This window comes from Bacteroidota bacterium (genome assembly GCA_016195025.1).
In the GTDB taxonomy this organism is placed as follows: Bacteria; Bacteroidota; Bacteroidia; order Palsa-948; family Palsa-948; genus Palsa-948.
The window spans coordinates 1-57,671 of record JACQAL010000052.1; the positions used below are offsets into that span (position 1 = coordinate 1).

At 42.9% G+C, this 57,671-nt stretch carries 30 protein-coding genes (1 of these 30 running past the window's edge); 8 read left to right on the top strand and 22 right to left on the bottom strand.

Translation table 11 applies throughout. The features are described from left to right. The 6 genes from HY063_10205 to HY063_10230 all read right to left on the bottom strand — a co-directional run. The coding region (locus tag HY063_10205) for a hypothetical protein (protein MBI3502157.1) at positions 1–537 on the bottom strand (537 nt) is incomplete at its 3' end. A 41-nt stretch (positions 538–578) separates the two neighbouring features. Further along, entirely contained in the window at positions 579–2,672 is a 2,094-nt protein-coding gene (locus HY063_10210) for a hypothetical protein (GenBank protein MBI3502158.1), read from the bottom strand. Positions 2,673–2,775: 103 nt separating this feature from the next. Next, a complete protein-coding gene (locus HY063_10215; protein ID MBI3502159.1) occupies positions 2,776–4,098 on the bottom strand; it encodes a serine hydrolase in 1,323 nt (440 codons plus the stop codon). Next, positions 4,095–5,309 carry a hypothetical protein gene (locus tag HY063_10220; protein ID MBI3502160.1) on the bottom strand — a complete coding sequence of 405 codons (1,215 nt, stop codon included), beginning with the start codon at positions 5,307–5,309 and terminating at the stop codon, positions 4,095–4,097. The genes HY063_10215 and HY063_10220 overlap by 4 nt, the downstream gene beginning before the upstream one ends. 55 nt (positions 5,310–5,364) lie before the next feature. Continuing rightward, positions 5,365–6,687: an amino acid permease gene (locus HY063_10225; GenBank protein MBI3502161.1), complete on the bottom strand. Its 1,323-nt coding sequence runs from the start codon at positions 6,685–6,687 to the stop codon at positions 5,365–5,367. Between the two features lie 112 nt (positions 6,688–6,799). Continuing rightward, on the bottom strand, positions 6,800–7,771 hold the full coding sequence (locus HY063_10230) for a M23 family metallopeptidase (GenBank protein MBI3502162.1): 972 nt from the start codon (positions 7,769–7,771) through the stop codon (positions 6,800–6,802). Between the two features lie 157 nt (positions 7,772–7,928). Here HY063_10230 and alaS point away from each other — a divergent pair, with 157 nt between their 5' ends. Next, positions 7,929–10,577, top strand: coding sequence for an alanine--tRNA ligase (alaS, locus tag HY063_10235; protein MBI3502163.1), 2,649 nt, complete (start codon positions 7,929–7,931; stop codon positions 10,575–10,577). 1 nt (position 10,578) lies between these two features. Here the strand turns inward: alaS and yidC are convergent, their stop codons facing one another. From yidC to HY063_10285, 10 genes are all read right to left on the bottom strand, one after another. Next, on the bottom strand, positions 10,579–12,501 hold the full coding sequence (gene yidC, locus HY063_10240) for a membrane protein insertase YidC (protein MBI3502164.1): 1,923 nt from the start codon (positions 12,499–12,501) through the stop codon (positions 10,579–10,581). Between the two features lie 103 nt (positions 12,502–12,604). Beyond that, positions 12,605–13,060, bottom strand: coding sequence for a hypothetical protein (locus tag HY063_10245; GenBank protein ID MBI3502165.1), 456 nt, complete (start codon positions 13,058–13,060; stop codon positions 12,605–12,607). 7 nt (positions 13,061–13,067) lie between these two features. Then, positions 13,068–13,997 carry a hypothetical protein gene (locus HY063_10250; GenBank protein ID MBI3502166.1) on the bottom strand — a complete coding sequence of 310 codons (930 nt, stop codon included), beginning with the start codon at positions 13,995–13,997 and terminating at the stop codon, positions 13,068–13,070. Between the two features lie 86 nt (positions 13,998–14,083). Continuing rightward, complete coding sequence (gene polA / locus HY063_10255) at positions 14,084–16,885, bottom strand: DNA polymerase I (GenBank protein MBI3502167.1); 2,802 nt, start codon at positions 16,883–16,885, stop codon at positions 14,084–14,086. 60 nt (positions 16,886–16,945) lie between these two features. After that, complete coding sequence (locus tag HY063_10260) at positions 16,946–17,590, bottom strand: riboflavin synthase (GenBank protein MBI3502168.1); 645 nt, start codon at positions 17,588–17,590, stop codon at positions 16,946–16,948. Positions 17,591–17,626: 36 nt separating this feature from the next. Then, entirely contained in the window at positions 17,627–20,380 is a 2,754-nt protein-coding gene (locus HY063_10265; GenBank protein MBI3502169.1) for a gliding motility-associated C-terminal domain-containing protein, read from the bottom strand. 169 nt (positions 20,381–20,549) lie between these two features. Further along, positions 20,550–20,795: a hypothetical protein gene (locus tag HY063_10270; GenBank protein MBI3502170.1), complete on the bottom strand. Its 246-nt coding sequence runs from the start codon at positions 20,793–20,795 to the stop codon at positions 20,550–20,552. Positions 20,796–21,074: 279 nt separating this feature from the next. Then, complete coding sequence (locus HY063_10275) at positions 21,075–23,519, bottom strand: PKD domain-containing protein (GenBank protein ID MBI3502171.1); 2,445 nt, start codon at positions 23,517–23,519, stop codon at positions 21,075–21,077. Positions 23,520–23,673: 154 nt separating this feature from the next. Beyond that, positions 23,674–24,045 (bottom strand): hypothetical protein, encoded by a 372-nt coding sequence (locus tag HY063_10280; GenBank protein MBI3502172.1) that lies wholly within the window; start codon positions 24,043–24,045, stop codon positions 23,674–23,676. Positions 24,046–24,244: 199 nt separating this feature from the next. Then, positions 24,245–25,375 (bottom strand): CofH family radical SAM protein, encoded by a 1,131-nt coding sequence (locus tag HY063_10285; GenBank protein ID MBI3502173.1) that lies wholly within the window; start codon positions 25,373–25,375, stop codon positions 24,245–24,247. A gap of 40 nt (positions 25,376–25,415) precedes the next feature. Between HY063_10285 and HY063_10290 the strand changes: the two genes are divergently transcribed. The 6 genes from HY063_10290 to HY063_10315 all read left to right on the top strand — a co-directional run bounded on the left by HY063_10290 (position 25,416) and on the right by HY063_10315 (position 35,463). Beyond that, entirely contained in the window at positions 25,416–26,852 is a 1,437-nt protein-coding gene (locus tag HY063_10290) for a leucyl aminopeptidase (protein MBI3502174.1), read from the top strand. 47 nt (positions 26,853–26,899) lie between these two features. Beyond that, complete coding sequence (locus HY063_10295) at positions 26,900–27,271, top strand: four helix bundle protein (GenBank protein MBI3502175.1); 372 nt, start codon at positions 26,900–26,902, stop codon at positions 27,269–27,271. A 48-nt stretch (positions 27,272–27,319) separates the two neighbouring features. Next, complete coding sequence (gene pdxA, locus HY063_10300) at positions 27,320–28,366, top strand: 4-hydroxythreonine-4-phosphate dehydrogenase PdxA (GenBank protein ID MBI3502176.1); 1,047 nt, start codon at positions 27,320–27,322, stop codon at positions 28,364–28,366. 356 nt (positions 28,367–28,722) lie between these two features. Then, a complete protein-coding gene (locus HY063_10305) occupies positions 28,723–31,083 on the top strand; it encodes a protease inhibitor I42 family protein (GenBank protein ID MBI3502177.1) in 2,361 nt (786 codons plus the stop codon). 44 nt (positions 31,084–31,127) lie between these two features. Then, positions 31,128–32,180, top strand: a complete 1,053-nt coding sequence (locus HY063_10310) for a T9SS type A sorting domain-containing protein (protein ID MBI3502178.1) — start codon at positions 31,128–31,130, stop codon at positions 32,178–32,180. A gap of 106 nt (positions 32,181–32,286) precedes the next feature. Beyond that, entirely contained in the window at positions 32,287–35,463 is a 3,177-nt protein-coding gene (locus HY063_10315; protein MBI3502179.1) for an amidohydrolase family protein, read from the top strand. An 18-nt stretch (positions 35,464–35,481) separates the two neighbouring features. Here the strand turns inward: HY063_10315 and HY063_10320 are convergent, their stop codons facing one another. The 4 genes from HY063_10320 to HY063_10335 all read right to left on the bottom strand — a co-directional run bounded on the left by HY063_10320 (position 35,482) and on the right by HY063_10335 (position 51,725). Next, on the bottom strand, positions 35,482–36,543 hold the full coding sequence (locus HY063_10320; protein ID MBI3502180.1) for a hypothetical protein: 1,062 nt from the start codon (positions 36,541–36,543) through the stop codon (positions 35,482–35,484). 10 nt (positions 36,544–36,553) lie between these two features. Further along, a complete protein-coding gene (locus HY063_10325; protein ID MBI3502181.1) occupies positions 36,554–37,327 on the bottom strand; it encodes a leucine-rich repeat domain-containing protein in 774 nt (257 codons plus the stop codon). 13 nt (positions 37,328–37,340) lie between these two features. After that, positions 37,341–37,775, bottom strand: coding sequence for a hypothetical protein (locus HY063_10330; protein ID MBI3502182.1), 435 nt, complete (start codon positions 37,773–37,775; stop codon positions 37,341–37,343). 72 nt (positions 37,776–37,847) lie between these two features. Next, positions 37,848–51,725, bottom strand: a complete 13,878-nt coding sequence (locus HY063_10335; GenBank protein ID MBI3502183.1) for a DUF1573 domain-containing protein — start codon at positions 51,723–51,725, stop codon at positions 37,848–37,850. Positions 51,726–51,913: 188 nt separating this feature from the next. Here HY063_10335 and HY063_10340 point away from each other — a divergent pair, with 188 nt between their 5' ends. After that, positions 51,914–54,733, top strand: coding sequence for a PD40 domain-containing protein (locus HY063_10340; protein MBI3502184.1), 2,820 nt, complete (start codon positions 51,914–51,916; stop codon positions 54,731–54,733). Positions 54,734–54,792: 59 nt separating this feature from the next. On the opposite strand, the gene HY063_10345 is transcribed toward HY063_10340, so the two are convergent. Both HY063_10345 and HY063_10350 read right to left on the bottom strand, forming a co-directional pair. Beyond that, the gene (locus HY063_10345) at positions 54,793–56,028 is read right to left on the bottom strand and encodes a class I SAM-dependent methyltransferase (GenBank protein ID MBI3502185.1); all 1,236 of its coding nucleotides are present in this window, start codon (positions 56,026–56,028) and stop codon (positions 54,793–54,795) included. A gap of 5 nt (positions 56,029–56,033) precedes the next feature. After that, positions 56,034–57,671, bottom strand: partial view of a SpoIIE family protein phosphatase gene (locus HY063_10350; protein ID MBI3502186.1) — the 3' portion only. The gene runs 330 nt beyond the window's last position; only the last 1,638 of its 1,968 coding nucleotides appear in the window; its start codon lies beyond the right edge, outside the window; its stop codon occupies positions 56,034–56,036.

Below are 57,671 nucleotides of genomic sequence, written 5' to 3' on the forward strand. Positions count from 1 at the left end.
AACGCTGCTGGTATTATTATTCGCAACAACTGTGCTGTTCATATTACCATTTAATGCGCTTAACGACTGGCTGTTATTTACTACTGCCGTTCCCTGTATTACCGAATTGTAGAAAACTATCTGCGCTCCGTTTTGTGCTTTCAGTCCTTTGCCCACAGTTGTCTTCACCCCATTATGCGATTTGATAATTATTTTTGCTGCATTTACCGTAATATTTCCGCCAACGTTGGTGCCGCTTAACGTAACTGTGCCTGCTGTTACTTTAAGGTCTCCGGCAATAGGATGAGCCGCGTCATATAGAGTTCCTTCATCATCCGGTTCGAGAGGATCGGTGCTTCTTATGTCATCTATGTTGGCAAAATCGTATCCGCCCGAAGTGTCAACGGTCATGTTCACTTTATATCCCGCGGCTAGAGTAAGGCCTTTGGGATTTTTAAAATCAATGGTTGGTGTTCCCGGAATTTCATCTCTTCGCACTGTTCCCGGGTTGCCATTCGCTGTTGTATTGGTGGAAATAATTGTTCCTTTTTCTGCCATGATGTTTTAGGTTTTAAGTGGTTATTAATAATTGATACGATTTATTTTTCCGACTTCGCATCAATGCCCAAATGTAGTTTTATTTTTTCAATGTCGGTTTTGAATAAATTATTTTCCGCCTTCAGTTTTTCAATTTCCATTTTTTGAGAATCAAGTATTTTCTGCTGTGAATTTTGTGAAGACCAGTATGATTGCTGAATCAATGCCATTACATGCGGTTCTTTCAAACAATCTTTTTCTCCTTTGGCATCGGTATGTGTTGGGTAATGTTCTTCTCCGTCCACATAGGGATAATGCGTCATTGCATAGCCAATAATTTTTCCATCGGTGATTGCTTTTACGGCAACGCCCGGATGTTTTTCTGAAAGCGTAAGCGGGTCACCTGGAGAAATGTTTCCGTTCTCATCCGAAACCTTTACAAGCAACTGACCAAGCAGGGCAATATTTACAGATTTTTTATCGTACATGCGCTGTCCTTCCTGGTCATCATTATTTCTTGTGCCGTATTTTGAAACTACACCGAGCAGCATTTGCTCTTTTGAATTTGCCCGTTGCACCCCATTATCATTAACCGAACTTAAGGAAACAATTTCTCCTATCGCAAGAGTAGTATCAGATGTTTTGAAAAATTCAGAATAATCTCCAACTCCGCTGTTATTTACAAAATAATTTGTATTATTTGTTCTGTACCAAATCCGGTTGCTTCCATTAACAGAAGTGGCAATGCTTCCATTCGCGGTTCTTACGGGAACTGCTCCATTCCCATCGGTTATTTTTGTTTCACCATTCTGAACCCATAAGCCATAGTTTCCAACTGTGCTGTTTAAAGCATCGCCATACAAACCATAATTAAGTCCCGGAGTTGTCGCATACGATTTGCCATACACGCCAGTTTTTGATCCGGTTGATGAACCCGTGCTACCTGTGGCTTCACCCAAAACACCAAAAGCATTAATAGTAGAAATGCCTACATCGCCAAGAGCATAAACTCCCCTGAAGCCGCCTTCAAAATAACCGCCAATACCATAGCCGGCAGCATTCATGGAGTGCCCCCAAACTCCGTAGCCACTCAATGCAGTTGCATCCGTATTTTCACCATAAATTGCCCTGCTGCCTGCAACAGTTGTAGTAGAATGCAATTTATATAAAGGCGCAGTTGTTCCGATGCCTACATTGCCTGCATTTGTAATTCTCATTCTCTCGGTTAAAGTTGCAGAGGCATCGGGCGTGGTATAAAAAAGCATATCGGTGGGTAAATCGCCTGCACCACCCGAAGCAGCGCCTCTTATTGTTTGAATACGGGCTTGCCCTGTTGTTAAATCACTTGCACCAAAATCTAAATTAGCAAGTATATCATTGATGTTTGGGCTTTGTGTGGATTGCCGCAAAGCGATACTAGCCGGAATGCCTGCACCTGCAGTTGTATTTTGCACATCAAGGTCAGCAGTTCCGGTTGGAGGATTTAGAGCAGTAATCGCAACTTTTCCTTTTTCAAAATATCCAGCCCAGTTGCCTCCTGTTCCATACACTGCAAAATTATTTAGACCTGAGGTATGATAACCAAGATAGCCGGTTGCGGCAGTTCCTCCGGTTAAATCACCGCCAACTTCATAATAGGTAGTTCCAGCGTTGGAAGAATTTGTTGCAAAAATTCCTTTGTAGCTTGCGCTCGTTGAACTGATGTTGATTCCAAAATTGCCGCCTCCTCCTCCAACCAAACTCATTTTAATTCCGTTCTCTATTGTTCCATTAGTAAGAAAAGTTGTCAAATAATTTGCTGTGGGAGCAACAGTTCCAATCCCCACAATTCCGCTGCTTGCAGGAACAATCAAAGCATAATTGTTTGTTCCGCCTGTTGCAGAAAAATAACCTGCAATGTTTGTGGTGGAAGCGCCCGTAACTTCCGACCATATTCCATAGCCGGTTCCTGTAATTATTCCGCTGTTACTAATATGCAGACCTTTTGAACTGGCAGTTGTGCTGATTTGAAGAATCTCCAGCATGCTCAAAGTAGAATTGGCAGCGCCTGTGGTATTAATGCTGATGTTCTGCCCAATAGATTCTTCGACTCCGCTCAGAATGACAAAGCAGAAAAAAGAAATTATTAAAAAAAAATTTGAGCAACAATTTTTCATCAAAGAGGGGCTTAGACTAACACGTCAAATGTAAAAAATAATTCTGATTAAGCAAATGAGTTGCAATGCATTTTAGACGAACGAAGAAAAAGAAAAGACCAGTTCAGTACTTCAATTGAAATTCACTCAGGTCAGGAATATTTTCGCGCTTGCGTTTCTTTTCATACTCATAAATCGTTCTCCCCAGATTTGCCAGAAACGGAAAACCAATTTCGTTGTATTCATATTTTCCATCATTCAGAATTCCATCGCTGTTCACATAAATGGTGGCGGCAAGCATGAACTCAGTTTTATTTTCAAAGTCCACAATGTAGGCGGCATCCGAAAGAAATCCATGCGACTGCCCCACAATATTAAAAATGCGGATGTTTTTATTCGTAATGGAGTCCTTTGAATCGCCATAGAGAAAATATTTTTTATAACTGTCCCAATATTTTTTACTGTCGTATTTCGGAAAATCGCTCTCACGCGGATACATGGAAAGATATTTTCTGAGAAAAGAATAATCATCGCCCGTAAGTTTGAATCTCTTGTCTTCAGGAACGCTTGCGGGAAAAATTACGGAGAGAAGCATGTCGTGAACTTCCTGCAGGGTCATGCAGTTCAGATAGGTGAAGTCCTTCGGCTGATTCACCAATTTATTTTTGCTGTCCAGATATCCTTTCCCTATTTTTATTTCACCGAAAGGAGGAGGATATTTTTTTTCGCACACGAGCATCGGCTGGCGATAAATTTCTTTTCCGCTTTTGTCGTAAAAGATAAACGGATTGGTGTGGCGGGCAAGTTCGCCAAGACAATTCACATCAAACGAATGAGTGATGCGCGTGTTCGCATAACCCATTTCCTGCATCCGCCTGTTCAGAAATTCCATTCCGACAAATGAAAACATGCGGTTGTACGCCTCGTCATCGCTCGTGAGTAGCATGCGCTTGATAAAGTGCGCCACCGAAGGATAACCGTTTTCAGCAGTAGAATCAAATTCCATTTTTGTCTGGCACTTCCACGCGCTGTCAATTTTCAGGCGGGAAAATTTGTCAACGCCTTTCTCGCGGAGTGAATTTATTTTTTCAAGAGCAAGCGCAGCAGCCGGAAGTTTGACCATGCTTGCAGGATAAAAATAAGTTGCAGGGTCGAGATGAAAATTATATTGTGTGAAATGAGGAATATTTTTTTTATCCCTGTCAATCTGCGTATAAATAATCTGAACTTTATACTCTCCTGAGTTCTGAAAAACACTCTGGAATTTTTCCGGTTCGGCTTTCAGCAATTCTTCTATGAAATTTGAATCGGATATTTTTCTTGGAATATCTTTCTGCGATGAATCCTGAAATCTGCCATTAAGCAAAAGAAAAAACAAACAAGCGATGAAAAGAACACTTCGTAGTTCGTAGGTTCGTATTTTTTTCGTACTTCGATGGAGTTTCATTTCTTTTTCTTCTTCGACAGCATAAGGTTCGATTCGTTTTTATGCCATCTGTAGCCGATTCCAAACTCGAGCGACTTCACGTTTGTTTTATCCTGGTATGCTTTCACCAAATCTTCCTGCTTGTGCGCGCTGAACATGGGAATTGTTCCCGTGTATGTTCCGTAAAATTTATTATTCCAAATTGAATCTGAAAAAAACTTCAGTGGAATGCCTGAGTCATCCTGCAGCAGTAAATCACTTTGTTTCAAAATCAAACTTCTGATTACTGAAAAATAATTTTTATGCATGAGATAAGAAGCGGATTTAAGAAAAGTGGTTACCGTTCCAAGTTCATTCACGAATGAAACAAACTGCGGTGTTTTATTTTTCACTCCTGCATCGGATAAATCAACAGAGAAATAAAAAAGTATTCTTGGTTTTTCTTCTCCGGTTTTATGAAAAGTGATTTCCACTCCCTGCGTTTTTATAGAATCTGCCTCAGCATCGCTGTAAATTATTTTTCCGGATGGAGCAAGATAAATCATTTGAATATTCTCTATGAAATTTCCTGTGCGCACGAGAAACAATAACATGACAGGAATAGTTCCATTCACTTCTTTTTGTTCCAGGTCCTTTTTCATGCTGAGTGTTCTGAAAAAACTGAAATTCAAAATGGAGTTGAGCGAGCGCTCCACTTCATTCAAATATTTTTCCAATGAATCGCTGGAATTTTTTCTGATTACAGGAATTTTTCCTCTCGGCTCAAGCCCCACAAGAACCATGGTATCTGAATTCGGGAAAAATATTTCCGCATTCAAAAAATCCGGTCCGGAAAAAGGATAGAATAATGTGTGCGAAACCGAATCAGGAATCTCCTTCTTCGCCCATGCTGAAATTTTCTGAAGGCGCGTGCTGTCGTATTTCTGCCAGCGCGCTTCCATATTTTTTGAAAACTTCTGCCACTCTTTATCAACGAGCAAAGATGAATCCAATGTGGAATTTGAATCAGCAGGCATTCCCGCAATGAAACGGGCAATGTCATTGTATTTTCTCTCGTAGATTTTTTTCTTCTCCGTTTTTACCAAAGTATCTTTTGCAAAGGAATCTTTTTTTAGTTCTTTCTTTTGCTCGCAGGTTTTTTCATTTCCGCAATTTGAAAAGATAATTGCTGTTGTAAAAAATAAAATGAAAGGCCAACATGGGCTAAAGCCCATCTTGCTTGGGAATTTCATTAGCCCCGACCTTAAGGTCGGGGCTAATGAGCGAAGAAGAAACCGGGCTTTAGCCCTAGGCATTTTTCTCATCTGAAATTTTTTTATCTGCAAAATAAACAAGTAAGCCGATTGCCACAGTGGCAAATCCGGCAAGAGATTCTTTCTGCTTAAACATTAAGCCGTAAACAAGCAGCCAAGCACCGAACAATAAAAAAATAATTGGCGTTACGGGATAACCCCATGTTTTATAAGGGCGGAGCAAATCAGGTTTTTTAATTCTCAGCACAAATAATCCGAGCACAGAAAAAAATGTCATCAGGTTTAATGTAAATCCAATGTAAGTTATCACAGCGTCAAAAGTGGAAGTGAAAATAAAAAAAAGTGTGATGCAGCTCTGCGAGAGAATGGCGATGAACGGAATTCCGTTTTTATTTTTCATAGAGAAAAACCGAAACATGTGATGGTCTTCACCCATTACCTGCGAAACGCGGGGACCTGCGAGAATCATTCCGCTTACGGATGAAAGCAGCAGCATGGAAATTACTATCGCAATAATTTTTCCTCCGGTGGCTCCGAAAATTTTTGCAGCAGCGAGCGAGCCGATGTCCACCACCGGAAATCCATCCGCGTCTTTCATTTCATCCAGCGGAATGGTATAGAGAAAAACAAAATTCAGCAGCACATAGAGAAAAAGCACGAGCAATGTTCCGCTGAAGAGCGAGCGCGGAAGATTTTTCTGCGGTGATTCAATTTCTCCGGCAATATAGGTGGAAGCATTCCAACCGGAATACGCGAATGAAACAAAGAAAAGTGAAACACCGAATGCGGGACTGAAAATATCGTTTGCTGTGTTTCTTGTTGCAGAAAAACTTGCAGTTCCTGTTCTATGCGCCAGCACTCCGAAAAAAATAATTCCCAGAATCACCAGTACGTTTGTTGCCGTAAGAAAATTCTGAATTCCTCTTCCGGTTTTTAAATTACTGACATGAATGAGCGTAAGAAAAATTACAACTGCCGCTGCAACGTAAACCGGATTCATCTCCGGAAAAACCCGCGACAAATATTTTCCCAGCGCGATTGCCGATGCAGCAACAGGCGCGGCAAATCCAACCGTTGCCGAAACCCATCCGGAAAGAAATCCGACTGCCGGATGATAAATCCGCGAGAGAAAATTATATTCACCGCCCGAGCGCGGAAGCGCAGCGCCCAATTCTCCATAGCAGAGCGCGCCAGTGAGTGCGGCAATTCCTCCAATCACCCAAAGCAGCAACAACGCAAATCCTGAATGAAGTCCGGCCGCCTGAAATCCTAAACTGGTGAACACACCGGTTCCAATCATGTTCGCAATGACAATGGAAGTGGCAGTGAAAAAGCCAATATATTTTTTTGAATTCATTCGGGTACAGATAACGAAAGGATACTAATTTACAGAATTACGAATGGACTCAAATATTTTTGTATCCATTTGTAATTTCGCAAATCTGTAAATGATTAGTTATCTGTACCGATTAGTCGAACGATTGCGATGCGCGTGAAGAAAGTTCAATCATCTGCTGGTATTCTTCCGGAGAAAGGTCGTTGAAGAAATAATGAATGGGATTTACCTTCTCGCCATTTTTAATTACTTCGTAATGCACGTGCGGACCGGTGGAGCGGCCGGTGCTTCCCACATAGCCAATCAATTCTCCGCGCTTCACTTTTTGCCCGACATGCGCTGCCATGCGGCTCATGTGCCCGTACAAAGTTTTATATCCGAAACCGTGATTGATGATGACATGATTTCCGTATCCCTGCGCATCGGCATTTGCTTCTTCCACCACACCATCGCCTGTGGAATAAATTTCTGTTCCGGTGTTCGCAGTGAAATCAAGCCCCGGATGAAACTCGGAAGTTTTGTAAATGGGATCGGTTCTCCAGCCATAACCCGAAGGTTCATGTTTCAAATCTTTATTTGAAATTGGCTGAATGGCGGGAATCGAAGCGAGCATCTGCTCTTTGTTCTTCGCCATCTTCACCACTTCGTCAAATGATTTTGACTGGATGTAAAGTTGTTTTGAAAGTTGATCGAGTTTCTTTGTGCTCTCAACAACTAGTTTTGAATTTTCATAACCTTCCAATTCTTTGTATCTATCTACACCACCGAATCCTGCTTTGCGGATTTCATCGGCAATGGGATCAGCTTCAAAAATCATCCGGTAAATATTGTCATCGCGTTTTTGAATATCGCCTAACACAGTTTGAACTTGCCCGAGTTTTTTGTTGAGGATGTCATATTGATAGGTCATCCACTCAATTTCACGCTTCTGCATTTTTTCTTTGGGAGAATCGAAATAGGTGAAGGCGATGAAAACAGTTATGCCCGCAAACACAGTTCCAATGGCGAGATAAGAAAGTACGCGCAGAATAATTTTTCTCCAGCTGAATCCTACTTTTTCATAGGTCAGCGAGTGCGTATTAAATTTATACTTGATTTTAGACATCTTTCTTTATTTACTAATGTACGAATCTGTAAAAAGTATATGCAAAGGTAGATAAAAAATTTACTTTTGTCACACCGAGGAGATTATCAATTAACAGGATTGCCAACATATAACAATCGGTGTAATCTTGGAGTTAATATCGGTGTAATCAAATAAAATGAAATCGAGCAAAGTTAGAGAAAAGTTTTTAGAATATTTCCGGGGGAAAGACCACGAAATTGTTCCCTCCGCTCCGCTGGTGATTAAGAATGATCCCACGCTGATGTTCACCAACGCAGGCATGAATCAGTTCAAAGATTTATTTTTAGGAAATGCTCCCATAAAATTTCCGCGCGTTGCCGACACGCAAAAATGTTTGCGCGTTTCGGGCAAGCATAATGATTTGGAGGAAGTGGGTATTGACACCTATCATCACACGATGTTTGAAATGCTCGGCAACTGGAGTTTCGGAGATTATTTTAAGAAGGAAGCAATCAAATGGGCATACGAACTTCTCACGGGCGTTTATAAAATTTCTCCCGACAGAATGTATGTAACCGTTTTCGAAGGAAGTTCTGAGGAAAAAATTCCTTTAGACCAGGAAGCGTATGATAGCTGGAAAAATTATTTTCCTTCTTCACGAATACTAAACGGAAATAAAAAAGATAATTTCTGGGAGATGGGCGATACCGGACCATGCGGACCATGCTCTGAAATTCATGTTGACTTGCGCGATGACAAGGAAAGAAGTAAGGCAGATGGAAAAACGTTGGTGAACAAAGGAAATCCGCAGGTGATTGAAATCTGGAATTTGGTTTTCATCGAGTTCAATCGAAAAGCAGACGGCTCGCTCGAAAAACTTCCCGCGCGGCATGTGGATACCGGAATGGGATTCGAACGCTTGTGCATGGTTCTGCAGGGAAAAAAATCTACTTACGATACAGATGTTTTTCAACCCATCATTCGCAAAATCGAAGACCTCTGCGGCTTGCGCTACTCCGAACTCAAAACTCCCAACTCCGAACTAATTAACATTGGCATGCGTGTGATTGCTGATCACATTCGTGCGATTTCATTTGCGATTTCTGACGGGCAGCTTCCTTCCAACACCGGAGCCGGTTATGTGATAAGAAGAATTTTACGCAGGGCGGTTCGCTATGGTTATCAGTCGCTCGGAATCAAAGAGCCGTTTCTTTATCGTTTAGTTCCTGTGCTCGCAAATCAGATGGGAGATTTTTTTCCGGAAATAAATTCTCAGAAACTTTTTGTGGAAAAAGTAATCAAGGAAGAAGAAATTTCTTTCTTCCGCACGCTCGAACAGGGATTGAAAAAAATTGACAGTGTTTGCATATCAATTTCTAATTCGGGTAAAGAAAAAATTGTGGACGGAAAAACTATTTTTGAATTATACGATACTTATGGATTTCCGGTTGACCTCACTTCGCTTATCGCGCGGCAATATGGTTTGAGCATTGACGAAAAAGGTTTTGAAACGGAAATGGAAAAGCAGAAAGAGCGTTCAAGAAACGCAAATGTGATTGATACAGATGATTGGGTTGATGTGATAAGTGATGATACTTTTCATACAGGAGGATTTGTTGGTTATGATTCCTTGGAAACTCAAACCAGAATTATTAAATACAGAAAAGTTAAAAGTAAAGGCAAAGAACAATATCAAATTGTCCTCCACATGAATCCGTTTTATGCTGAGAGCGGAGGACAGGTTGGCGATACTGGAATCCTTGAATCAAGAGGAGAAAAAATAATTATTACTAATACAAAAAAAGAAAATGACTTATACATTCTAATTGCAGATAAAATGCCAACTGATGTTACAACATTGCTTATTGCTCGAGTTGACAAGCAAAAACGTTTGCTCACGATGAACAATCACACCGCTACGCATTTGCTTCATGCTTCGCTGAGAGAAATTTTAGGAAAGCACGTGGAACAGAAAGGTTCGCTTGTGAATGAGGAGCATTTACGCTTTGACTTTTCGCATTTTTCAAAAGTTACGGATGAAGAACTTGCAAAGATTGAAGCGCGCGTGAATGAAAAAATACGCGAGAATATTTCGCGCAATGTGGAAGTGATGGCGCTTGATAAAGCAAAACAATTGGGAGCAATGGCGCTCTTCGGAGAAAAATACGGAGATACTGTTCGCGTAGTAACATTTGATAAAAATTTTTCCATCGAACTCTGTGGAGGAACGCACGCGCTGAGCACCGGACAAATCGGTTATTTCAAAATTACTTCTGAGGGCGCGGTGGCTGCCGGCATCCGCAGGATTGAAGCGGTGACTGCGGTGAAGGCAGAAGAATTTATCAACCGCCAAATCGGAACGCTGAATCAGATTAAAGAACTGCTAAAAAATCCGAAAGATATTTTTAAAAGCATTGAGCAATTACAAAATGAAAATTCTGAACTGGCGCGGAAAGTTGAATCTGTTCTTCATGAAAAAGCAAAATTCGTTCAGGCAGAATTAATTTCTAAAGTGAAAAAGCAGAATGGAATTAATTTTATTACAGAAAAAATTGAACTCGATTCTTCCGAAGCAATTAAAACACTTTCCTTCGAACTGAAAAACAAAATAGAAAATCTTTTTCTCGTGCTTGGCGCGAACGTGAATGGCAAACCAAGTTTAACCGTAATGCTTTCCGATAATCTCGTGAAAGAAAAAAATCTTCATGCCGGAAACATTGTGAAGGAACTCGCTAAAGAAATTAACGGTGGCGGTGGCGGACAACCCTTCTACGCAACTGCAGGCGGAAACAATGCGGAGGGACTTGACAAAGCAATTAGCGCTGCTAAAAAATTTCTTTCGTAAACTATTTCACTCTTTTCTGCGAAGTGCCATTTCTGCTCTTCTGCACTTCTTCCAATCGCTTCTGTAATTTCTGCTGGAAAGAAGATTTTGGTTTTTCGGGTTTCTTCATGTGCTCGGCAATCTGCGCATGCAATTTTTTATCGTCCACCAGATATTTTCTGATTACCCACATCTGTAAAAAGCTGATTACGTTCGCAAGCGTGTAATAATAACTCAGCCCCGCAGAAAATTTATTGAGGAATGGAAGAAACATCACCGGCATAATGTACATCATGTATTTCATTCCGGGCATTTGCTGGTTTTGCGTGCTGCTCATCAGTTGGCTGTTCATCTGCGTATAAATTAAAGTGGTGATGGTGCAGAGCAGCGCCCACACGCTCACGTGGTCGCCATAAATAAAATCTATCACTGGCACATGCCCGAAATTCCAAATTGAATCGAACGAAGAAAAATCTTTCACCCACCAGAAACCGTGCTGGCGAAGTTCAATGGATGAAGGAAAAAACCGAACGAGCGCAATGAGAATGGGCATTTGCAGCAGTGCGGGAATGCATCCGGCAAGCGGGCTCACGCCTGCTTTTCTATAGAGCGCCATGGTTGCCTGCTGCTTTTTCATCGGGTCATCCTTGCCGAATTTTTTGTTTATCTCGTCAATTTCCGGTTTCAGAACTTTCATTTTTGCAGACGACACATAGGTTTTATAGGCAACCGGGAAAAGAAGAATTTTGAAAACTAAAGTAAGAGCGAGAATAATGAGCGCGTAACTCACATGAATCCCTTCAAGGAAATTAAAAATCGGAATTACCAGAAAACGATTTACCCAACCAAAAACTCCCCATCCCAGAGGAATCTGCCGCTCGAGTTCGAGCCCTTCAAATTGTTTCAGCGTTTGATAATGATTCGGTCCGAAATAAAATTTCATTCCGAAACTTTCATTCGGCTTGTGCGAATAAGGAATGGTGAGGTTTGCAGAAAAATCTTTTATATATTTCTCAGAAGTTTTTTCATTGCGCGAAGTCACATCCGCGCCCGACTTGTCAAAAAAATCGTCTGCGATAATCACCGAAGTAAAAAATTGCTGCTTGAACGCCACCCATTTTGTTTTTGCAGAAAGATTTTTTGTTTCGTCTTTCATCTCGCTGATGTAATCCGGGTCTTCATCCAGATATTTAAAATAAACTGTGGAAGCCGCCTGCTGATTTTTCAGGGTTTGTTCCTGCGAAGGAATTTTCATCGCCCAGTTCAAACTGAACTCATTCAGGTTGGAAGCCACCACATCCTGCATGCCGACAATATTTAATTTGCAACCGAGCAGGTAAGAATTTCCTGCGAGCGAGTATTCGTATTCAATATATTTTGCCTTGTCATTGTTTGCATACAAGCGCATGGAAATTTTTTTCGTTTCGCCTTCTTTCACTTCAAATGAAGTTCCGGTTGGCTGAAAAAATAAATCTAGCGTGTTGATGGTGCGGTTATGTTCGGTGTCGAATAAAATTCCGAAGGAAGAAGAATCCTTGTCAAATAATTCCAGCGCGGTGGAATCGAAGCGAAAATATTTTTTCAGAAGCACGGAAGAAATTCTTCCGCCTTTCTTTGAAATGGTTGCTTTGAGTTTTTCATTTTCAATTGTGAAAAATTGGTTCGAGTCATTTGCCGCAGAAGAAAAAACATCATACTTGTTTGCAAGGGCAGAATCAGAAATGGTTGATGGTTGATGGCTGATGGCTGATGTATCCTTGCCAACCGCCAACTGCCGACTGCCGACTGTATCTTGTGCCTTCTGCTTCTGAACCAACTCCAGCGAATCTTTTGTGTGCTTTTGTTTTTCTATTTGTTCCTTCGTTGGCGCGGCATACCACATCCATGCGAACATAATGGCGCAAATCAAACTGATGCCGATAAGAGTGTTTCTGTCTAAGCCCATTTTTATTAAAGACGAATTATACTTCCTGAAATTTTAGGATGGCAAAGATACTATTATATAGCAGTAAAAAAGGAATGCAGCGAAGCAAAGACAACTAAAATTTTTACTGCTTGAATCCAACCAGAATGGAAACACAGCCGCTGGGCACCAAGCCGGATGGGGCATCCGAATCGGGAACCATTACTTCGATGGTAAGCTGCTGGGTGGACTCAACCGAAAAATCCCAGTAATCTGATTTTCCCTGGTCTTTACTGCTGAAGAGTTGGGTTTTGCTTGCATCTTTCATTACAAACCAAACATCACCGAGCGTTTCCTGCGCGCCTACCATGATGCGGTAGGTTTGCCCGGAATAAAATGTGAGCGTAAGTTCAGCGTGGTCGCCTGAGAGAAGGACCGAACTGTTTATTTGCCCGTTGTGAATGAAAGGCGTTAGTTTTGGAATTTGTTTTTTCACAAATCCTTTACACTGTGCAAACCCTTCGACTTCGCTCAGGGTGACAAAGAGAAGCGCAGCAGCGCAAATCAAAATTATTCTTTTGGAGTTGAAAATATTTTTCATGCGATATTTAGTTTTTACCGGTAATGATTTTGTTTCTGATTTCAGCGGATTTGACAGTGAGTTTGTCCACCATATCAGGAGAAATTGAATAAGAAATTTTTCCTCCGATAGTAGTTACTTTGGTGGAAGGATTTGTTTTTACATCTGAGTTGGTTTTTGTTTCCATCTTCACCATATCAAAAATTTCTTTGAGCGATTTTACATCGGGCAGCACCGAAGCCACTCCTGCATCTTTTTCGTAGGTGCTGAGCAGTCCTACCACATTATCCATCGTTCCTTTTTGTTCTGCAATGCGGGTAACAATGTCCTGCGGATTTTTTGAGGTCTTCGCAAGCTGCGTTCCCAGATAAAGCGCTTCAATGAATCCGCCCGCAATTACAAGTGCAGAAGAACTTTCGCGCTGGCTTTCTTTCAGCATTTCATCGGTAGTCATGTAAGAACCGGAAATAATAGTCAGCAGCGAATCTTTTTTTCCTGAGTTTGCCTGCACGCGCTCAACGGTTTTTTCGTCAAACGCATTTCCTACTCCAAGCGACTCGGCAAGTTTGCGCGTGGCGGCAAGATAGAGAATGGATTCCTGCGTATTGTCATCAAACACGCTGGTATAACTCAGGTCAGCGCCATACACGCCAAGGTTCAGCGCCTTGCTCGTGTTGCTCATGTATTTTCCCGCATCGTTCGGATTGTTGAGCAAATCCTTATTATACTTTGCTCCGGCTTTCTGAATTAACTGCGCAAGTTCAATGGGGGAAGGAATGGCGTAAAAAATATTTTGCGCCTTGCTGGTGGTTTTGGTCATTCCTCCTGTGCTGCCCACGTCAGAGGTGTCGGTTTCTTCGCCTTCACCTTTTCCTTCGTTGCCTCCGCAACTGCTGAAGAAAGGAGAAAGAAAAGAAATTAAAATGCCGCCAAGAAATAATTTTTTCAAAACTTTCATGATGATTTGGTTAAATGAATAAAAGGTTTTTCATTGGAATTGCCAAAGATAAAAAAATATTCTATCAGCCAACTTGTTGATTATTTCTAATGGGCTGAGAGCCAGTCGGAGCCGGTGCCTGCTTCCACTTCAATGGGAACGGAAAGTTTCAGAGCATGTTTCATTTTGTCTTCCACGAGGGGTTTCACGTCTTCAATTTCATCTTTGTGAACATCAAAAACCAATTCATCGTGCACCTGCAAAATCATTTTCGATTTGAATTTTTTCTTTTGGAATTCTTTCTGGATGTTTATCATTGCAATCTTAATCATATCCGCAGCGCTGCCTTGAATAGGCGCGTTAATGGCATTGCGCTCCGCAAATCCGCGAACGGTGTGGTTGCTTGAATTAATGTCGCGTAAATATCTTCTTCTTCCTAAAATAGTTTCCACGTATCCTTTTTCTTTAGCGAGTTCAATGCTTTTATTCATGTACTCTTTTATTTTCGGATACTGCGCAAAATAAGTATCAATAATTCCTTTTGCTTCCGTGCGCGGAATATTCAGCCGCTGCGCCAATCCGAAAGCAGAAATTCCATAGATGATTCCGAAGTTCACCATCTTGGCATTGCGTCTCATATCTGAATTTACATTATCAATGGGAACATTATAAACTTTTGACGCGGTTGCCGAGTGAATATCGTTTCCGCTTTTGAACGCTTCAATCATATTTTCATCTTCGCTCAGCGCGGCAATCACGCGAAGTTCCACCTGCGAATAATCAGCAGAGAGCAAAGTGAAATTATTATTTCGCGGAACAAACGCTTTGCGGATTTCTCTTCCGCGTTCGGTGCGGATGGGAATGTTCTGAAGATTGGGATTGTCGGAACTTAATCTTCCGGTCACTGCCACAATTTGACTATATGTTGTATGAACTCTTCCCGTTCTTGGATTCACCAGTTCCGGAAGTGTATCCACATAGGTGTTTTTCAGTTTCTGCAGTTCGCGGTAATCAAGAATTTTATCTATGATAGGATGAGTGCCTTTTAATTTTTCCAGGATGTCTTCACTGGTTGCATGCTGGCCGGTTTTTGTTTTTTTGCTTTTCTCTGCAATCTTCAATTCTTCAAAAAGAATTTCCCCCACTTGCTTCGGAGAAGAAATATTAAATTCTTTTCCGGCAAGGGAATAAATTTCTTTTTCTGATTTCACAATATCATTTGCAAGTACGGATGATAATTCTTTCAGCGCGCTGATATCTATTTTTACTCCTTCCGATTCCATAGCGGACAGAACGGGAACGAGCGGCATCTCCACTTCCTCGAAAAGTTTTTTTGTTTCCGTTTCTTTCAGCATCGGCATAAATTTTTCTCCAAGCTGAAGAGTGATGTCTGCATCTTCCGCAGCGTATTCGCAAATTTGTTCTGTCGGAACAGCACGCATGCTGAGTTGCCCTTTCCCTTTTTTTCCTATGAGCGTTTCAATGGAAACGGGAGAATAGTGCAAATAGGTTTCGGCAAGAATGTTCATGTTGTGGCGCATGTCGGGCTGAATGAGGTAATGCGCTATCATCGTGTCGAAAAGTTTTCCTTTTATCTCTATGTCGTACCATTTCAGTACGGACATATCGTATTTAATATTCTGCCCGGACTTTTCTATTTTTTCATTTTCAAAAATTTCTTTGAACTCATTTACTATTGCTTGCGCTTCATTGTAATTTTCAGGAACCGGAATGTAATATGCTTCTGTCGGTTTGAATGAAAAAGATATTCCCACCAGTTCCACGTTGTGCGCATCTGTTCCGGTTGTTTCCGTATCAAAGCAAATAGATTTTTGTCTGGATAATTCCGCTATGAGTTTTTTTCTTTTCTCTTTGGTGTCAACCAAATGATACGTGTGCGGAATATCTTTTATCGTGGATAATATTTTTGTTGGCTCTTCGGTGAGAATTGTAGTAGTTGTTTCCGTTTTTATTTCTGAAACAACCGTTGTGCCGTTGGTTTTAGCTATAGAAACAGAGGATGTTTGCGCAACAAAAGTTTCTCCCAAAACTCTTTTCGCGATAGTGCGGAATTCAAGTTCATTAAAAATTTCGGAAAGCATTTCTTTATTTGGAGAAGAAATTATTAAATCCTCTTCATCCCATTTCACAGGAACTTCGCAATGAATGGTGGCGAGTTGTTTGGATAGCAATGCCTGCTGAGAAAAGTTCCTCACATTTTCCTGGAGTTTCCCTTTCAGCTTATCGGCATTTTTTATTACACCTTCCACGCTTCCGAATTCATTCACCAGTTTGATGGCGGTTTTTTCTCCCACGCCCGGAACTCCGGGAATATTATCTGCCGAATCGCCCATCAAACCTAAAATATCTTTCACCTGCGCCACATTTTTTATTTCCCATCGCTTGAGAATATCTTCTTCGCGCAACGTGGTCCAGCCGCTTTTGAATGCGGGCGGACGGAACATAAAAGTTTTATCACTCACCAGCTGTCCGAAATCTTTATCGGAAGTAACCATGTATGTTTCGTAGCCGTGTTTCTCCGCTTTTTTTGCAAGCGTGCCGATGACATCGTCCGCTTCAAACCCGTCACATTCCAGAACAGGAATTCCAAATCCTTCAAGAATTTTTTTTATGTACGGAACAGATGCAATAATATCTTCCGGTGTTGCCTGGCGGTGCGCTTTATATTCGGAATAGACAGTTTCACGTTCGGTTGGTGCATGCGTATCGAAAGCAACGGCAATGTGCGTGGGCTTTTCTTTATTCAGAAGCTCCAGCAAAATATTTGTGAAGCCAAAAATTGCGGATGTGTTTTGTCCTTTGGAAGTGACACGCGGAGATTTTACCAACGCATAATACGCGCGGTAGATGAGCGCCATTGCATCTAATAAAAAAAGTTTCTTGTTCATGAATTGTTATATGATTCTAATATACGAATTGTACTAATGATACAAATAAAACAAATGATACTAATAATGGAGGGAAGAAAAAGTTTTATGGATGTGCTTTGCGAGAATGTCAAACTCGATATTCACTTCATTGCCGACTTTCAGCGATTTGAAATTAGTGTGAGAAAAAGTGTGAGGGATGATGGCAACGGAAAAAGACAATGGTTTATGTTGAATGGTTGATGGTGGATGGTTAACAGCCACAACAGTTAATGAAACTCCGTTAATGCAAATGCTTCCTTTGTCAATAATTAAACTTTTGAATTTTGAATTTTGAATTTTGAATTGAAATAGCCAACTTCCTTTCTCTTTCTTAATTGATTTAACTTTCGCTGTTGTATCCACATGCCCCTGCACAAAATGCCCATCCACCCTGTCGCCAACTTTCAGCGGACGTTCTAAATTTATTTCATCGCCAACTTTTAATTTTCCGAGATTGGTTCTGGAGAGAGTTTCTTTTATTGCAGTAACCGAATAAATTCCCCTCTCCTTTTTAAGGAGAGAGGTTGGGGGTGAGGTCACGGTCAGGCACACTCCATTATGCGCCACGCTTTGTCCTTCTTTCAATTCATTTGCGAAAGAAGATTCAACGATGAACGTACTGTTTCCTTTTTCTTTTTTTATGGAAACAATTTTTCCAGGCGCTTCAATGATTCCTGTAAACATGCGTGACGAATGTACAAAAGAATTGCGCGGGGCTTCTTACTCGTGGCTCAGGATGGTAACATTTCCTTTCAGCGCGCGCGGAACAATTCCTTCGAGGCGGATGTCATTCACAATGCAGATGTAATAATACACGCCATCGGAGCAAAGTTTGTTTGTCTGCGAACTTTTTCCGTTCCACATGATTTCCGCGTCAGTGGTGTGGAATACTTCCGTGCCCCAGCGGTTGTAAATGCGGATGTCAATATCCTTTACATATTTATACGGATGCAGCGGAGTGAAATAATCGTTGGAGCCGTCCGCGTTGGGCGTGAACACATTCGGCAACTCGTAGTACGGGCAATTATCCACGCACACCACATTGCTGAACGCGCTTTGGTTTCCGAAGGAATCAACGGCAGTAACCGCATAGCATCCGGCAATGGAATTTAAACTATCGTGAAGGAAAGAAGTGATGCTGATGGTATGAATGGTATCGAGCACGGAATACTCTCCGTTCTGAACAGGCGTATAATAAATGATATAATAGATTGCATCGTTGCTGCAGGAGTTGTTCGGGTTGGTCCAGGTTAAAAGATTTTGCTGGAGAATGCAACTGGAATCAATGGCGAGCGCGGGCGGGCAGGGCGGAGTTTTATCTATTGCCGCGCAGCAAAGTTCCTGTGACCAATTAATCAATGGCGATGGAAGCGATGGGTCGGCATACGCGCCCGTGCTCCTCACTTTATAACAGTAAACGGTATCGTTGGCAAGTCCGGTGTCGGTAAAAGTTTGCAGCGTGGTAGTAGTGGCAATGGAATCCCAGTTGCCGGTGAAATGATTTTTGCGGAACACATCGTATTGTGAATTGAGCCACGGCACCTGCTCGTTCCATGTAATTTGAATTTGATTATCGCTGGGATTGCAGGAAAGAAAAACCGAAGATGCTTTCTGCGCCTGGCATGGGTTGGTAGTAGTTCCATAATGAAAATCCACACGGTAAGTATATCCCGAAGCGGAAGTGCCAAGCGGGGTGTCGGTATAAGTGGTGTCAAGCGCGGCAAAAGAATTATTGGTGAAAGAAGCAATGAGAGCGGAAGGCGTGCAGTTGCCTGCGCAGCGGTATAAATTAATGGTGAATGGCGGGCCATTAAGCGTATCAATTCCTCCGAGCGCAGTATCGGTGAGCGGCTTCAGCCATTTAATAAACATGCTTCCGTTTGCTCCTGTGCTTATCACGCTCACGTTAGTCATAATCGGAACATCCCGCCTGAGTTCGTTGCAGGCAGGAGCCGAAGCATAACTTTCTGCGCCATCGCTGTAATAGGCAACCACACGGTAGGCGTAAATAATTCCATGCGTGAGCCCGTTCCCGTTGTTGTTGTCGGTGTAAGAAGTAATGCTCTTGCCCACGGTGGCAATGAGCGAATAGCCCCACGCTGCCGGAACGCTCGTTTGGCAATAGCCGGGCACGTTGGAATCGCAGCCAATGGCGCGGTAAATTTTATATCCCTTAAAAACATTGCCGGTGGTTTGGCTGCAGAGGGCGGCATCCCATTTCAAATTCATTTCGGAGCAATGAGGGGAAGCGGAAAGGTTTTTCGGAGCGGGCGCAATCACGGTTATGTTAAACGATGCGAACGCAGAAAGAGGCATGGGCGGACTATCGGGCAGCCCGTCATCGGTGGTTTTGAGCGTAACGGTATAGGGAGAACTTCTCACTTCTTTGCAATCGGGTTTCCAGGAGAAAGTGCCGGTGGCAACAGGCGTATTCAATCCCGTAACTGAAAAAGTGGCTGCGGGAGTGAGCGTGAAGGGGTTTCCGGCAGCCGTAAAAAGCGTTATGTTGTGTCCATCGGGGTCGGTGGCGGTAACGGTGAGCGTGAGAGAGGTGTTGGCTTCAATGCAGGTATCGTGCGCTGAAATCACAGGCGGGTCGTTGGCGCAATCGCAAACGGTTACCTGCATATCTCTGCGCACGGTGCCTGCGAGCGCATAACTTCCGTCCCCAATTTTTCTCCACTGCTCAATGTCAATGGCAAAGTTCCATTCATCGCAATCGGGGTCGTTTTGCGGAAAGGGAGGAACATTCCAGATAAAATCTCCGGTAAGCGCATTCACCGAAACACCGGAAGGAAGCCAGTAGCCGGAAATGGGCAGGTTGGCATCTTCGTAGCACACTCCGAGTTTATAGGATAAACTATCATTGTCAGGGTCTACTGCGCCCGGGTTGTGAATGAATAATTTTCCTGCGCAGGCGCGGTCAATGGGGCAGTAGTTGAGAACGGGCGATGAGTTGCAGCCGATGAAAGGATTTATGATTAACGTATCCTGTATGCTGAAAGGGGTTTTTACCTGATTGCCGGGAATATTTATGATGCCGTTGTTGCGGTTGGGGTCGGTCATGGAAATAATATAAGCACCAGGACCGGGATACGTATGCGTAATGGTGTAAACATTTTTTTTCACATCAATGCTTTGCAGGTTCACCCCGCAGGCAGTTGACCATTCGCCCATGTGATGCGTGGAGCAGGGATTGCCATTGCCACCGCAATTTGCTGTCCAGGGGTCGGAAGTGGGGTCGCCCGGTTCATAGTTGGCGCGGCAAACGGTATAGTGTGCGGTATCGTCTCCAAAGTTAATCATGAGAGAGCAGCGGTCTGCCGCGTTGCTGCTGCCTTTGGTGTAGGTGGTGATGGTGATGGAATACGTGAGCCCGCCAAGGCAGGTATAGGTGATTTCTCCTGCGCGCTCATGCGTTGCATGAGAGAAGAAAGGGAAAAGAATTAAAAGTATGAGCGCTGTTTTTTTCATTGCTTACTGCTGCACCAGAAACTTTCCCGAGAAAATATTTTTTCCGCGTGAATATGCCTTTAACAAATATATGCCATATTTTTCACGAGCAAAGAATAATGCAACAAAAATAGTGCTAATTCAATGAAGCGCCAAGCAATAATTGAAAAATATTTCTTTTACTCCGCCTTCATTTCGTGCCGGTGAGGTTTAACTTCGAAGCATAACTCTGAATTTTCTTGTGCAAATTCTTAACCCAAACAATGCGCGCGCCTTTTTTATGAGGCACAAAATCCTTTTTCTTTTTATGCGTTTGTTTGGTTGCTTTTTTCTTTACTCTCATGGCAGTAATATCAGTAATCATATTGTTGCAAACGCTGTCCCAAAGATGAAAATTGCTGTTTTTAGCGCGAAAATCGGCATAGTGGATATTCACAGAACATTTTGAAGGTCTTCAAATACTATTTGTAGCGCTGCAAATATTATTTGGAGAACTCACCGATTATTTTGAAGTACCGCAAAATATATTTGAAGTACTGCAAACTTATTCTGAAGCGCTGCAAATACTATTTGCAGTACTCACCGATTATTCTGAAGAACTGCAAACTATATTCGAAGCGCTGCAAACTTATTTTGAAGCACTGCAAATAAATTGGTAAGTGCGGTAACTGCCGCGGTTGGCGCGGTAATTATCAATTGCCGCGCGAAGCAAATCTTATTCGGAAGCGCTGATAATAATTTTCTTTGTACTGATTCCCTGCTCCGTTGCCACTTTCAGGAAATAAATTCCGCTCGCTACGCTCAGGTTTACGGTTTCCTGTTTCCGGTTAACGGTTAACGAATACACTTTTTCTCCAAACACATTATAAATCTCTATCCTCTCAATATTCAGATTTAAACTTTGAACCGTGAACTTTCCCTCAGCAGGGTTGGGATAAATTTCAATATTCTCTTTTGCCTCCATTGCATAAACACTTGTTAAAGGACCCACAGTAAGAACAACTGTGTCGGTTAAAACGGGCGCGTTAAAATCAAACACAATGGCTGCGTGGTTTTTAATTTTTGTTCCGCCCGGATTATTCGGCTTCTGAAGAATCTGAAACTTAATAAAGCCATGACTTGCCAGTTCATTGGTGGTGCTGTCGGGAAGATTAATATTGCTGAATGTCCATGCCGCCACTCCATTTCCGAACGATTGAAAGATGTACGGATGGCTGCTTATTCCGCTGATAATGGATGCAGCATTCAAATGTGTATCTATTGTATCATACACCACAATATTCCATGCAGTATCATTTCCCGTATTCTGAAACCCGATGGTGTAAAACACCGTGTCCGTTTTAAGAATGGTTGCCGTGGTAATTGCAACTTTGTTGGTAGTGGTGGTTGCCAACTTCTCATTCGGGTCACTCGAACCTATGATGGTATGCACATCTTCCGAATTATTATTTGTCAAATCGCAATCGCCTGCGTAAGGAGTTGTTTGCGCATGAACGGTGAGTGTATCTCCAAGCGTTGAATTGCACGAAACCGAATCAGTAACCGTAAAAGAAACCAGTTGGCCGGCTGCCATGGTTCCAAGATTCCATGTGTAAAGTGTTCCGGAAAAACTGCTCCACGGAAGCGTGCTGCTGAGCGGAATAATCCTGCCAAGCGGGTTGTCAAAATCTATGGTAAGCACAGCGCCTGCTACATTTATTGTTCCATAATTTGCGCATTGCACAGCATACTTATTCTTCAAACATCTTCGCTGAGAAGTTGTGGCAATATTCACACCCAAATCGGCACAGGAAACAGTCGGCTGCATTCCAAAGTTTAAACCATTAACGAAGTTTAATACATTCACAGAAGCCGAATAATAAGAAGGGGAAACAGGGCAGTTCTGAGACCAGTAATTTTTAGGAACCAAACTTATCGTATAATTCCCGGGAGAAACTGCAATGCTGTAATCGCCATTGGAATTAGTGGAGCCGGAATAAATAATTTGCGAAGAAGTTTCCTGCGCCTGCACCGTCCAGTTGCCAAGCGGATTATCACCGGGGTCTTTTATGCAGTTGGCATTGGCATCGGAAAAGGCAGCACCTTGAAGATAATTACATGCGCCAATTTTTACCATGCTGCAAAACGTGCAGGTATCATTATAACTTGCCCTGATGGCAGAAAGGCAAACCGAATAAGTGCCGTTACCCGTAATGTAAGTATGAACAGGCCATTGACCTGTTCCTGTATTTCCATCCCCAAAGTTCCAAAGCCATTGAGAAACCGGGTACGAACAATATGCATTAAAATAAATTGTGTTTGGCTGCAATGAATCTATGCCATAATTAAAGTTAAGCGAACAAGGCGGATTGCTCCCACCGGTAATCACAATAGTGTTGCAATCTGTTTTTCCGCATCCACCGGAACTATCCCAATACGTCAGGCAGGCGGAATAAGTTCCATTGTATTGATACGTATGCACAGGATTCTGAACCGAAGAATTATTGCCATCGCCAAACTGCCAATCATAATTAGGAATGCTTGCTCCCGAACACGTGCCGGTAAATGAAACTGTAGTCACATTAGTGGTATGCGTAACCGCCACATTCAGTTTTTGCGCGCAGGGAGTAGAGTTAATGGTATCGCAGAAAGAACACGTGTCGCCCGAAATAGTTACCGTGCTGAGGCAAACGGAATACGTGGCGTTAACAGAATAGGAGTGAGAGGGGCTCTGCAGCGTGGACGTATTTCCATCGCCAAAGTTCCAGAACCAACTCACGCTGTAAGACGAATTGTTATAGAAATAAACATAGGGCTGCACAGAGTCAACATTGGCAGTAAAGGTGGCATTGCACGGAGCATGCGGGGCATTTACAATCTGCACCGTATCGCAAACGGTGCTGTTGCAGGTCTGCGGAAAAGAATCGGAAATGGTTAAACAAACTGTATAAGTGGTGGCGTATTGATACGTGTGTGGCGCAGGATTGCCGGAGTTATCATAATAGCCATCGCCAAACGTCCACAAATGCCCGATGGAAGTGCTGTAAGTAGAAGCATCGGTAACTGAAACCGTGGCGGCATTCACCGTATGCGTATAAGCCGCCTGGCATTGCGCAAAAGAAATGCAGCGCGCAAGGATTAATAAAGATAAGGCGAAAAGAAAGCGTAAAGAATTTTTCATGTGAAGTTTTGGTTTAGAATATTTTTCAAAGTAACAAAAAATTATTCACGCAGGCAATGATAATCGTCATTGAATCTTGCCCGTTCATTAACCGGAGTAAATAAAAAATAGGTAGAATCTTTTCTTTTAAGAAATCGGTGTAATCTCAGTATGCTCAGTAAATCTTAATCGTCTTGCTCACCTGGTGCCCGGCTTCAAGTTTCACTAATCCGCCACCGCTGTTTAATCCCAGCACGGCAGGAGGCGTAACATCTGCCTGCAGAATGGCAGGAAGTTTAAAGGTAAAATTAGCAGTGCCTGAAGCATCGGTAGCGCCCGTTTGGTCTTGTATCTGCAAGTTTCCGTTGGTGCCTGGCGGAGGATACATGTGTATGGTTGCGCCCGGCACAGGAACCGAAGTGGTTCCGTTAACAATATTTATCACCACATCGCAGTCCTTGTTCTTCTTGCACGAAACAATAACCACTGCAGTAATGGAAGCGCAACAAACAAAGGCAAAAAATAATTTATGGAAAATGTTTTTCATCGTTCCAAGGATTAAAGCACGGCAAAGGTAAATATTAGTTGCAATTAACCAAAAATAAATAAATGGCCGCCCCCCGCCCTGAAAGGAGCTGTTTTTTTTTTCAAGATAAGATTGTTAACAGGAGAAATTTTATGAATGGTTAAATGGCTGGATGGTTATATGGTTGAGCCATGTAGCCATATAACAATTTAACCATCTTTCAGTAATTCACCGCCTGCTCTTCAATTTCCGCGGGAAGTTTTCGGAATTCATATTGCTGATTTCGTAACTGCGGAATAAATCCTGCTTCGCGGATGGCATCCTGAATTGTTTTATACGTGAAGCGGTGCGGAGCGCCTGCCGCGCTCACCACATTTTCTTCGAGCATGATGCTGCCGAAATCATTCGCGCCCGCGTGCAGGCAGAGTTGCGCAATTTCTTTTCCCACCGTGAGCCAGCTCGCCTGAATGTTGTGGATGTTCGGCAGCATAATGCGGCTCAGTGCAATCATGCGGATGTATTCTTCGCCTGTGGTTAAATTTTTTACTCCGCGCACTTCGGCAAGCAATGTATCCACATCCTGAAACGTCCACGGAATGAAAGCGAGAAAACCTTTTGCGTGTTTTGGTTTTTCGTTTTGCACTTCTCTGAGCCAAACCAGATGTTCGAAGCGCTCGTAAATAGTTTCCACATGCCCGAACATCATGGTGGCGGAAGTGGTAATATTTAATTTATGTGCCGCACGCATCACATCGAGCCATTCTTTTCCTCCGCACTTGCCGTTGGAAATCAACCTGCGCACGCGGTCGTTTAATATTTCTGCTCCTGCTCCGGGAAGAGAATCCAATCCGGCATCCACGAGCGCTTTCAACACTTCGGTGTGAGTAGATTTTTCCAGTTTGGTAATGTGCGCCACTTCGGGCGGACCGAGCGAATGCAATTTCAACTGCGGGTATAATTTTTTCAGCGAGGAAAATAAACCGGTATAAAATTTTAATCCGAGTTCAGGATGATGCCCGCCCTGCAGCAGCAACTGGTCGCCACCCCAGCGAAAGGTTTCTTCAATTTTCTTTTTGTAAGTTTCAATATCTGTAATATAACTTTCGGGATGGCCCGGAATGCGGTAGAAGTTGCAGAACTTGCAGTTGGCAATGCACACGTTGGTGGTGTTCACATTGCGGTCAATCTGCCAGGTAACAATATGCTCGCTTCCCTGCTTCTGAATTTTTCGCAGTTCATTCGCCACGTACATGAGTTCGGAAAGAGGCGCGATCTCAAAAAGAAAAACTCCTTCTTCAATGGAAAGAAAATCAAAGTTCAATGCGCGTTTCAGTAAAGAATCAATATTCATTTTTTATATACATTTACCTTCTCTCAAAAATAAGAATTATATGACCTCCATTAAAAAATCACCCGCGCCTTCTGAAAATGAAAATGTAGTGGCGCTATGCAAAAAGAATTCCAACTTTTCTTCCTTCGGGCTTTCACCGGCAGAAATTTCCTACGTGAAAAATGAATTTGAGAAGAAGGATAAAAAAATGGTGGTGCTCAATCAACTCAGGCGCATAATTATTCTTCAACTGCTGGAGAAAAAAGCAAAAGAACACCAAACCCTCGAAGCGCTGCGCAAAGCGGGAGATAAGATTTCTTCTTACCTGAACGAAAACAAAAAAGAAGCAGTGGTGATTGCAGATGGAGTGAACGATGGCAAAGCAACGCTCGCACTTGCCGAAGGAATTGCGCTGGGCAATTATCAGTTCATTAAATACAAAACCAAAGAAGTTGAAAAGGAAAAACATTCGCTTGCAACCATTTTCATCCATTCGAAAAAAGTTTCTCTGAAAGATATTGAGCAGTTGCAAATAGTGCTGGATTCGGTAATGGAAGCGCGCTCGCTGGTGAACGAACCCGTGAGCACGCTCAATGCAAATGCGCTTGCCAAAGAATTTCAGCGCCTCGGCAAAGAAGCGGGATTCAAAGTAACCGTGTTCGAGAAAACAAAAATAGAAGCGCACCGCATGGGCGGATTGCTCGCGGTGAACCAGGGAAGCATTGACCCGCCCACCTTCACCATCATGGAATGGAAACCCGCGCGCGTGAAAAATAAAAAACCCGTTGTGCTCGTGGGAAAAGGAGTAGTGTACGATACAGGCGGATTAAGTTTGAAGCCCACGCCCAACTCGATGGATTACATGAAGTGCGACATGGCGGGTTCTGCCGCGGTGGGCTGCACTATGTACGCCATTGCAAAAGCAAAACTTCCCGTGCACGTGATTGGATTGGTTCCCGCAACGGATAATCGTCCCGGAGGAAATGCATACGCACCGGGCGATATAATAAATATGTATGACGGGCAAAAAGTGGAAATGCTCAATGCTGATGCCGAAGGCAGAATGATTCTTGCCGATGCGCTCGCGTGGGCGAAGCAATATAATCCTGAATTAGTGATTGACCTTGCCACGCTCACAGGCGCTGCTGCTGCGGCTGTCGGAACTTTTGGAATGGTGGCAATGGGCACCGCCAGCGAAGCGCAGAAAAATAAACTGAAGGCAAGCGGAAATAACGTGCATGAGCGCCTGGCGGAATTTCCCTTCTGGGAAGAATACGATGACCTTATTAAATCTGACATTGCCGATATGAAAAACATTGGAGGACCGCACGGAGGAGCGATTACTGCCGGAAAATTTCTCGCGCGCTTCACTTCTTATCCGTGGATTCATTTAGATATTGCCGGTCCTGCTTTTCTTCCCTCGAGAGATTCTTACAGGGGAAAAGGCGGAACAGGAACGGGAGTGAGGTTGCTGTTTGACTTCCTGAAGAATTATTGAGTGAGAGAGTTGATGAGTTATTGAGTTTAACAACAAATACAGAATACATGACAAATGCTGAGTTTGCCGAATATTTTAAAAATCGGACAAAAAAATTTGCGTTAAACATCATTAAAAATTTTCAGAAACTTCCTAAAACAGATGAGGCAAGGATAATAGGGAAACAATTATTAAGATCAGCTACTTCGACTGCGGCAAATTACAGAGCGGTATGTCGTGCAAGGTCTGACGCAGAATTTTTTTCTAAGCTTAGCATTGTTGTGGAAGAAGCAGATGAATCTGTTTTTTGGTTAGAAATATTATTAGAATCAGAAATAATTATTGATTCGGAAATATCAAATACTAAGTCTTTATTAAAAGAAGCAAATGAAATTTTATCGGTTGTTTCTTCATCCCGAAAAACCATGAGAAACGGATAATTGCCTTTAACTCTTTAACTCAACCACTCATCAACTCATTAACTTAAAATGTCAGAAAAAATAAAAGTAGGCATCACGCAAGGCGACACGAATGGAATCGGGCTGGAAGTGATTATCAAAACTTTTTCTGATTCCGCCATGCTTGAAATGTGCACGCCTGTGCTTTTCAGTTCGCAGAAAACATTTTCATATCACCGGAAAGCGCTTAATACCGAAATGCGTTTCAACCCCATTCGCAATATCGAGCAAGCCGCGCATAAACAATTCAACATATATAATGTATACGAAGAAGAAATAAATATTGAATTCGGAAAATCTACGGAGACAGCCGGCAAGTATGCGCTTAAATCCATTGAAGCCGCCTGCGAAGCATTGGAGCAAAAAAAAATTGATGTGCTCGTTACTGCTCCCATTAACAAGCACAACATTCAATCGGAAAATTTTCAGTTCAAGGGGCACACCGAGTATCTGGAGATGCGCTTCAAATCAAATGCGCTTATGCTGATGTGCGCAGATAAAGTGAGAGTGGGAGTTGTAACCGGTCATGTTCCGCTTGCAAATGTTTCCGCCATTATCAGTGAAGAAAAGATTTTGCAGAAAATAAAAATCATGAACAAAACCCTCGTTGAAGATTTCGGAATTCGCAAACCGAAAATAGCGGTGCTCGGATTGAATCCTCATGCAGGCGATAACGGAACAATCGGTGGAGAAGAAAATGCGGTGATTGTTCCCGCCATTGCAAAAGCGAAAAATGAAAACCTCACTGTGCTCGGTCCGTATTCTGCCGATGGATTTTTCGGAAGCGGCATGCAGCATAAATTTAGCGCGGTGCTCGCCATGTACCACGACCAGGGGCTTGTTCCGTTCAAAGCACTGGCGTTTGATTCGGGAGTGAATTATACCGCAGGGCTTTCCATCATCCGCACTTCTCCCGACCATGGCGTGGGATATGATATTGCAGGAAAAAACCTTGCATATGAATCTTCTTTCCGCTCTGCCGTTTATCTTGCCTGCGATATTTTCAGAACGCGCAACGGATGGAAACAAATGACCGCTAATCCGCTGAAGCATTACGCGCAGAGCGAGCGGGAATAATTTTTATTTATCTGAAAACCTTTTAACATTTCTACCTTATTATAATGTATTCCTCAGAGCTTCCATGAGAAAATTTCTCAGCACTTAAGATACTTCGAATGGAAACCAATTGTAATGAGAATCAAATAAACAAGGCAAAATGTTCGACCAATGCCTAAAAAACTTCGACTAATACTTGACTTTTGGCGATTAATGTTGTTCCTTTGTTCTTGAGTTCATAGAAATTCTCTTTCACGTTCTTAATTTACTGCCGCGCTTTCAGCACTGAGAAGGTTTGATTGGAAAACAAAAACATCAACCTACATCCGGTGAAATTCGCAAAAGCGAATATTACCGGGCGTAAAAAATTATCTCTTATGAAAAAACATTTAAAATGTTTGTTTGCGATTCTCGCAACATTGTTCGCTTTCAGCGGGCAGGCAGGAAACTTTGTGCAGGTCACACAAAGTAATTCAGGGCAATCAGTTCAAATTGCCGCCAATCAGGTTTTAGAAATACAACTACCCAGAAGACCGTCTACCGGTTATATCTGGACTGAAATTTCTGCTTCTGTTAATCAGGCACAGCGCTCCGTTTCAAAAATTGGAGAGGATGAGTGGATAGCTGATCCCGCGGCTCCTGTAATGAAAAATGGCAAGCACATGGTTGGACAATCCGGCACTCAAATTATCAGATATGCTGGCACTTCTCAGGGAACCACTACTCTTTCATTTGAATTAAAACGCCCATGGGAAAAAAATACTCCTATGGATTATTTTACCATCACGGTTGTGTCGGATGGAAAATATACAGGAAGTTATTCTCCTGCAAAAAAAAACACAAGTGATATAAGTAACCATAAAACATTTACACCGCTTGGAGTCCCAACTACAGTCGATTGGCGTTCACAATGCCCGCCCGTAGAAAACCAGGGAGGTTGCGGAGATTGCTGGGCGTATGCATCTGTTGGAGTTTTTGAATGTAACATGAAAATTATTGATAACGTTACAAAAGATCTTTCAGAAGAATTTGTGACCGATTGTTTCACTCAGTGTAATGGCTGCAATGGCGGATGGTCTGCATTAGAATGTTGGATGCCCAATTATACCGGAGCCAACCCTCAGGGAGGAGGGGCTGTTTATGAATCTGATGACAAAACTACCTGCAATCAAACCGGAAATACAGGAACGTGCGGTTCCTCCGGTTATCCCCATCATGAAACAATTACCAGCCATATTATGGTTCCGAATGAAAATGCGAATGGAATTCCTCCGGATGCCGATATGAAAACCGCTATCTATAATTATGGACCAATTTGGATAGCTTATGATGCTTCAACCAATAGTAATACACAAAATTATTCTGGCGGAGTAATAACAGGAAGCGGGACAAATGTAGACCATGCTGTTATTATTGTTGGATATAAAGACGACAACTCTGTTCCCGGTGGCGGATATTGGATAGTGCGAAATTCATGGGGGTCAGGTTTTGGATTGAATGGGTATTTTTATATGTCTTATGGCTCTTATTCTATTGGAACCGAGGCAGAATACATTAATTATAAAGGAGGCATATCTTATGCTGCATTAGATGCCGGAACTTCTGCTATTATTTCCCCCAATGGCACCATTTGCAATACAACATTCACACCTCAGGTAACAATCGAAAATTTTGGAACAAGCACTCTCACATCTTGCACCATTCTTTATCATGTGGACAATCAAGCCAATCTAAGTCATGCATGGACGGGTTCACTTGCTAAGGGACAAACTGTGAATGTTACTCTTCCTGCCATGACAGTTTCCGGTGGCTCGCATACATTCACAAGCAGCACCAGCAACCCCAACAGCAGCACCGATGGAAACACAAGCAACGACCAGATGCAAAGTTCATTCAATGTTTCAACTACTGCTGCATCGCTTCCCTTGCAGGAAAGTTTTGAAGCCAGCGCCAATGTTCCTACCGGATGGACAATTGATGACGAAAGCAGCGATGGTTTCAAATGGGTGGTGAGCACTTCGGTGAGCGGATGGGGAACGGGCACGCACTGCATGGCGTTTGACAACTGCAGCCCGTCAACCGATATTACCGGAACAAGAGACAGGTTCATTACCACCGCGTATAATTTTTCAAACGCCACTTCCGCGCAAATGACTTTTGATGTGGCTTCCACCTATCTTATATTAAACAGCAAAACGTATACGGATACGCTTGCGGTGTTTTATTCTACCAATTGCGGAAGCACATGGAACAAGATTTATTATAAAGGCGGAGCCAACCTGGCAACCGCTCCCAATCTGACTGCTGCAGCTCCCACATGCTTTATTCCCACTTCATCGCAATGGCGCACCGAAACAGTTAACCTGAATGCGCTGGCAGGGCAAGGCAGCGTGATGTTTTCTTTTGAAAACCGTTCGCAGTGGGCGGAATGGATGTATGTGGACAATATCAATATCACTTCGGTAACGGGTGTTGCCGATTTGAATTCACCCGGCAATTTTACTATCTATCCGAACCCTGCCACTTCCTCTATTACAATTGAAGGAAATGTTCAGTCGGAAAAAATCCGCTACAGCATCTGCAACCTGATTGGCGCGGAAATAAAAGCGGGAGAAATTTCTTCCAGCGGAAATTTGTTCAAAGGAAATATTCCGGTAAGTGAACTGGCTAACGGAATGTATTTCCTGAAAGTTACCGATGGAGATTCTGTTTGGACTAAAAAGTTAAATAAGCAATAAGGTTAAAATTAAGAAGGGGGCATCAAGCCCCCTTCTTTTTACCTATGAGAAAATTTTATTTTACTTTTCTGTGCGTAACTGCTTTTCTCTTTAATGTTCAGGCGCAATATATTTTTAATGGCTGCAACAATCGCCCGGATTATGGAGATAGTTTAAAAGGAACTACAAGCCAATATGATTCTACAGGCATTGCTCCGGGAAGCAGCGGAGCAAACATCACATGGAATTATACGAATCTGACATTGAATAACACGAAACTGATTTCTCATTTATATAAAGACCCGGCAAAAACCAAAGATACTTCCGCTTCAGGTTCACCTTTATTTCCCGCTGCTAATCTTGCCGACTTAACTCCTAATGGATTTAATTCTTATTACCAATATACTCCTGACAGCGTAACGTATCTGGGTAATTATAAGGATGTGCATACGTATGAACTTGTATTTGGTTCGGAAAAACAAAATATCTGTCCTCTCAGTTTTGGAAATAGTTATTACAATTCTTTCTCCGTTCATCCCATTGGAGTATGTACACATAATTCATACATAAACAGAACAACTACGTATGACGCTTATGGAACGCTTAACATATCCAAGTCAAGTTACGCTGTTGCGCGGATAAAAATTGTAGAACAAGAGATAGATTCTTCCTGCACGCCCAACATACCTCCGGAATTTAAATACGATACTACTTATGTGTGGTTTGATATTAATACCGGTCAGCCGGTTTTTTCATGGAAATATTATTGTGATACCAACCTTCATTACATAAATAAATATGTGGAAGGATATTCTTATTCTCATTTGCCGGCTACCGTAGTTACAAGTGTTCAGCCGGTTGATGAACAGAAATCTCAGTTTATAGTTTATCCAAACCCTGCAAGCGCTTACGTTGCAATTGAAGGAACAAGCAAATCAGATAAAGTTTGCTACAGCATCTGCAACATGCTGGGCGCGGAAATAAAAGCGGGAGAAATTTCTTCCAGCGGAAATTCGTTCAAAGGAAATATTCCGGTGAGCGAACTCGCAAACGGAATGTATATGCTGAAAGTTACCGATGGAACAAACGCATGGACGAAAAAACTCAACAAGCAGTAACGAACCAGTAATCGTCATGTTGAGAAAGGGCTCTGATTTTTCGGAGCCCTTTTTATTTTCAGCGAAAAGAAAAAAGAATACTTTTGTTTTCTTCTAAAGTTCCCCTATGAAACGACTTTTTCTTCTCCTCACATTATTCATTATCCATTATCCATTATCCATTTTATTTTCCCAGGAAACTTTTCCCACCAATGGTGCTCCTGACAAACGCCATACTTATTATGCTTTCACCAATGCAAAAATTATTATTGATTATCAAACCACCATTGAAAAAGGAACACTACTTATTAAGGATGGAATTATTGTTGACGCTGGAACAACGGTTGCCATTCCGAAAGGCGCAGTGGCGTATGACTTAAAGGGAAAAAACATTTATCCCTCGCTCATTGATATTTACACAACGTACGGAATGCCCCTCCCCGAAATGAAAAAGCCGGGCGATAGAATGTTTTATCGCGGGCCGCAGATGGAAAGCAATATCAAAGGCGCGTATGGCTGGAACCAGGCGATTCATCCCGAAACAGAAGCCGATAAAATTTTTACCAAAGATTCAAAGAGCGCGGAAGAGTGGCGCAAACTTGGTTTCGGTGCGGTGATGAGTTTCAAGAAAGATGGAATCGCGCGCGGCTCTGCCGTTTTTGTCTCGCTGGCGGACGAAAAAGAAAATCAAATCATCCTGAAAGAAAAAGCCGCTGCCATGTATTCGTTCGACAAAGGAACCAGCACGCAGGATTATCCGAGTTCACAAATGGGAAGCATCGCCTTGCTGCGCCAAACATATTATGACGCGCAGTGGTATAAATCCCAAATTACAAATCCCAAATCCCAAATAGAATACAATATTTCTCTCGAGGCATGGAGTAAATTGCAAACTCTTCCGCAGATTTTTGAAGTGAATGATAAACTTTCTGCATTGCGCGCAGATAAAGTTTGTGACGAGTTCAAAATTCAATACATCATCAAAGGTGCGGGCGATGAATACCAGCGCATGGATGAAATAAAAAACACCAACGCAAAATTTATTCTTCCGCTGAAATTTCCGATGCCCTACGATGTGGAAGACGCGTACGATGCTTCGCTCATTTCCTATTCCGATTTGAAACACTGGGAAATGGCGTCCATGAATCCATCGGCATTCGAGAAAAAAAATATTCCGTTCGCGCTCACAACAGATGGGCTGAAAGAAAAAAATATGTTCTGGAAAAATCTCCGCAAGGCGATTGAATACGGGCTTTCAGAAAAAGAAGCGCTCAAAGCATTAACACTTTCTCCTGCTGAAATGCTCGGCATGCAAAATCAAATCGGCTCGTTGAAAAAAGGAATGGTGGCAAACTTTATCATCACTTCCGGAAATTTGTTTGACGAGAAAACTTCCATCTATGAAAACTGGGTGCAGGGAAAGCAATACGTGATTAAGGAGAAAGATATGCCCGACCTTCGCGGGAATTATAAATTGGAAGCGGAAAATAAAATTTACAATCTGAAAATTTCCGGTGATGCGGAAAAGCCAAAAGCCGATATCAGCATTCCGGTTCCGAATTCAAAAAAAGATTCAGCGAAAGTTTCTGCGGAGTTTTCTGTGGCGGGGAAATTAGTTTCCATGAATTTTATTTTCAAAGGCGACAGCGGCACAACGCGCTTCAGCGGAAATGTTGAGAATGAAAATCCTGCCACAATAAAAGGGAAAGGTCAATTGTCGAATGGGCATTGGGTAAACTGGACTGCAACATATTTATCCGAACTTCCGAAAGACACAGCAAAAAAAGATTCCACGAAAAAGGAAATCGTGAAACATTATCCAACCCTGGATGATGTGATTTATCCTTTCAATGCATACGGACAAAAGAAAATGGCTGAGCAACTTCCCAAAGCAATTCTTATAAAGAATACTACTGTCTGGACAAATGAGCCGGAAGGCATTTTGAAAAATCAGGATGTGATTCTTTTCAATGGAAAGATTATTAATATGTCTGGCGGTGCAACGATTGATTCAGCAACTACTGCAAAATATTTAGTCATAGATGGAACAGGGAAGCATCTCACTCCCGGAATCATTGACGAACATTCTCACATCGCCATTTCAAACGGAGTGAACGAAAGCGCGCAGGCATCGAGCGCGGAAGTTCGGATTGGAGATGTGATTGACTGCGATGATATAAATATTTATAGAAATCTTTCGGGCGGAGTGGTGGCTTCGCAGTTGCTTCACGGCAGTGCAAATCCCATTGGAGGGCAATCGGGAATTATAAAACTCCGCTGGGGAAAATCTCCCGAGGAAATGAAAATAAAAGGCGCGGACGGCTTCATCAAATTCGCGCTCGGAGAAAATGTGAAGCAAAGCAACTGGGGCGACTTCAACACCGTTCGCTTTCCGCAAACGAGAATGGGTGTTGAGCAGGTTTACTTTGATTATTTCACCCGCGCGAAAGAATATTCTTCAAAGTGGAAAGCATTTGGCGATGGAATGAAAGGAAATAAAACTACTGCCGGAATTCCAGAAATAGATTTTCTCGAATCATTAATTTATGGTTCTGCTCCACAAAATATTTCTTCCACTGTTGCAATGCCGAGAAGAGATTTGGAACTCGATGCCATTTCAGAAATCCTGAACAAGAAAATATTTATCACCTGCCATTCGTATGTGCAGAGCGAAATCAACATGCTCATGCACGTGGGCGATTCAATGGGCTTCCGCGTAAATACATTCACGCATATTCTCGAAGGATATAAAGTGGCGGACAAAATGAAAGCGCGCGGCATTGGCGCTTCTACTTTTTCAGATTGGTGGGCGTATAAGATGGAAGTGAAGGAAGCGATTCCCTACAACGCTGCTCTCATGGAAAAAATGGGAATTGTTACCGCGATTAATTCCGATGACGCGGAGATGTCACGCAGGTTAAATCAGGAAGCAGCAAAGTCAGTGAAGTATGGAAATCTTTCCGAAGAAGAAGCGCTGAAACTTTGCACGATTAATCCCGCGAAACTTTTGCATTTAGATTCTCACATGGGAAGCATCAAGGTTGGAAAAGATGCCGATGTTGTTTTGTGGACGGATAATCCTCTTTCCGTTTACGCGAAAGTTGACAAAACAATTATTGACGGACAAATTTATTTTGATGCCGACACCGATAAAAAACTCCGCGATGACATACGCACCGACCGCGCGCGCATTATTAATTTAATGATTCAGGCGAAGAAAGGCGGTGAGCCAACGCAAAAACCCGAGAAGAAAGAAAAGAAGGAATATAACTGCCGTGAGGAATTGGAAAATTCGGAATATTAATTTTTCTCTTACCAACCTTTAATAAGAAACATAATTATACTGAAGAAAGAATCCTCCTTCGGCAGGGGTGGATTCTGTCAGAAGCCCTTTTGAATTGTAGGTATCGGTGGAAACTAATTTTCCGTTTGAATAATTCTCCACGATTTTATTTTTCTTGGATACTTTTTCTTTTTTTGTGAGCGAAGCCGAGCCCTCTTTTTTTTGTACGGACGATGCCGAGAAAGCAGGCATGGCAGGAAAAGAAGAATTTTTTGGAAAAGCGAATGGCAGCGAAGAAGAACTCAGCACTTTTCCTTTGGTGTTGAGTTTGGTGTAGGTGATTTTATCTTTTTCGTATTTTTTCTTCTCGGTGGTTTTTGAAACTCCGTCTGAAATTATTTCTTCCGCCAGTTGTCCCTGCTTGTCGTAATTGTAGGTGTATACTTTATGCTCTGTAACTTTTCCTTTGTCATAGCGCATGTAATCCACCGGGAAACCTTTTTCATTGTACTTTGTGTAATCGGAAATTCCTTTCGGAAAATAATTGTGAACGGTTCGCTCCACCGGATTTCCGCTGCCGGAATATTTTATTTCGTCATTCATGATGGTATCTTTCCGCACGCGGAGCAATGAATACGTGATGCTGCGCTTTTCTCCCTTGTCGGAAAAATCGTATTCCCATTTGGTAACCGTTTGCGACATTTCGCTTTCGTAAATATCCTTGCGGTAGCGGTTCATCCAGCCGCCATAGTTGTAGGAATAATTTTCGCTGAAAGAATTTATTTTGGCGGAGTCCTTGTCAATTTTTCCTTCACGGTAATTCACCAGGTTTCCTTTCGCATCATATTCCCATTCGTTAAAGTAATACGTTTCTTTTTCGGAAGCGTTGGGAATAATTAATTTTATGAGGCATCCGTTTGCATCATACTCGCGCACAGAGTTGAAATTTTTTTTCTTTGTTTTCTTTTCCACTTTATATTCCCACTGCTGCTCCACATTATTTTTTCTGAATGCCGAAGTTTCATTGGTGTCGCAGCGGAAAGAGTTTTGTGCGAAAGAAACTGTTGGAATAATAAATATGAACAAAAAGAAGTTTTTCATTAAACAGAAATTAATTATTTATACTGATATACCAGCCATATCCATAAGGGCATTTATGAATAGAAGTGGAAGGCGGAGCTCCCCACATGTCCAGCAATGCATATCTTTTAATTGTTGAATTTACCCAAGGGATTTTGCAAATGTTTTGTGGAAGTTCTATAACTGCACCGCATTTGTATAAATTAAGAGACGACAAGTTTGATAAAGACCAAATTGATTGGGGAACTTTTTCCAGTTTATTTCGGCTTAAATTCAGTGTTTGAAGATTTTCAAATGAAGATATCAATGGAGAGATAGAAGAAATGTTGTTAAATTCCAAATTTAGATTGATTAAGTTTTCAAGCGTATAAAATGTAAAAGGAAGAGAAGTTAATTTATTGTTTGATAAATCTAAATTTATCAGATTCTTTAATCCTCCGATTTCTTCCGGCAGCAGAGTTAGTTCGTTTCTCTTCAGGTCGAGTTCTTTCAGGTTTACAAGATTTCCGAATTCTGCAGGTAATGTTTTAAGATAATTATCTCCAATGTCAGCGACTTCAAGATTTTTTAATTGGCTGATTTCAGGACAGAGTTCTTTGAGTCCGCAACCATAAAGTTTCAGAACTTTCAAGTTGGTGAGTTTAGCAATATCCGGAGATAGTTTTTCGAGTTGCGCGCCACTAAGATTCAGGTCCGTTATTTCGGCAGGATTGAGAAGCGCCATTTCAAGATTATGCGAAACTTTTTTTTCTTGCGCAAAACATGCGGAAGATAAAACCGAAAGAAGCAAAAATGAATACCGCATTTGGTGTTATGAATTATTTTTTTCTCCGGGAGGAATCCTTCGGACCCGCCATGCTGTAAGAAATCTTCAGCCAATTTACTAATTGTTTGTCCACCTCATTTGGATTTTCCAATCTGACATAATGCACCACTTTGGTTTTTGTATAGCGGAATGTCTTGTAAACGGGAAACTCATTCGTTTCCTCCGGTAGAAAAAAATCAATGTCGAGAGAATCTTTCCGCAATTTAACTCCCATAAACGTGCTGCTGTTTTTCAGCAGGATGCCGCTTTTCACCGGGCTCACATTCACCCTGCCGAATTTTTTTGTTTTGTTCAGAATTTTTTCATACACCTTTTTCACATTTGGTTTTTTGTTCACGAAATGCACACTGGCATTCACTTTCACGCACGAGTGATAATTGGTGGCATGTTTAAACTGCCTTCCGCATTTGGGGCAAATCCAGGGCATGAAAAAAAATTATGAATGCCAAAAATAAAAAACCCAGACAACTGCCTGGGTTTTATTGTGAAAAAATTTATTCTACCTGAAGAGGATAACTCGCTTGTTCACCGTTCCTTTTTCGGTAACTATTTCAAGGTTATAAACTCCTTCGGTGAAGTTGCGCGTGTTGATTTCATATTTGCGCTTTGTGATGCCGCTTGTTCCGCTGGAAGTATATTTCGCATTGGTGAGTGCGCTCACTCTGTCGCCCAGCGTATTTATCATGTAAATATCTATGGGCGATTCAAGCGTGGTGTTGAACTCAAGCGTGAATGCATCTATGGCGGGGTTCGGATAAATCAGAACATTTTCTACCGGAACATTTATCATTGGAACTCCCAGCGGATTCACCTGTACAATAATTGTTTTACTGCCGGAACATCCGTATTGATTTGTTCCGGTAACAGTGTAGGTAGTTGTTACGCTCGGGGAAACAATAATTGTCTGCGTGGTTTGCCCGCCTGGCGCCCACGAATAAGTTACCGCATTGTAAGCAGTGAGCGTTGCCGATTGTCCAATCACTATGGAAGTTGAATACGTATTCGCAGTTACCGGAGGATTCGGATTAATCGTAAGCACTGCCGTATCGGAAACAGAATTTCCGCAGCCCGCAGCATAATTCGCAACATAGAAAGTATAGGTTCCCACTGCTGAAATTCCGGTGTTGAAACTATTTCCTGAACCTGCCATGTTAATAAGTGTTGCATCGGTGAACCACTGAGGATTATTTCCGGTGGAAGTAAGCACGGCAGGATTTCCATAGCAGAGCGCAGTATCATTCGCAGTGGGTTTCACAGGAGCAGGATTAATAATGAGTGAAACAGAATCGGCTCCGCTGCTCACGCATCCGCTCAAACTATCTTTCACCCAGTAGGTGTAAACGCCCACCGCAGTTTGGCCGGTGTTGAAAGTATTTCCGGTGTTCACCAGGTTCGTGAGCGATGGATTGCTGTACCACATCGGGTTGAAGCCGGTGGAAGTAAGAGGCGGAATTGGATTTCCGAAGCAGGCAGTTACATTGTTCGCAACAGGAATAGCAGGAGAAGTTATAATGGAAAGCGTGGAAGTATCGGCAGCGCTTTCACAACCCGTTACAGAATCTTTCTGTGTTACATAATAAAAATAATTTCCGGGAGAAGTTTGCCCGGTTGTGAAAGAATTTCCTGTGAAGACAAGCGTCCATGAAGTATCATACCACTGCACATTTGTTCCGATTGCGGTGAGATTCGGAATTGAAGAAGCCGAACAAACGGTTGTATCAAGCGCAGCGGGCGCAGAAGGCAGCACATTAATCGTAAGCAGAACGGAATCTTTCAAACTTGCACAGCCGGTCATGGAATTGGTTTGCGTTGCATAGTAAGTGTAGGTTCCCACAGCAGTTTGTCCTGTTGAAAAAGTATCTCCGCTGAACACAACCATCATGGAAGTATCGTACCATTGAACATTTGTTCCAACGAAAATTAAATCGGGAACGGAATTGCCGAAGCAAACGCTCGTATCATTTACAGAAGGAGTTGCCGGCAGGGAATTAATTGTAAGCATTGCCGTATCCGATGGTCCTTGCGGGCAGCCGGGCGTGCTGTCAGTCGCAAAGAATGTATAAGTGCCAACACCCGTTAATCCTGTTGGATATGGATTTCCACTGAAAACAAAATTCGTAAGCGCAGCATTGCTGTACCAATTAATAATTGTTCCGGTGGTTGCATTCAAATCAGGAATTGCAGAGCCGAAGCAGGCAGACGTATCGGAAACAACCGGAGCGGCTGTGGGTTGAGTGCTGATGATAAGCAGCACCGCAACCGGCACACTGGAGCAGGCAGTCACTGTGTTTGTCTGCGTTACATAATAGGTATAAGTTCCCGCAGCAGTTTGCCCGGTATTGAAAGTGTCTCCGCTGAACACAAGCGTCATGGAAGTATCGTACCATTGAATGTTTGTTCCGGCTGCCACCAGCGGAGGAACAAGCGCTCCGAAACATACTGCCACATTTGAAGTGGAAGGAGCAGAAGCCGCATTGATTGTAAGCAGAACGGTATCACCCAAACTTTCGCAGGTGGTTACCGTGTTTGTCTGCGTGGCAATGAATGTATAAGTGCCTGGCGAAGTTACTCCGCTCGCAAACGGGCTTCCTGTTCCTACCAAAGTCATAAATCCATCGTACCACTTAATAGTTGTTCCGCTTGCGGTTAAATCAGGAGTGGGATTGCCGTAGCAAATTGCCGTATCGTTCATTGCAACAGGAGAAGAGGGAAGCGCATTGATGATAAGTGTTGCAGTATCAGCCGGACCTTCGCATCCGTTTACGATTTGCGTTACATAATACGTATAGGTTCCGGCAGCAGTTTGCCCTGTGGCAAATGAGGTTCCGGTAAATACCATTGCTCCGGAAGTATCATACCATTGAATATTTGTTCCCGTTGCGGTCAAATCAGGAATCACTGAACCGAAGCACGCGCTCTGGCTGGAAGTGGTTGGCGCAGCAGGAAGCGGATTGATGATAAGATATACCGTGTCGCTTGAACTTTGCACGAAGTTTACTGTTTGCGTTACATAATAAGTATACGTTCCCACAGCCGTTTGTCCCGTAGGAAATGGATTTCCGGAAAATACAAGATTGGTGAGCGCGGCATCATCGTACCATTGAAGATTTGTTCCTGTTGCCGTTAAATCAGGAACGGGCTGCCCGAAGCAAACCGTATCGTTCACTCCAAGCGGTGCTCCCGGCACTATGGTAAGAAGCAGAGTGTCTTTTGCGCTTTCGCAGCCGTTCATGGTTTGCGAAACATAGTATGTGTAAGTTCCTACCGCAGTTTGCCCGGTGTTGTAAGAATTCCCGCTTCCCACTAACGTGAGTGAAGCATCATACCACTGCACATTTGTTCCGCTGGCGGAAAGAACAACCGGAGGTCCTCCGAAAATAACCGTAGTGTCATTTACCGCAAGTGCAGGAGTGAAATTTATTTTGAAGAGTACAGTATCGGACGGTCCTTTGCATCCGCTGGAAGTTTGCGTTACATAATAGGTATAGGTTCCCGATGCAGTTACGGTTGGAGTGAAAGGGCTTCCGCTGAATTCAAGAAGGGTTGTTGCCGCATCGTCCCACCATTCAATGTTTGTTCCTGCCGCGGTGAAAGATGAATTGGGAGAACCAAAACAAACTGAATCGCTCTGCGGAGAAGACATGGGCGCAGCAGGAAGAGGATTAATGGTTACACTGACAGTTGCTGCCGCACCGGTGCATCCGCTTGCAGTTGCGGTTACAGAATAAGTTCCGCTTGAAGCAGAGGTTGCATTTGTAATAGTTGGATTCTGCAAAGAAGAAGTAAATCCATTGGGTCCGTTCCAGTTATAAGTCGGGCTTCCGCTGGCGCTCGCAGTCAAACTCAATGTTTGCCCTTCGCATACGGGAGAATTGCTTCCCGCACTTGGCGCTGAAGGAATCGGATTCACCGTTACAGAAACTGTGGATGCAGGACCTGCACATCCGAATTCAGTTGCCGCAACAGAATAAGTTCCTGTGGCAGCAGTGGTTGCAGCAATGATGACGGGATTCTGCGATGAAGAAGTAAATCCATTTGGTCCGCTCCATGAATATGTCGGGCTTCCGCTTGTGTTTGCGGTCAAACTCAAATTACTTCCATCGCAAATCGGAGAATTGCTTCCCGCTGCAGGAGCCGATGGAGTTTGATTTATAGTTACCGAAGTTGTTCCAGCCGCGCTTTGAGGACATCCTGCATTAATTGCAACTACCGAATACGTTCCGCTTGCAGAAGTTGTTACACTTGCAATGTTGGGATTCTGTGCGGTGGAAGTAAATCCATTCGGTCCGTTCCAATTATATGCTAAACCGGAATTCGATGCAGTCAAACTTAATGTTTGACCGGAGCAAACCGGAGAATTGCTTCCGGCTGTTGGAACCGAAGGCGGAGTATTTACAATCACCGTGGTTGTTCCCGCAGCGCCTGTGCATCCGTTTTCGGTGGACGTTACAGAATAAGTTCCTGCATCGGCAGTTCCCGCAGAAACAATAACCGGATTTTGTGCGGTGGAAGTAAATCCATTTGGTCCGTTCCAGTTGTAAATTGCTCCAACACCTGCAACAGCAGTTAAACTCAAATTATCTCCCGTGCAAACCGGAGAATTGTTTCCTACTGCAGGCGCAGCAGGAATCGGATTCACCGTTACAGAAGTTGTTCCTGCAGGACCCGTGCATCCGAATTCAGTTGCTGTTACAGAATAATTTCCAGATGCGGCAGTTGTCGCAGCAACAATGACAGGATTTTGTGAAGCCGAAGTAAATCCGCTTGGACCATTCCATGAATAAGTCGGGCTTCCACTTGTGCTCGCTATTAAACTTAAATCCGTTCCCGCGCAAATCGGAGAATTGCTTCCGGCAGCAGGCGCAGAGGGAGATTGATTAATCGTAACTGAAACCGTTCCCGCAGAACTTGTCGGGCATCCCGAAACAGTAACCGTTACCGAATAAGTTCCGCTTGCAGCAGTGGTTACGCCTGCAATGATTGGATTTTGCGCAGTGGAAGTAAATCCATTCGGTCCGTTCCAGTTATAAGTTGCACCGCTGACTGTGCTTGCCGTCAAACTTAAAGTTTGTCCGGAGCAAACAGGAGAGTTGCTTCCTGCTGTCGGAGTTCCCGGAGGAGGATTCACGGTTACGCTTACAGTTCCCGCAGGACCTGTGCAGCCAAATGCAGTTGCTGTTACAGAATAAGTTCCGCTTGCAGAAGTTGGCGCAGCAACTATGACAGGATTTTGCGAAGTGGAAGTAAATCCGCTCGGACCATTCCATGAATAAGTCGGACTTCCGCTTGCGCTCGCTGTTAAACTTAAATCGGTTCCTGCACAAATCGGAGAATTGCTTCCGGCAGTCGGAGCAGATGGAGTTTGATTAATCGTTATCGAAGTTGTTCCTGCCGCGCTGATCGGACAACCCGGAACACTTGCCGTTACAGAATAATTTCCGCTTGCGGCAGTAGTGACGCTTGCTATATTTGGATTTTGTGTGGTAGAAGAAAATCCATTCGGCCCATTCCAGTTATAAGAATTTCCTGAATTAGATGCAGTCAAACTTAATGTTTGTCCGGAGCAGACAGGAGAATTGCTTCCTGCTGTTGGAACGGAAGGAGGATTATTTACAACCACAGAAGTTGTTCCCGCAGGACCAGTGCATCCGTTTTCAGTTGCAGTTACAGAATAATTTCCGGCATTAATTGTTCCGGCAGAAGCAATCACAGGATTTTGCGAAGCGGAAGTAAATCCATTCGGTCCGTTCCAATTATAAGTCGGACTTCCGCTTGTGCTTGCTGTTAAACTTATGTTATCTCCCACGCAAACCGGACTATTGCTTGATGCAACAGGAGCCGATGGTGTTTGATATACGGTTACGCTGGTTGTTCCCGCAGCGCTTGGCGCACAGCCGGGATTAATTGCAATAACAGAATAAGTTCCGTTTGCTGCAGTGGAAACCGAAACAATAACCGGGTTCTGCGAGGTGGAAGAAAATCCATTTGGGCCCGTCCATGAATAAGAAGCGCCTGTGGAAGTGGCAGTCAAACTTAAATTTTGTCCCGAGCAAACAGGAGAATTGCTTCCGGCAGTTGGCGCAGCAGGCGGAGGATTCACAATTACATTCACGGTTCCGGCAGGACCTGTGCAGCCATTATCCGTAGCAGTTACCGAATAGGTTCCGGCATCGGTTACCGATGCAGAAATAATTACCGGATTCTGAAGCGTGGAAGAAAATCCATTCGGTCCGTTCCAATTATAAGTGGAACTTCCCATCGTGCTTGAAGTTAAACTTAAATTATTTCCCGTACAAATCGGAGAATTGCTTCCGGCAATTGGCGCAGCAGGCGTTTGATTTACTATCACGGAAGTTGTTCCTGCAGGACCCGTGCATCCGTTTTCCGTTGCAGTTACTGAATAAGTTCCGCTGCCAAGCGTGGTGATATTGCTGATGGTTGGATTTTGTAAGCCGGAAACAAAACTATTGGGACCGTTCCAATTGTAAGTGGGACTTCCGCCTGCACTCGCTGTTAAACTCAACGTAGTTCCCGAACAAACCGGACTATTGCTTGAAGCGCTCGGTGCCGATGGAGTTACATTCACAGTAACCGAAACAGTTCCGGCAGCACCGGTGCATCCATTCACAGTTGCAGTTACAGAATAGGTTCCCGACTGAGCAGTGGTGGCGCTTGTAATAGTTGGATTCTGCAGCGAAGAAGTAAATCCATTCGGTCCGTTCCAATTATAAGTTGCACCGGTAATTGTGCTTGCGGTCAAACTCAATGTCATTCCCGTGCATGCAGGATTATTGTATCCGGCAGCGGGAGCGGAAGGAATTGCATTCACAGTTACAGAAGTTGTTCCTGCAGGACTGGTGCATCCGTTATCAGTTGCAGTCACAGAATAATTTCCGCTCGCTGCAATAGTTGCAGCAACAATAACCGGATTTTGATTTGTTGAGGTGAAACTATTCGGTCCGTTCCAATTATAAGTGGAACTTCCAACAGTGCTTGCGGTTAAACTCAAATTGTTTCCAGCGCAAATGGGAGAGTTGCTTCCTGCAGCGGGAGAAGAAGGAGTTTGATTCACTACAACCGTAGTTGTTCCCGCAGAACTTGCAGGACAGCCGGAAACCGTTGCCGTAACAGAATAAGTTCCTGCCATTGCTGTGGTAACTGGTGTGAGAACAGGATTCTGAACGGAAGAAGTAAAACTATTCGGTCCGTTCCAATTATATGTGGCGCCTGTAATTGTGCTCGCAGTCAAACTTAAATTTTGCCCGGTACACGCAGGCGAATTGCTTCCGGCAGTGGGTGTGCCGGGCGGAGCATTAATAGTTAGTTTAACTGTCTTCGGCAAACTCGGGCAACCGTAAACAGAATCGGTTGCCGTTACATAATAGGTATAAGTTCCCACTGCAGTTTGAGTGGAGACAAAAGAATTTCCAACGTGAACCAAGTTTGTAAGAGGAGGGTTATCGTACCATTTAATTGTATCGCCAGCATTTCCGGTTGCAATCAGCGGAGGATTCGGACTGGTGCCGAAACAAACAGCAGTATCTTTTGAAACAGGCGCAACAGGCGCAACAGAATCAATTGTCAGAGTAACCGCAACGGAATCCAGTTTTTTCAGCGGGTCATTTGAATTGATGTAGATGTGATAATTATAAGTTCCGGGATTTGTTCCGCTCTTTACAAATATCAGCGTTGACACAAGTGTATCCATAGCCGGTGTTGTGTCTGAAACCGGAACAAAAGTTACCCATCCGGGAATGGAAGAAGGCACCGGAGAATTTGGTTTCACTGCCGATGCCCCATTCACAAAAGTTCCGTTATGTCCTCCTGAAGAAAGGTCATTGGCAGTGCCGTTGTCAAAATTATAATAAGCAACCAGACCGGTTTCATTTCCTTTGAGCGGAGAATATAGGGTGGAGGTAATCTGCGATTGCGCGCGCGCGTAATTCCAGATGCGAACCTCATCAATTAAGCCGGGAAAATAATCTCCGCAGCACGATTCGCCACCAATCCAGGTTCCGCCCGAATAGCCGACATAATTTGGTTCAACCGTTCCGGAAGCTTTCAGCACGCCATTCACATATACTCTCGCAGTGGTTCCGTCATCTGTTCCAACGATATGATACCATGTTCCGAGCACAACCGAAACTCCCGATGAAATGGTTTGCGTGCAGCCGCTCGGCTGGCGGATTTCCATTCCTAAAACCCCATTGTCCTGCACAATTCCCCAGTCATAGCAGGCGCCCATTCCTCCCACAATGGTATGTCTTCCCCCGGGAGTTCCCGAAGGCATCACCCATGCTTCAAGTGTCCATTTGCTTCCGGGCGACCATGCTCCGGTATTTACATATTGACTGGAACCATTCACGGATAAACTTTTTCCTCCGGTGGCAGTAAGGTTCCACGATAATGGGCTGCCGCCTGTGTTACATATGTGTAGCGAATCAATTATGGTATCCTGGCAAATGGAAAAATGCACATTATATGAATTCGGGAAATGACATTCAATCGGGCGGGCAAAAGATTTTCCCAGCAGGCAAACTTTCCGTATGGTATCGTTATTCAGAATGGTGAGCGTGTCGTAAAAAGTTACCGGGGAAGTTACCGGGGAAAACGTGACAACAAGCTGGGTGGAATCTCCGGGAAGAAGATTAAATATTTTTGGCGCGACAGTGAACACAGAATTGTTATTGGTAATGTTTGTTACTTTCAAAGTATCGCAACCGGTATTTTTCACATAGAACGTATCGGTATTCGTGGTGTATTCCATAATGGAATCGAGATACAAACAATTTTTTGAGAGCGTAATTTTTCCTTTGCCTGTAACATTAAGAGTTACCGGAACCGTATCTTTTCCTTTTAGCGGATCGTTCGAAGAAATAATTATGGTGGTGGAGTAAGTGCCAATGGTTAATCCGCAACTGTTGAATGTAATATTTGTGATGGCTGAGTCGTTCGGTGCAATTGTATCTGTTATAATTGGAAATGTAATCCACTTGGCTTGCGTGCCGGTAACGGAAATATCATCCATATCAATTCCGCTGTAAACAACGGAACCATCACTGGTGAAAAGAAAACGCACATTAATTGAGTCGCCATTATTTACAAAAGGTGTCAGCGAAATAGTATGCTGCGTCCAGCTATGAAAACTGCAGTTAAGAGTTGTTAAGGTATTGAATGGTCCGCCATTTACGCTGAGTTGAACAGAATAATAATCGAAACTGCATTCTGTTTGCCCTTTCTCCCAGAAATTTAACGAGCAGGTTGTTTTGTCGCTTACGGTTAATTTTTTAGCAAGTTGAATATATTGGTTCATGCTGTTGGAATAATTGCCGATGGGACTTTCCTTAAGAGAATATGTTCCCGAATGCGGGTCTGCAACAATTGCCCATGTGTTGGGCGAACCTCCGGTTACCCACTTTGATAATCCGTTTTCAAATCCTTCAACAAAATTCTGGTTGCCCGTAACCTGCTCAATAAGATTGCTTCCTCCGGTGTTATGCACTGTAAGCGGAAGCGTAATGGAATCGCAGCACGAAAGAGTAACGTTAAAAGCAGAAGGCGAATGGGTTTCAATCGGGCGTGCAAATGATTTTCCCGATAAGCAAACTTTTTTTGTTACATCGCTGTTTAAAATAGTGAGCGTATCATAAAATGGACCGGGAGAAGTTACCGGGCTGAAAGTAATTTTCAGTTTAGCAGAATCTCCGGTAGCAATTTTAAATGAAGTTGCGCTGACGGTGAAAACAGAAGTTTGTTTGGTGATATTGGAAACCGTTAATGTATCGCATCCGGTATTTTTTATATAAAGAGAATCGGTATGCGATGTAAATTCCATAATGGAATCGAGATACAGGCAGGTTTTTGTCAGGGAAATTTTTCCCGCGCCAATCACCGTTAATGAAACAGGAACCACCACCGGATTATTCAGCGGGTCGTTATTGCTGATGGAAATATTTGCCGTATATGTTCCCACGCTCAATCCGCTCGAATTAAAAGTTACGGCAACCGTATTGGAAGAACTTGGCGTAACGGTTCCTGTATTGGGCGCAACTGCCAGCCATCCTAAAAGTTTTATGGTGTAATCTTCCGCCTGTCCGTATTGTTCATTGCTGCACGATGTCGGAATGGAAGAGAATTGGTAATCGGACGCTATGCGCATTCTCACCGCTTTGTTTTTTACCGCTGAAGTTGGAACTATGAATGTCCCCGTGTGAATTGCATTCGGAAGCGAGTTGAGATTATTCATGATTTGTTCTCCGCTCTGAAAAACTCCGTCATTGTTGTAATCAATCCATGCTTCCACGTATTCATTGTAACTTGTTCCTGTTTGCACGGAAAGCGTGTATATTTTCCCAGGAACAAGAATTGTGTTTTGAGTGGATGTATAATCTTTATAGCCGTCAATTCCGTTACCCGTAGAATTATTAATTGTGTTTAATGTGACGTTGTAAATTCCCATCCCGCAGCAATAGCCGGTGGTAGTTGGCGTGCAGGAAGCAGCAATGGGAAGTGCATTTCCCTGAATATTTATGTTGTAGATAAGATTATTTCCACCCGAGTTGTTTATGGTAAGAATAACAGTAGCCGAATCAACGCAGGCAAGCGTATCGTACAAGGGAGAAGGGCTCACCGAAATAATCGGCCGCGGAAATCCTTTTCCCGACAGGCAAACTTTTTTTGTTACATCGCTGTTAAGAATAGTAAGCGTGTCGTAATAAGTTCCGACAGTAGTTGGTGCAAACGTTACGATTGCTTTTACGGAATCGCCCGGAAGAATATTTCCTGAATTGGGAGTAACCGTGAAGAAAGAAGTTTGCGTAAAAGCATTGGTAACTTTCAACGTATCGCATCCTGTATTTTTGATGTACAAAGAATCTTTATGCGTGGTGTAAACCATGATGGAATCAAGGTACATGCAGTTTTTTGAGAGTGTAATTTTTCCTGCGCCCGTCACCGTCATGGTTACAGGAACAACATCGGGGCTATGCACCGGGTCATTTGAATTAATCGTTATACTGGAAGTGTAAGTTCCAACTATAAGCCCGGTAGAAATAAATTCAACCGGCATTTTAACAGTGTTGTTGAAAGCAACTGTATCGGTGGAAGAATCAAAAATCAGCCATGCAGGAGCAACCGGAGCGTTGGGTGTAACGGTGGTGGCTCCGTTATTTAAAGTTCCGTTATGCCCTCCGGAAGAAAGGTCGGTTACGGTTCCGTTATCAAAATTATAATAAGCAACCAGCCCCGCTTCATTTCCGAAAAGCCGCCTGCCCATAGTGGAAGTTATTTGCGATTGAGTGCGCGTAACATTCCAGATGCGGACTTCATCAATCAATCCGGAAAAATAATTTCCGCAGCACGATTCGCCTCCAATCCAGGTTCCGCCCGTGTAGCCGGAATAATTCGGGTCTACCGAACCTGAACTTTTCAAAACTCCGTTCACATAAATTTTTGCAGTTGTTCCGTCATTCGTTCCGACAATATGATACCATGTGCCGACTACTGCAAGCACATTCGATGAAATTGTTTGCGAGCAGCCTCCGGGCCTTATTCCAACGCCAAAGTATCCGTTCTCCAAAACAATTCCCCAGTCAAGACAACCGCCCATTCCGCCTGCAATCGTGTGCCTGCCTGCCGGAAGCGAAGTGGGTCTTACCCACGCTTCAATAGTCCATTTAGTTCCGGGCGACCATGCGCCAATGTTCGCATATTGACTGGAGCCGTTTACGGATAAACTTTTGCCGGAAGAACTGGAAGTGAGATTAAAATATAAATCGCTTGCCCCGGTATTGCTGACAGCAAGCGTATCGTAAACCGTATCCGCGCACGTGAGCGTTTCATTAAAACTGCCTGGGCTATGCGTTTCAATGGGAGCGGCAAATGATTTTCCGGAGAGGCAAACCCTTTTGGTTACATCATTATTTAATATGGTAATGGTATCATAAAAAGTCCCGACAGTGGTTGGCGCAAAAGTGACATAAACCTTTGCGGAATCGTACGGAAGAATATTTCCTGAATTGGGAGTTACGGTAAAAACAGAAGTTTGCGTGAAAGCATTCGTGACTTTCAGTGTATCGCATCCAGTATTTTTTACATAGAGAGAATCGGTGTGCGTGGTATATTGCATGATGGAATCAAGATACATGCACGATTTTGTGAGGGAAATTTTTCCCGCACCAATTACAGTTAGAGTGGTGGGAATATTTACCGAACTGTTCTGCGGGTCATTAGAATTAATTGTAATATTTGTGCTGTAAGTTCCTGCCGCATAGCCGCAACTTTTGAATTTCACGCTCACAATTGCAGAGTCGCCAATAGAAACATTTCCTGAAGCAGGTGTTACCTGCAGCCATGGAATGCCATAAGAAAACTCAACACTCATGGTTTGCGTAGGACCATTGCAGGTTGCTGTATTGATGCCCCCCCAGTTGTTGTTTCCGATTTCGGGCCGCAACAAATAAACATTGGGTGATGCTCCGTCACAGTTGCAGGCCACTGTATTTACAGCAAGTTGAATTCCTCCGTTGCAGGCGTTTACATAAACATTCCATGTATTACCCGCCACCGTAGTGCTGTAATTAGTTAGGGTGTTCATTGCATTGGCAATATTGGCAATGGCAGTTGCATCGGTAAGTGTAATCCCAGTTGGATTATTGGAACCGTATATTCTTAATTTATTATAAGGATGCGAAGTAAGTTGCTGCCTGAAAGTTACCCACGCTGTTGCTTGTGTAGTTGGTGTTTGCCCTTGGGTGAATGATTGGGAATATAAAATGGTAGAACTATACCCCGATAAATTATAATTCAGAGTACTTCCGCCCGTATTAAAAATTTTAAGAGTATCGGTTGTTGAATCACAGCAGGCAAGAGTAGCGCTTAAAGAAGTGGGTTTATAAGAAAGTACCGGAGCAGGAATGGAATACCCCTGTAAACAGAAAGTAGTATCGGCTGCATTATTATAAACGGTAATGGAAGTAGTGTGATTGCCCGATGTGGTTGGACTGAATTTCACAATTAATTTTCCGGAATTGATTGCCTGAATAGAGGAAGGATATGAAACAACGGAGAACTGCCCGTCTGAAGAAACTACGCTTGAAATAATAACCGAATCGCATCCGTTATTGCTGAGCAGGATGGTATCGTTTTCATTGGCGCCTGTAATCAGCGTATCGTATTTCGGGCAGGAGTTGGGAAGTGAAATATCAAGATTCAAAGTTTGTGTCGGGCACATTTGTGTTACGCGCACGGCAACGTTTCTGCTTGTATAGGTTCCGTCTCCCAACTGCCCGTATCCGTTATACCCGCACGCCCATATTGAACCGCTGTTATCCATAGCAAGGGTATGATATAATCCTGCCGCCACGAAAGAGATATTCGTTAAGCCATTCATCTGCACAGGAACGGCACTTCCTGAAAAAGAATTATTTCCCAATTGCCCGTAACCATTGTAGCCCCATGCACAAGCAATGCCGTTTACTTTGGCAGCAATGGAATTATATCCTCCTGCCTGAAGAACTTTTATTCCGGTAAGAAATCCAACATTGCCGATTCCGTGAATCTGCACGGCAGTTGTGCGGTCTGAATAGGTGTTATCACCTAATTGTCCGTAACCGTTATAACCGAATGCCCATCCGGTGCTGTCGGTTTTTAAAATAACTGTATGATAAAGTCCGCCTGCAATTGTTTTTGCTCCGCTCAATCCTGAAACCTGCACAGGAATTATTCTCTGCGTTGTGGTTCCGTCTCCTAATTGTCCATTGCCATTATATCCCCATGCCCATGCTGTTCCGTTATTTTTAACCGCCAATGAATGGTATCCTCCGGCTCCGATTGAAATTACTCCTGAAATATTATGCACCTGAACAGGAACATTGCGCCCGGTAAAAGTGCTGTCTCCCAATTGTCCGTATCCATTATATCCCCATGCCCAAACTGTGCCGTCATTTTTCAATGCCAGAGAGTGATATCCTCCGGCAGCAATGGCAATAATTCCTGTCAATCCTGAAACCTGAACAGGTACTGTTCTTGTGTTGTAAGTTCCATCTCCCAATTGTCCGTATCCGTTATATCCCCACGCCCAAACTGTGCCGTTATTTTTTAAAGCAAGGTTATGATTCCACCCGGCCGCAACCGAAGTTACTCCGCTTAATCCTGAAACAGCGCCTGAAAGATTTCTGTTTGTGAAAGTGCCGTTTCCAAGTTCTCCGTCACCATTGTATCCCCACGTCCATGCTTCGGAACAAGCGCTGCACTGCGCAGCAGAATGATAATAGCCGCCAGAAATCGTTTGCGCGCTGGAGGAAGAAATCAAGAATGAAAAAAATCCGGAGAAAGAAAAAAACAGCGATATAAAAAGTGCGTAAAAAATTTTCTTCATGAAGATGTATTTTATTTCCGGATGAGCATTATGTAAGGGTCGTAAAAATAATAAAATGTTTCTGACAGAACAGATATTTTTTTAAAAACAATATTTCATAAATTTTCAGAATTTCCGAACAAGTAATTATTACATTTGTGACCGCTTTACTACGCATAAAATACTTCATGGTTACAAAAACTTTTCAAATGAAAAAATACTTCCTTATTTCGTTTTCTTTCGCCTCCATTTTATTATTTGCCGGAGACGAAAAAAATTCTTCCACTTCTCCTTCTCCAATTGCAACCATGACAGAAGACGGCAACGCACTTCTCAAAAAAGGGCAGTTCAGCGCGGCAATGGCGGTTTGGCAAAAAGTTCTGGAAGCAGAACCGGATAACGCCAACGCAAATTTCAAAATGGGAATGTGCTGGTACAATTCCATTGACGAATCTCCCAAAGCGCTTCCTTATTTAAAGAAGGCATCGAAAAAAATTTCCGACAAATACGATTTCTTTTCTCCTGCTGAAAAAAATGCTCCGGCAGATGTGTTTTATTTTTTGGGTGAAACATATCTTGCTTCCGATTTACCCGACAGCGCGCTGTGGATGTTTTTCCAGTACGAAGATAAATTCAACGGCAATCCCCCCATACCGGTTGACCGACAAATCAGAAATTGCATCAACGCGAAAAATTCCAAAAAGAATCCGCGCGATGTGAGCATGAAAAATCCGGGCAAGAATGTGAATTCGTCTTTCGCGGAAACAAATCCTGTTCTAACCATAGATAATTCCGTAATGTTTTTCGCTTCGCGAAGAGTTGCGAAGGATGCGAACAAGCAAGTGAGCAACGTGACTGGAAAATTCGATAAAGATATTTACTACACCTTCAAAGATAAAAGCGGAAAATGGGAGCCGGCAATTCCGTTCAAGTGGAATACCGCTCAAGACGAAGCGCCACTTTATATTTCTCCTGATGGTCTGACTTTATATTTCTGTAAAGATGTAAAAGGACAATCAGATATTTTTTCAAGCAACTATGTAGATAAAGTTTGGAGCAATCCAAAACCCGTTTCTGAAATTAATTCTTCCGCGAACGAAACGGGCGTTTCAATTTCTGCAGATGGAAAATATTTATACTTCTGTTCAGACAGAGAAGGTGGAAACGGAAAGTTCGACATTTATCAATGCGTAAAAGTTGGAACGAAATGGAGCGCGCCAAAAAATTTAGGAACTGCGCTCAACACTTCCTTCTCCGAAATTTCCCCCTATATAAATCCCAACGGCAAAACTTTATTCTTTGCTTCCAACGGCTACCGCGATGGAATGGGCGGCTACGATATTTTTTATTCCGAACTGAAAGACGATGGAACATGGACACATCCCGCCAACATGGGTTTTCCCGTCAACACCACGCGCGATGATATTGACTATTACATCACGGGCGGAGGAAACCGTTACTACGCAACCGTGCGTGAAGACAAAGACAGTTACGACATTTTCAAAATTGAAGGAGGCGGATTTCCCGTTGAAAATATTGAATCGGGCGGAATGGTAACGCTCACGCAGGAGATGAATGTATCCGATGTGGTGGAAGTTCAGAAGACCGTGGAGAAAGAAGTGGAAGTGGTGGAAACTGTTGAAACCACTGTGGAAGTAATTAAGGAAGTGGAAAAAGTGGATGTGGAAAAAGAAAAACGGCAAATGGATTCGATGATGGTGCTTGCGAAAAAAGAAGCGGGACTTGAAAAGCAGCAGTTCGAAATTGAAAAAGCAAAATACGAAGCGCAGAAAGCGCAGGCGCATGCCGATAGTTTGAAAGCCATTGCCGATATGAAAACTGCCGATGCAAACAAAGCAAAAGCGGAAGCCGATGCAAAAAAATCTGACGCTGACAAAGCCAAAGCCGATGCCGACAAAGCAAAATCAGATGCAGTAATTTCTGCTTCTGAAGCCGCGAAAGCAAAAGCCGATGCTACCATTGCTGCAGCGCAAAAAGCAAAGGATGATGCCGCGGCTGCCAAAGCAAATGCCGATGCAAAACTTTCTGAAGCTAACAAGGCCAAAGCCGATGCGGCAACAGCTGCTGCAGAAGCCGCGAAAGTAAAAGCCGAAGCTGATAAGCAAAAAGCAGCAGCAGCAGCAGCAGAGGCAGCAACAGCCAAAGCAGCAGCGGAACAAAAAAATAATGAACTGAAAATTCAATTGGCAGAAGCAGAGAAGCCGAAGAACGAAGCCGCGAAAGCAAAAGCCGATGCCGACAAAGCGAAAGCGGAAGCCGATAAATTAAAAGCGCAGGAAACAATTGCCGCTGCCGCGAAATCAAAAACGGATGCGGTGATTGCTGCCTCTGAAAAAGCAAAAGCGGATGCCGATGCCGCAAAGTCAAAAGCCGAAATTGCTTCCGCGGAAAAAGCGAAAGCTGATGCAGCGAAAGCTGATGCTGCCGCGAAAGCCGCGCAGGCAGCAGCCGATGCAAAAAATGCCGATGCAGCAAAAGCAAAAGCGCAGGCAGAAATTGCTTCTGCGGAAAAAGCAAAAGCCGATGCCGCAAAAGCCGATGCAGTTGCGAAGACAGCGCAAGCCGCAGCCGATAAATCAAAAGCAGATGCGGATTCGAAAAAAGCAATTTCCGATGCTGCCGCTGCCGACAAAGCAAAAGCAGATGCTGCCAAAGCCGATGCCGCTGCAAAAATTGCGCAGGCTTCCGCTGATAAAGCCAAAGCAGATGCGGACAAAGCAACTGCAGTTGCCGAAAAAGCAAAAGCCGATGCGGACGCTAAAAAAGCGGATGCCGATAAATTAAAAGCGCAGGCAGATATTTCTGCTGCGGAAAAAGCAAAAGCGGACGCAGCCAAAACTCAGGCGGCCGCTGAGAAAGCGAAAGCAGATGCGGAAAAAGCAAAAGCGGACGCAGAAGCAAAAAAAGCGCAGGCGGAAATTATCAAAGCACAACAACCGCAACCGCAGAAAACAAATTCCGGAAATAAAACAGGAGGAGCAAAACCAAATCCGAAAGGAGAAAAATAATTGCTGAATTTATTAAAGAGAAAGGAGGGAGTGACATTCCTCCTTTTTTATTTTAGAAATCAGTGGAGCAGGTTATTCGGGCGCGTGTAAATCATCTGCATCACATTAATATTTCTCATTGAGAAAGCTGCTTCGCAATAAGAAAAATAATAATTCCACTTGCGGATGAATTTTTCATCGAAGCCAAGTTTTTTTATTTCAGAAATGTTTTTGTTGAACTGTTCGCGCCAGATGGAAAGTGTTTTCGCATAATCCAAACCGAATTCTTTCAAATCAACCAGCGATAAATCTCCGGTGGAATTTATTGCGCGGTTAATTCTTCCAACCGATGGAAGAAGCGAACCGGGAAAAATATATTTCTGAATCCAGTCCACGCCTTTGCGAAAACTTTCATAGCGGGAATCAGGGCAGGTAATTACCTGCAGAGCAAGAATTCCGTTCTTCTTTAACAACTCATGGCATTTTTTGAAATATACATCGAGAAATTTATCTCCGACCGCTTCGAGCATTTCGATGGAAATTATTTTATCGTACTGCCCTTCCAGTTTTCTATAATCAAGTAATTCTATTTTTATTTTATCGGAAAGATTTTCCTGCGTAACTTTTTCTTGTGCGAATTTTAATTGTTCTTCAGAAATTGTAATGGAGTTTACTTTGCATCCATAATTCTTCGCCATGAAAATAGCGTTGCCTCCCCATCCGCTTCCGATTTCCAAAACATGGTCAGATGATTTTAGTTTCAGTTGCTCGCAAAGCCGTTTGTATTTTTCTAATTGCGCCAGCTGTAAATTTATTCCCTCTTCTTTAAAATAGGCGGAAGAGTAGGTCATTGTCGGGTCAAGAAATAATTTGAAAAAATCATTATTCAAATCATAATGCTCTGAAATATTTTTTTTGGAACCGTTCAGATCGTTTGCATTTTTCCAATGAGAAATTTTATTCCAAAATTTTAAAAGATTAAGCGCAAATGTTTTTGTTCGACTTCCGGAAAGCCCCGGTGCATTTTCAATGTTGAGCAAAAACCATTTTATGACATTGGAAATATTATCTGTTTCCCAATCCCCATCCACATACGATTCGCCAAAGCCGATATCTCCAAACAAAACACAGCGTTTGAAAAAAATTTCATTTCGGATTTCTATGTTCGCTGAAATAGTTCCTTCTCCGTTACCAAGCGCAAATAATTCGCCAGAGGGAAGGGAGATGCCTAATCTTCCCTTGTCCATTTTCGCGAGCATCTCCAGGACGATGGATTCGTAAAAAGATTTTTTTCGTGTGAGTGCGAGGGTGTTCATTTGATTTAAACTCTTATTCCAATCACAAGCATATCGTCAATCTGTTCTAAACTGCCTTTCCACTTTTTAAAAGTGTCAAAGAGAATCTCTTCCTGTTTCACCATCGGTTCATTCTGAATGGAGAGAAGAACTTCCTGAAGTTGTTTGTATTTGAATTTTTTTCCTTTGGGCCCACCAAACTGGTCGGCATAGCCATCGGAGAAAATATAAAGAGTATCGCCTTTGTGCAAATTTATTTTTTGGTTGGTGAACGGAAGACCTTTGCCGAGATAATATCCAATCGGGCGTTTGTCGGCAAGGTATTCTTCCATTTTATAAGTGCCGTTTTCTTTTCTGAGCAGGAGCAGCGGATTATAGGCGCCCGCAAATTCCACCGCGTTGTTTTTGTCATCAAACGAAAGCAGCGCAATGTCCATTCCGTCTTTTGTTGCGCCTTCTTTGCCGCTCTGCTTGAGCGCGCGGATAATATTAAAGCGGAGTTCGCTCAGAATTTCCGAGGGCTGCGTGATGCCCCGTTGGTTTACAATCTCATTGAGAAAAGCATTTCCGAGCATGCTCATGAAACCGCCCGGCACTCCATGGCCGGTGCAATCAACTGCGGCAATAATGCGCTTTCCGTTTTTTTCAGCGAACCAGTAAAAATCACCGCTCACCACATCTTTTGGCTGAAACAAAACAAACGCATCAGGAAAAAGTTTGTACTTGATTTCCTTGGCGGGAAGAATGGCTTCCTGAATGTTTTTTGCATAGTTGATGGAATCGGTTATGTCTTTGTTTTTTTCTGCTATGATTAAATTTTTAGCCATAAGTTCTTCATTGGTTTTTTTCTTTGCCTTGTAGCGTTTGTAAATTACAAATGCAATACTGGCAAGCGCAAGAAAAATAATTATGCAGACAATCTCTGTCCAGAATTGTTTTAGTTCGGTTAGTTCTTTTTCTTGTTTTGTAAGGGCATCTTTTTTGTCTTCTTCAAGTTTTGTTACTTTCTCCTGCTTTTCAATTTCATATTTTGCCTGAATTGCCATTGCTGTATTAACATTTTGATTCTTTATTAAAGAATCATTTATTTTCTGGAAACGATATGCATTTTTGTAATCCTCCAATGATTCAAATGCAATTCTAATTGGGTCTACCACCTCTGTTATTAATTCGCCAATGTTTTTTTTGTTTGCGTATTCAAAAGATGATAATAATAATGGTAATGCCTGTTTATTTTCCCCTTGGTTTAAAAATATTTTACCTTTTATGGCATTTGTCCAATTATGACCAAACTGATAATTATTGTTTAGATAATAACATGAATCTGATTTGCTGCAATAATAAAAAGCAGAATCAAATTCCCTTTTATTAATAAATAATTCTGCTACATTTATATAATCAACATCAGGACATTTTCCATTTTTCAATTTCAATGTTATGGCTTTATTATAATAATATAGTGCCGAATCAAATTTCATTTCATCTTGATAAACAAGACCCATCGTTCCCCAATTATATGGCAGCATATCATAATATTTTTGTTTTTCATTTATTGAAATTGCTTTTTTAAGATACTCTATGGATTTCTCATTGTTCTGCACACTACTATAAACCTGACCAAGCCTGAAGTACGAATTTGAAATTCCTTTAATGTCGTTTATTTC

What these genes read in the sequence shown, in the direction of transcription:
- HY063_10295 (MBI3502175.1), top strand. Translation starts at nt 26,900, where the DNA reads ATGACAAATGCTGAGTTTGCCGAATATTTTAAAAATCGGACAAAAAAA.
- HY063_10225 (MBI3502161.1), bottom strand. Translation starts at nt 6,687, where the DNA reads ATGAATTCAAAAAAATATATTGGCTTTTTCACTGCCACTTCCATTGTC.
- alaS (MBI3502163.1), top strand. Translation starts at nt 7,929, where the DNA reads ATGAAATCGAGCAAAGTTAGAGAAAAGTTTTTAGAATATTTCCGGGGG.
- HY063_10330 (MBI3502182.1), bottom strand. Translation starts at nt 37,775, where the DNA reads ATGCCCTGGATTTGCCCCAAATGCGGAAGGCAGTTTAAACATGCCACC.
- HY063_10220 (MBI3502160.1), bottom strand. Translation starts at nt 5,309, where the DNA reads ATGAAATTCCCAAGCAAGATGGGCTTTAGCCCATGTTGGCCTTTCATT.
- HY063_10245 (MBI3502165.1), bottom strand. Translation starts at nt 13,060, where the DNA reads ATGAAAAATATTTTCAACTCCAAAAGAATAATTTTGATTTGCGCTGCT.
- HY063_10320 (MBI3502180.1), bottom strand. Translation starts at nt 36,543, where the DNA reads ATGAAAAACTTCTTTTTGTTCATATTTATTATTCCAACAGTTTCTTTC.
- HY063_10310 (MBI3502178.1), top strand. Translation starts at nt 31,128, where the DNA reads ATGAGAAAATTTTATTTTACTTTTCTGTGCGTAACTGCTTTTCTCTTT.
- HY063_10260 (MBI3502168.1), bottom strand. Translation starts at nt 17,590, where the DNA reads ATGTTTACAGGAATCATTGAAGCGCCTGGAAAAATTGTTTCCATAAAA.
- HY063_10215 (MBI3502159.1), bottom strand. Translation starts at nt 4,098, where the DNA reads ATGAAACTCCATCGAAGTACGAAAAAAATACGAACCTACGAACTACGA.
- HY063_10285 (MBI3502173.1), bottom strand. Translation starts at nt 25,375, where the DNA reads ATGAATATTGATTCTTTACTGAAACGCGCATTGAACTTTGATTTTCTT.
- pdxA (MBI3502176.1), top strand. Translation starts at nt 27,320, where the DNA reads ATGTCAGAAAAAATAAAAGTAGGCATCACGCAAGGCGACACGAATGGA.
- HY063_10305 (MBI3502177.1), top strand. Translation starts at nt 28,723, where the DNA reads ATGAAAAAACATTTAAAATGTTTGTTTGCGATTCTCGCAACATTGTTC.
- HY063_10275 (MBI3502171.1), bottom strand. Translation starts at nt 23,519, where the DNA reads ATGAAAAATTCTTTACGCTTTCTTTTCGCCTTATCTTTATTAATCCTT.
- HY063_10290 (MBI3502174.1), top strand. Translation starts at nt 25,416, where the DNA reads ATGACCTCCATTAAAAAATCACCCGCGCCTTCTGAAAATGAAAATGTA.
- HY063_10325 (MBI3502181.1), bottom strand. Translation starts at nt 37,327, where the DNA reads ATGCGGTATTCATTTTTGCTTCTTTCGGTTTTATCTTCCGCATGTTTT.
- yidC (MBI3502164.1), bottom strand. Translation starts at nt 12,501, where the DNA reads ATGGGCTTAGACAGAAACACTCTTATCGGCATCAGTTTGATTTGCGCC.
- polA (MBI3502167.1), bottom strand. Translation starts at nt 16,885, where the DNA reads ATGAACAAGAAACTTTTTTTATTAGATGCAATGGCGCTCATCTACCGC.
- HY063_10280 (MBI3502172.1), bottom strand. Translation starts at nt 24,045, where the DNA reads ATGAAAAACATTTTCCATAAATTATTTTTTGCCTTTGTTTGTTGCGCT.
- HY063_10250 (MBI3502166.1), bottom strand. Translation starts at nt 13,997, where the DNA reads ATGAAAGTTTTGAAAAAATTATTTCTTGGCGGCATTTTAATTTCTTTT.
- HY063_10340 (MBI3502184.1), top strand. Translation starts at nt 51,914, where the DNA reads ATGAAAAAATACTTCCTTATTTCGTTTTCTTTCGCCTCCATTTTATTA.
- HY063_10315 (MBI3502179.1), top strand. Translation starts at nt 32,287, where the DNA reads ATGAAACGACTTTTTCTTCTCCTCACATTATTCATTATCCATTATCCA.
- HY063_10345 (MBI3502185.1), bottom strand. Translation starts at nt 56,028, where the DNA reads ATGAACACCCTCGCACTCACACGAAAAAAATCTTTTTACGAATCCATC.
- HY063_10335 (MBI3502183.1), bottom strand. Translation starts at nt 51,725, where the DNA reads ATGAAGAAAATTTTTTACGCACTTTTTATATCGCTGTTTTTTTCTTTC.
- HY063_10210 (MBI3502158.1), bottom strand. Translation starts at nt 2,672, where the DNA reads ATGAAAAATTGTTGCTCAAATTTTTTTTTAATAATTTCTTTTTTCTGC.
- HY063_10230 (MBI3502162.1), bottom strand. Translation starts at nt 7,771, where the DNA reads ATGTCTAAAATCAAGTATAAATTTAATACGCACTCGCTGACCTATGAA.
- HY063_10265 (MBI3502169.1), bottom strand. Translation starts at nt 20,380, where the DNA reads ATGAAAAAAACAGCGCTCATACTTTTAATTCTTTTCCCTTTCTTCTCT.